Origin of the sequence: Bartonella taylorii 8TBB, assembly GCF_902825155.1 — a bacterium.
Classification (GTDB): domain Bacteria; phylum Pseudomonadota; class Alphaproteobacteria; order Rhizobiales; family Rhizobiaceae; genus Bartonella; species Bartonella taylorii_A.
The window spans coordinates 346029-403699 of the sequence record NZ_CADEAG010000001.1; the positions used below are offsets into that span (position 1 = coordinate 346029).

At 39.0% G+C, this 57671-nt stretch carries 40 protein-coding genes (2 of these 40 cut by a window edge); 15 read left to right on the forward strand and 25 right to left on the reverse strand.

Features of this window, described 5'->3' with window-relative positions; all coding sequences use genetic code 11:
• From addB to gyrB, 12 genes are all read right to left on the reverse strand, one after another.
• A protein-coding gene (addB, locus tag J7R13_RS01635; RefSeq protein ID WP_208437169.1) for a double-strand break repair protein AddB crosses the window boundary here: on the reverse strand, positions 1-1785 show its 5' portion. 1338 nt of this gene lie to the left of the window's left edge; 1785 of the gene's 3123 nt are visible here — the first part of the coding sequence; it begins with the start codon at positions 1783-1785; its stop codon lies off the left edge, out of view.
• A gap of 278 nt (positions 1786-2063) precedes the next feature.
• Positions 2064-3554 carry a tRNA (adenosine(37)-N6)-threonylcarbamoyltransferase complex ATPase subunit type 1 TsaE gene (gene tsaE, locus J7R13_RS01640; RefSeq protein WP_208437170.1) on the reverse strand — a complete coding sequence of 497 codons (1491 nt, stop codon included), beginning with the start codon at positions 3552-3554 and terminating at the stop codon, positions 2064-2066.
• A 53-nt stretch (positions 3555-3607) separates the two neighbouring features.
• Entirely contained in the window at positions 3608-6073 is a 2466-nt protein-coding gene (locus J7R13_RS01645; protein ID WP_208437171.1) for a sensor histidine kinase, read from the reverse strand.
• Positions 6074-6112: 39 nt separating this feature from the next.
• Entirely contained in the window at positions 6113-7510 is a 1398-nt protein-coding gene (gene ahcY, locus J7R13_RS01650) for an adenosylhomocysteinase (protein WP_208437172.1), read from the reverse strand.
• 802 nt (positions 7511-8312) lie between these two features.
• Positions 8313-9311: a complex I NDUFA9 subunit family protein gene (locus J7R13_RS01655; RefSeq protein ID WP_208437173.1), complete on the reverse strand. Its 999-nt coding sequence runs from the start codon at positions 9309-9311 to the stop codon at positions 8313-8315.
• A 43-nt stretch (positions 9312-9354) separates the two neighbouring features.
• Complete coding sequence (locus J7R13_RS01660) at positions 9355-10674, reverse strand: bifunctional folylpolyglutamate synthase/dihydrofolate synthase (RefSeq protein WP_208437174.1); 1320 nt, start codon at positions 10672-10674, stop codon at positions 9355-9357.
• Between the two features lie 4 nt (positions 10675-10678).
• A complete protein-coding gene (gene accD, locus J7R13_RS01665; RefSeq protein WP_208437175.1) occupies positions 10679-11599 on the reverse strand; it encodes an acetyl-CoA carboxylase, carboxyltransferase subunit beta in 921 nt (306 codons plus the stop codon).
• 572 nt (positions 11600-12171) lie between these two features.
• Positions 12172-12891: a sulfate transporter family protein gene (locus J7R13_RS01670; protein WP_208437176.1), complete on the reverse strand. Its 720-nt coding sequence runs from the start codon at positions 12889-12891 to the stop codon at positions 12172-12174.
• 713 nt (positions 12892-13604) lie between these two features.
• Complete coding sequence (coaBC, locus tag J7R13_RS01675) at positions 13605-15002, reverse strand: bifunctional phosphopantothenoylcysteine decarboxylase/phosphopantothenate--cysteine ligase CoaBC (protein ID WP_208437177.1); 1398 nt, start codon at positions 15000-15002, stop codon at positions 13605-13607.
• Positions 15003-15071: 69 nt separating this feature from the next.
• Positions 15072-16658: a 2-polyprenylphenol 6-hydroxylase gene (gene ubiB / locus J7R13_RS01680; RefSeq protein ID WP_208437178.1), complete on the reverse strand. Its 1587-nt coding sequence runs from the start codon at positions 16656-16658 to the stop codon at positions 15072-15074.
• 2 nt (positions 16659-16660) lie between these two features.
• Entirely contained in the window at positions 16661-17443 is a 783-nt protein-coding gene (gene ubiE / locus J7R13_RS01685) for a bifunctional demethylmenaquinone methyltransferase/2-methoxy-6-polyprenyl-1,4-benzoquinol methylase UbiE (protein WP_208437179.1), read from the reverse strand.
• 120 nt (positions 17444-17563) lie between these two features.
• Positions 17564-19996: a DNA topoisomerase (ATP-hydrolyzing) subunit B gene (gene gyrB, locus J7R13_RS01690; RefSeq protein WP_208437180.1), complete on the reverse strand. Its 2433-nt coding sequence runs from the start codon at positions 19994-19996 to the stop codon at positions 17564-17566.
• A gap of 540 nt (positions 19997-20536) precedes the next feature.
• Here gyrB and J7R13_RS01695 point away from each other — a divergent pair.
• Positions 20537-21415 (forward strand): ABC transporter substrate-binding protein, encoded by an 879-nt coding sequence (locus J7R13_RS01695; RefSeq protein ID WP_208437277.1) that lies wholly within the window; start codon positions 20537-20539, stop codon positions 21413-21415.
• 10 nt (positions 21416-21425) lie between these two features.
• Here the strand turns inward: J7R13_RS01695 and J7R13_RS01700 are convergent, their stop codons facing one another.
• Entirely contained in the window at positions 21426-22958 is a 1533-nt protein-coding gene (locus tag J7R13_RS01700; protein WP_208437181.1) for a YifB family Mg chelatase-like AAA ATPase, read from the reverse strand.
• Between the two features lie 412 nt (positions 22959-23370).
• On the opposite strand from J7R13_RS01700, the gene J7R13_RS01705 reads away from it, so the two are divergent.
• Together J7R13_RS01705 and J7R13_RS01710 are read left to right on the forward strand one after the other, a co-directional pair.
• Positions 23371-25329: an autotransporter assembly complex protein TamA gene (locus tag J7R13_RS01705; RefSeq protein ID WP_208437182.1), complete on the forward strand. Its 1959-nt coding sequence runs from the start codon at positions 23371-23373 to the stop codon at positions 25327-25329.
• A complete protein-coding gene (locus tag J7R13_RS01710) occupies positions 25329-29978 on the forward strand; it encodes a translocation/assembly module TamB domain-containing protein (protein ID WP_208437183.1) in 4650 nt (1549 codons plus the stop codon). Before J7R13_RS01705 ends, J7R13_RS01710 begins: the two co-directional genes overlap by 1 nt.
• A gap of 1328 nt (positions 29979-31306) precedes the next feature.
• On the opposite strand, the gene J7R13_RS01715 is transcribed toward J7R13_RS01710, so the two are convergent.
• Together J7R13_RS01715 and infC are read right to left on the reverse strand one after the other, a co-directional pair.
• Positions 31307-33073: an ABC transporter ATP-binding protein gene (locus tag J7R13_RS01715; protein ID WP_208437184.1), complete on the reverse strand. Its 1767-nt coding sequence runs from the start codon at positions 33071-33073 to the stop codon at positions 31307-31309.
• Between the two features lie 224 nt (positions 33074-33297).
• Entirely contained in the window at positions 33298-33816 is a 519-nt protein-coding gene (gene infC / locus J7R13_RS01720) for a translation initiation factor IF-3 (RefSeq protein ID WP_208437278.1), read from the reverse strand.
• 193 nt (positions 33817-34009) lie between these two features.
• On the opposite strand from infC, the gene J7R13_RS01725 reads away from it, so the two are divergent.
• From J7R13_RS01725 to dapE, 3 genes are all read left to right on the forward strand, one after another.
• Entirely contained in the window at positions 34010-34789 is a 780-nt protein-coding gene (locus J7R13_RS01725) for an alpha/beta hydrolase (protein ID WP_208432393.1), read from the forward strand.
• A 34-nt stretch (positions 34790-34823) separates the two neighbouring features.
• Positions 34824-35570, forward strand: coding sequence for a M48 family metallopeptidase (locus J7R13_RS01730; protein WP_208437185.1), 747 nt, complete (start codon positions 34824-34826; stop codon positions 35568-35570).
• A 216-nt stretch (positions 35571-35786) separates the two neighbouring features.
• Positions 35787-36959 (forward strand): succinyl-diaminopimelate desuccinylase, encoded by a 1173-nt coding sequence (gene dapE / locus J7R13_RS01735; RefSeq protein ID WP_208437186.1) that lies wholly within the window; start codon positions 35787-35789, stop codon positions 36957-36959.
• A 99-nt stretch (positions 36960-37058) separates the two neighbouring features.
• On the opposite strand, the gene hemW is transcribed toward dapE, so the two are convergent.
• Together hemW and rdgB are read right to left on the reverse strand one after the other, a co-directional pair.
• On the reverse strand, positions 37059-38258 hold the full coding sequence (gene hemW, locus J7R13_RS01740; protein WP_208437187.1) for a radical SAM family heme chaperone HemW: 1200 nt from the start codon (positions 38256-38258) through the stop codon (positions 37059-37061).
• Positions 38255-38902 (reverse strand): RdgB/HAM1 family non-canonical purine NTP pyrophosphatase, encoded by a 648-nt coding sequence (rdgB, locus tag J7R13_RS01745; protein ID WP_208437188.1) that lies wholly within the window; start codon positions 38900-38902, stop codon positions 38255-38257. Before rdgB ends, hemW begins: the two co-directional genes overlap by 4 nt.
• Before the next feature lie 307 nt (positions 38903-39209).
• Between rdgB and hrcA the strand changes: the two genes are divergently transcribed.
• Together hrcA and grpE are read left to right on the forward strand one after the other, a co-directional pair.
• On the forward strand, positions 39210-40280 hold the full coding sequence (gene hrcA, locus J7R13_RS01750) for a heat-inducible transcriptional repressor HrcA (RefSeq protein WP_208437189.1): 1071 nt from the start codon (positions 39210-39212) through the stop codon (positions 40278-40280).
• Positions 40281-40405: 125 nt separating this feature from the next.
• Positions 40406-41068: a nucleotide exchange factor GrpE gene (gene grpE / locus J7R13_RS01755; protein WP_208437190.1), complete on the forward strand. Its 663-nt coding sequence runs from the start codon at positions 40406-40408 to the stop codon at positions 41066-41068.
• 109 nt (positions 41069-41177) lie between these two features.
• Here the strand turns inward: grpE and thpR are convergent, their stop codons facing one another.
• From thpR to J7R13_RS01785, 6 genes are all read right to left on the reverse strand, one after another.
• Entirely contained in the window at positions 41178-41717 is a 540-nt protein-coding gene (thpR, locus tag J7R13_RS01760) for an RNA 2',3'-cyclic phosphodiesterase (RefSeq protein ID WP_208437191.1), read from the reverse strand.
• 508 nt (positions 41718-42225) lie between these two features.
• Complete coding sequence (locus J7R13_RS01765) at positions 42226-42519, reverse strand: HPr family phosphocarrier protein (protein WP_208437192.1); 294 nt, start codon at positions 42517-42519, stop codon at positions 42226-42228.
• A 27-nt stretch (positions 42520-42546) separates the two neighbouring features.
• Positions 42547-42936 (reverse strand): PTS sugar transporter subunit IIA, encoded by a 390-nt coding sequence (locus tag J7R13_RS01770; RefSeq protein WP_208437193.1) that lies wholly within the window; start codon positions 42934-42936, stop codon positions 42547-42549.
• 132 nt (positions 42937-43068) lie between these two features.
• Positions 43069-43533, reverse strand: a complete 465-nt coding sequence (locus J7R13_RS01775) for an HPr kinase/phosphatase C-terminal domain-containing protein (protein ID WP_208437194.1) — start codon at positions 43531-43533, stop codon at positions 43069-43071.
• Positions 43534-43556: 23 nt separating this feature from the next.
• Positions 43557-45341, reverse strand: a complete 1785-nt coding sequence (locus tag J7R13_RS01780; RefSeq protein ID WP_208437195.1) for a sensor histidine kinase — start codon at positions 45339-45341, stop codon at positions 43557-43559.
• Positions 45342-45380: 39 nt separating this feature from the next.
• Complete coding sequence (locus tag J7R13_RS01785) at positions 45381-46103, reverse strand: response regulator transcription factor (RefSeq protein WP_208437196.1); 723 nt, start codon at positions 46101-46103, stop codon at positions 45381-45383.
• Between the two features lie 377 nt (positions 46104-46480).
• Between J7R13_RS01785 and lysM the strand changes: the two genes are divergently transcribed.
• Positions 46481-46936 carry a peptidoglycan-binding protein LysM gene (lysM, locus tag J7R13_RS01790; RefSeq protein WP_208437197.1) on the forward strand — a complete coding sequence of 152 codons (456 nt, stop codon included), beginning with the start codon at positions 46481-46483 and terminating at the stop codon, positions 46934-46936.
• A gap of 125 nt (positions 46937-47061) precedes the next feature.
• On the opposite strand, the gene J7R13_RS01795 is transcribed toward lysM, so the two are convergent.
• Positions 47062-47616: a copper chaperone PCu(A)C gene (locus tag J7R13_RS01795; RefSeq protein WP_208437198.1), complete on the reverse strand. Its 555-nt coding sequence runs from the start codon at positions 47614-47616 to the stop codon at positions 47062-47064.
• An 863-nt stretch (positions 47617-48479) separates the two neighbouring features.
• Here J7R13_RS01795 and dnaK point away from each other — a divergent pair.
• The 5 genes from dnaK to lepA all read left to right on the forward strand — a co-directional run bounded on the left by dnaK (position 48480) and on the right by lepA (position 56638).
• A complete protein-coding gene (dnaK, locus tag J7R13_RS01800; RefSeq protein WP_208437199.1) occupies positions 48480-50372 on the forward strand; it encodes a molecular chaperone DnaK in 1893 nt (630 codons plus the stop codon).
• A 160-nt stretch (positions 50373-50532) separates the two neighbouring features.
• Entirely contained in the window at positions 50533-51678 is a 1146-nt protein-coding gene (gene dnaJ / locus J7R13_RS01805; RefSeq protein WP_208437200.1) for a molecular chaperone DnaJ, read from the forward strand.
• Positions 51679-52510: 832 nt separating this feature from the next.
• Positions 52511-53416: an acetylglutamate kinase gene (gene argB / locus J7R13_RS01810; RefSeq protein ID WP_004858187.1), complete on the forward strand. Its 906-nt coding sequence runs from the start codon at positions 52511-52513 to the stop codon at positions 53414-53416.
• 34 nt (positions 53417-53450) lie between these two features.
• Positions 53451-54359 carry a DMT family transporter gene (locus J7R13_RS01815; RefSeq protein WP_208437201.1) on the forward strand — a complete coding sequence of 303 codons (909 nt, stop codon included), beginning with the start codon at positions 53451-53453 and terminating at the stop codon, positions 54357-54359.
• Between the two features lie 473 nt (positions 54360-54832).
• Positions 54833-56638: a translation elongation factor 4 gene (gene lepA / locus J7R13_RS01820; protein ID WP_208437202.1), complete on the forward strand. Its 1806-nt coding sequence runs from the start codon at positions 54833-54835 to the stop codon at positions 56636-56638.
• A 65-nt stretch (positions 56639-56703) separates the two neighbouring features.
• Here the strand turns inward: lepA and dapD are convergent, their stop codons facing one another.
• Positions 56704-57552 (reverse strand): 2,3,4,5-tetrahydropyridine-2,6-dicarboxylate N-succinyltransferase, encoded by an 849-nt coding sequence (dapD, locus tag J7R13_RS01825; protein WP_208437203.1) that lies wholly within the window; start codon positions 57550-57552, stop codon positions 56704-56706.
• Positions 57553-57659: 107 nt separating this feature from the next.
• Between dapD and J7R13_RS01830 the strand changes: the two genes are divergently transcribed.
• A protein-coding gene (locus J7R13_RS01830) for an LOG family protein (RefSeq protein WP_208437204.1) crosses the window boundary here: on the forward strand, positions 57660-57671 show its beginning. The gene runs 852 nt beyond the window's last position; the window shows 12 of its 864 coding nt (coding positions 1-12); its start codon is at positions 57660-57662; its stop codon lies off the right edge, out of view.

Here is a 57671-nt window from a genome sequence, read left to right on the forward strand (position 1 = left end):
ACGAAATTTTAGCCCTGATTGATCATTCACCAATTCACGCAAAAAAATTGATAATGCTTGTCCCGCTTCATGTTGATAAAGATGGGCAAGGGAATCGTTTTCATCACGCCCAAAATTTTCAAAAACTTCAACAGTAGCTATTGCGGCTTCATTTATGCTGCATTCCTCTTCCTGTTCCATGAGAGACGCTAAAGGTTCAACAGCTTTGACCAAAAGCTGACAAAGCAGATGTGCTTCTTCACACTTTTGTTGATCAAGGATGCAGTTATCAGAAGTATTCTGGGAATGTGTTTTCATCCATTTTTCAAGAAAGTGGTCACATTTGCAAAGATGAATACGGCCAGTGCTGCCTCGAAGAATAAAGAGTTCAAAATTTTCTGCCATTTCGCGTAAGCGATGACGGCTTTGTTTGAGTGTTGTAAGTGGATGTTTGAGAAGGGAAAGAAAAGCAATTGGATCACTAGGCTGAAACACATTTTCTAAAATAAGCCGTAACAAAGTTGAAGGCAGTGTTTGTGCTAATGGTATTCCTCCTGAATCATTTGCTTCAATTCCAAATCGCTGTAATTCAACGGAGACACGACGTGCTAAATTACGATCATTTGTAATAAGAGCTGCGGTTTTTTGAGGTTCTTCAATAGCATTGCGTAAGGCAACAGCAATAGCAATAGCTTCTTCGCGCTCGTTTATAGTTTCAATGAATGACCAATCTGCACAAAGATTTTCATAATCATCGCGGACAATTTGTACCCATCGATCTGTTGTAGAGGCTGGTCGGAGGGCTTCTGATAAAAGAGCTGTACGCCTTTTCTTTATTGCACTTTGTTGACCAATTTCGCGAACATGAATGCGATGACATTTCATGAGAGAGAGAAGTTTTTTTAAATGATATTGAGGATGGCTAAAAGCATTTGTTGCATGATTGAAAAAATCACAAGTTGTTTTTTCTTCATTAATTGTACCTAATGCTTCCCATTGTGCTTCATCCATGTGCAGATCAAGTCCGGGAAGAACAACAGCTCCTTTTGGCAGAGAGGCAATTACCTTTAAAAGATGAGAAACGGCAGGAATGGACCCTGAAACACCAGCTGCAAGTATAGGTTTATTAGGTTGTGTGTGGTGTAAAGTCTCGGCGTGTATTTTGAGTGCTTGATTGCGCCATTCAGCTGGATTACTTTGTTGTCTTTCTTGTAAGATTTGCGGCCAGCTTTGTGTAACAATATTGAGAAAATCGAGTGTTATTTGCCACCATTCAGCTACCATATCAGGAGCAATGTCTTTAAGTTTTGACCAATCGGCTGATTCTGTTTCAATTTCATCCATCAAATGTGCTAAATCTTGAGCAAGCCAAATTGCATCGGCAGTATGAGCAGGAATAAGCACGTCTTCTGTACCAAACATAGCACGCAAATGAGCAGGTAAATTTTCACGCCAAGAACGAATAAGGCGTGCTAAAAGTAGAAGGCGTTCAGTTTCTCCAATCGGAGAATTTAAGGTAAAGGTACAGTTTTCAACAAAAAAGAAACTGTCTTCATCCAGATCTCCTAGAGCGCGTATAGTTGGCAAGAAAGTTGATTTTGTAGCGCTTTTTTCAACAAAGGCTGTACGTAAAGCGCGAGCAGCACGGCGTGTTGGTACGTAAATAAGAGTATCAGCAAGAGCAGTCTGAATATCTCCATTTGGTGCAAAGCTATCAATGAGAACACCAGAGAGTAGTGCATCAACAAAATGTGGTAAAAAAGCAGTTCCTGAAGAAATAGAAAAAACATGCGGTTTATAAGTCATATGCTCTCATTTTTGATAGTAAATATCCCATTTTATTGATTTTTTCATTGTTCCTACTGTATACAATTTTCACGCAGGGAAAAACGAAAAAGCGACATCTGTGCAGCAGATTTTTTTATGTGTATTAGGCAGTAGTCTAGCAGATAATATCCGTTAATTCTCATCAAAGGCTTGGGGAAAGAGAATGATCGCGGGCATATACTTATCTTCGCGTTCTCTAGAAAAAGTAGATTGCTTGAATGAAGAGTATGTTGCAAAGGCTAACGTGTGAATTTCTATTATGCTTCTAAAAGGAGTCCTAATTTTTGATAAAAACTTTGTAAAGGTGCAAGCATTGGGTGCGAGAGATTGCGGGCAAGATAATCCTGTACATGAGGTAGATATTTGAGATAAGATGATTTTTCATCTCGTTCGTGAAGACGGACAAAAATTCCTAAAACTTTCGAAGCTCGTTGGGCGCCTGCAAATGCGTAAAGCCTACGTAATTCATCTTCATTAAAAGGTCGTTGTGCTTGATGACGCGCATGACAATAGGCATCAAGAATTTTCTCTTCGAGTGTTGGTGGAATAAACAGACGTGCATCTTGTGCTAAAGAGACAAGATCATAGGCTGTTGGACCGATTAAGCCATCTTGAAAATCAATGAGACCAATGCGGGAAAATCCCTCTTTATCTGTGCGCCAAAGAATATTAGGGGAATGGTAATCACGCATGACAAAGGTGTTTTCTCCTTTGGTGAGGCTAACGAGATAGGGTTGCCAACACGCAAAAAAGGCTTCACGCTGTTCTTGATCCAAGGTTTTTTGTGTTTGGAAGGGCAAATACCAGTCTAGCAATAAGGAGAGTTCTGCTTGAAGCGCTTGGCAATCATAGGAAGGAATTTGAAGAGAAAATGTTGCAAATTGCTTTTCAGAAGGCCATGACTTTTGGTGAAAGGTAGCCAGTAATTCACTACAGGCGATATAACGTTCTTCCAAAGGATTGCCAGTTTGATCTAAAATTCCTTCACGCCCGAAATCTTCTAGAATCAAAAGACCTTTTTCAGAATCTTCAACAAAGATATGGGGAGCAGAAAAGCCATTGTCCAAAATGAGCTGATTAATTCCTATAAATTGACGGATATTTTTTGCAAGGCGTGTCATTGTTACGTAAGAGAGATCTGTGTTTTGTTTCATCTGCATGGTTGGTGCATTCATAAGAACTTCTTGATAGTTTCCATCATCCAAAAGTTCATAGGTGCGAGCAGAGGCATCTCCAGCTAAAAAACGACGATGAACATGACCACGGTTATGGGTTTTTAAAAATGTGCGGATTGCAAAAGATCGCTGTAGACGCTCAATAGAATGTTGTGCTGATTTAAGAATCACACGACGCCCAGAGCCTTCATGCTGTAAAGTAATTACAAAGGTAGCAGGTCCTAAAATATCAGCCCCTTTTTCTGGCCATTCAATGAGCAAAATGCTTTGCTCACGTTCTTCATGAAGTCCTAATTCATCAATTTCTTCTTCTATAGAAAGACGATAAAGATCAACATGAAGAACATCAAATTGTGGAAGCTTATAGCTTTGAGCGAGAGTGAAAGTAGGACTTGGAACATCTAGAGTACTGTCATTGGCAAGTGTGTGGATGATTGTCCGTGCGATGGTTGATTTTCCTGTTCCAAGATCGCCTTGCAGCGTTACAATATCACCTAGCTTTAAAGCGAGGGCTAAATCTTGCGCAAAAAGCTTTGTTGCTTCTTCATTTTCAAGAAAAAAATTAAAAGGCATTACAAGTTCCGTAAAATGAATGAGAAAAAATTGTGTAACGATAAAGGGCGAAATTAAAAAACTTTATCTCCTTTGGGGCTTGGAAAAAAACATTTAACCGTTGTTCCTTGTCCCGTACCGGTAAGGATTTCAACGTGACCACCATGGAGTTCAACAAAGCTTTTTACAAGGGAAAGCCCAAGACCTGCTCCTGCACGTCCACCATGATGTGAATGAGAAGAAAAGCGTTTGAAAATGCGATCAAGAATATCTTCTGGAATATCAGATCCCTCATTGTGGACACTAAAGACGATGTTGTCATCTTGCTCATCGACACAAAATTCAATCGTGCTTGCTTCTGCTGCGAAATTAATCGCATTACTCAGAACATTAACAAAGATTTGGTGCAAACGTGTTGCATCAGCAGAAATAACATTTAAGGAGGGAGAAATTTGCTGTAGAAGTGTAATATGGCGTCCGTTAAGGCGCTCTTCCACGCGCGCTACTGCGTGTATCATAGCATCGGCAATATTAACTGGCTTTATGTCTAGCTTCATGATACCTGCATCAAGGGTTGCAAGGTCAAGAATATCATTAACAATATTCAAAAGAGTGTCTGATTCTGAATGAATATACCCAAGATATTCCTTTTGACGTTCATTGATAGAGCCAAAAATTTGATCACCTAAAATATCAGAAAACCCTATAATATTAGTAAGAGGTGTGCGCAGTTCATAGGAAACATGTTGGACAAATTCATTACGCAAACGATCAGCACTTTCCAAGGCTTCATTTTTTTCTTGAAGAGCACGCGCAACATGGACGGTGTCCGTAACATTAACGAAAGTGAGCATCGTTTGCCCATTGGGGAGCGGGACCAATGTGTAGTCAATAATCATTTCGTTTTTGAGATCCATACGACCTGAATATGTGTCACGCTTTTCAGCAAAACCTGTAATAAATTTGGCAAACTGATTCCATTCAGTCCCCGTGCACAGAGCTGAACAATGGCCTTGTAGCTGTGTGATATGGGTACCTTCTACCAATAAATTATAGGGAAGAGACCATAATTTAGACAGAGCTGGATTCGATAAACGAAGACGCCCGTCAGTGCCAAAAACTACCACTCCTTCTGAAAGTTTATCAAGCGTTTCGCCTTGTATTTTAATAAGTGTATTATAGCGTCGTTCAAGATCAATTTTTTCTGTGAGATTTTCGTAAAGCCAAGTGACACCTCCTTGTGGATGGGGGCTGGAAATAACACGTACCGTGCGCCCATCAGGAAGATTCCATATTTGTTGATTCGATTCTGTTTGCCGATAGGCTTTAAAAAGTTCTTCTTTCCACGCGCGCCAATCAGGATGTTCCGCAAGGAGTCCTTTTTCACGCAAGTGTTCAAGAAGCAATGTATGGCTTGGTTTACTTTCTAGAAAAGAACTCTCCAACGACCATAAAATTTTAAAAGCCTGATTGCAGAATTTTAATTTTTGGTTTGTATCAAAAATGGCTACAGCTGTTGAGATTTGATCAAGTGTTTCACAATGGCTTTGAAGAACGTGCCTCAGTTCATTAGCAAGGTTTTCATATGCGCTGTCATCACGGGCAAAAGCTGCCATTCCTTCTTCTGTTGTAATCCGTGTGAGGTAAAAACAGTGCCGTTCTCCATCAATGACTGTATGAACGTGCTCTTGAAAAATCGTTTCTATTTCATCTGTTTTGGGTTGTGTTTTTTCATTAAAAAGATCAATGACTTCATTGTTATTTTCTCTAAAGCCTGTCATTTCTTTAAAGGCGCGATTGATAAAACAAACTTTCCCCTCACAATCTCGTATCCATACAGGTTCTTGAATACGATCAAGAAGATTGCGCTGCATTCTCAGTTCGGTAAGAATTGTAGCGATATCTTTCTGTAAACGAGCATTTTCGCTCTGTTGTGTTGAAATGTCTTGAAAGCGTGCAATGGCCGCTGTTCCGGCGATTACCCCTGTAACTTGTAACAGCATATTGTTTGTGGTGGTGATGGAAAGTTCAAAAGGGTGAGAATTGTAACGCAATTGCGTTAATGCGTAGTCAAGTTCTCGGCTTGAATTTTCTTCAAGCCATAGGTTAAAATGCTGAAAGTCTTTCTGATGAATTCCTGCTTTTTGTAATAGGGGAATATTACCAACTACACGGGGTGAATCCGTTGGGTTTTCCCAAATAAGAAGGGATTGTCCTGTTTCTTCCAAAAGCCACTCATAATATCGAAGTTTTTCAGAAAAATCTGCTTGAATTACTTTCAAAGGTTTTTGTGAAGCTTTTTTTACGCGCATAATAACTGCCATACACATAAGAAGTGAGGCACAAGAAATTCCTCCGCAGAGCGCTAAAAGAAGCCATGGACCATCTGGTAAAGTGAAGGTAGGTGGTAGATGCATTTCCAATGACAGAGCAATAGCGCATGTTGGAGAAAAAATGAAAAAAAGGCAAAAGAGATGAGTACAGATTCGGATCATTTTTTGAGCTTTTTCTTTGGGGGTAGCATCACCAAAGTTGAGCACGATGCGTTTTCCTTTTTTCTTTTAACTGAGGGAAACGTTTTAATAACGGTAATGATTTGGTTTATAGGGTCCTTGTGGTGTAACTCCAATATAAGCGGCTTGTTCTTCTGATAAAACGCTTAATTTTATTCCTAACCGATCAAGGTGAAGACGCGCAACTTTCTCATCAAGGTGCTTTGGCAAAACAGCTACTTCATTTTTATAGTGTTCTGAACGGGTAAAGAGTTCAATTTGCGCTAGAACTTGATTGGTAAATGAGGCAGACATGACAAAAGAAGGGTGTCCGGTAGCATTACCGAGGTTAAGTAAACGCCCTTCAGAGAGCAAAATGATACGTTTCCCATCAGGAAAGGTGATCATATCAACTTGTGGCTTAATATTCGTCCATGGTAAATTTCTAAGGGCTGCTACTTGGATTTCGTTATCAAAATGGCCAATGTTTCCAAGGATGCACATATCTTTAACTTGTCGCATATGGTCTAATCGGACAATATCTTTATTGCCCGTTGTTGTGATGATAATATCAGCACTGGAGGCAGCATCATCTAAGTTAACAACTTCATAGCCGTTCATAGCTGCTTGAAGGGCGCAGATCGGATCGATTTCTGTTACTTTGACGCGTGCTCCAGCACCTGAAAGAGAGGCTGCTGAACCTTTACCCACATCACCATAACCACAGACAATAGCAGTCTTACCAGCTATCATAACGTCTGTTGCGCGTCGGATGCCGTCTACTAATGATTCTCTACATCCATATTTATTATCAAATTTTGATTTAGTGACACTATCATTGACGTTAATAGCTGGGAAAGGCAAAAGCCCTTCCTTTTGCAATTGATAAAGGCGTTGTACACCCGTTGTGGTTTCTTCGCTTACACCTTTGATTGCTGCACGCTGGCGTATGAAAAATCCTGGTGTAGCATCCATACGTTTTTGGATTTGTTTGAAAAAAATCCCCTCTTCTTCTGTTTTGGGGTGAGATAGAATATTTTTATTTTCTTCTGCACGGCATCCCATCAAAATATAGTTTGTAGCATCAGATCCATCATCTAAGATAAGATTGGAGGGATTGCCATCGGGCCATTGGAAAATTGCATCTATATAAGTCCAATATTCTTCAAGTGTTTCACCTTTAACCGCGAAAACAGGAGTACCTGTGGCTGCAATAGCCGCTGCTGCATGGTCTTGCGTGGAAAAAATATTGCTAGAACTCCAGCGTACATCGGCACCGATCACTTTCAATGTCTCAATCAAAACAGCTGTTTGAATTGTCATGTGCAATGAACCAGAAATACGTGCTCCGCGCAAAGGTTGGCTAGAAGAAAACTCCTCACGGCAAGCCATTAAACCAGGCATTTCAGTTTCAGCAATATCAAGTTCTTTACGCCCATAGGCAGCAAGCGCGATATCTTTGACAACATAATTTGGAGTTGCCATTTTTTATTCCTTTAAAATCAGTTTTTGCAAAACGGTAGGAGAAATTAAAAAAAAATGCAAGTGAAGTGAATAGAAAGGTTTCTTTACTTAGAAATTTTTTTAAGTTTCCATAAATTTTGTACAATAAACATGCTTTACCCATTGTGCAATGATGTTATCAGCAGGCTACAAAAAGCGCTTGCAAGGTCTTCTTAAGTGAACAAAGTTTTATCGACATTCGTTCATTTTTAAACTGTGAAGAGGATAAGGCAACAAAGAAAACAGCTACGAGATTTGGTATTTTGAAAAGAAAGAGAGACATATTAATTTTTTCAATGTAGCTATACTCTCTTTTGTGGAGTAAGAAATTAATTCAGATGTAAAAAATATATACACTCACGAAGAATAGCATGTCGTTGTGTTGCTCATTCACGTATTTATTTTAAAAAGACATATCTCATTGCCTCTGATTCTATTTTTAGTACTACCTATAGTGGTAGAATACAAAATTCATTGGGTATCACTTCCCTTACTTATGCTTGTAAAATAACGAGCTATAGCCATTTTATATTTTTTGTCTTCCTATGTTGCGTCTGCTCTTGTTAAAGCAGTTTTATAGTGCGTATATTTAGTCTTTTCTGAGATAATTTTTATCCAAACGTCGCTTTCTCTTGTGATGTACAAGTAAGCGTTTTTTTTATGATTCAAAATGTGAGGGCTCAAAATGAGAAAATATTAACTCTCTTCGGTGTGTACATTCCACTATGGAAAACAATGAATTCCCATTATAAATCAATATATTAAATAATTATAGGCATATACGCTACGCTGGAAAATTTTTGGAAAATTGGCCATGTGGACGAAACCGCCAGAGATAACTAGGCAAGAGTGCAGCCATTGCTCTAGGAACAATTCCTGCTCCCTCTAAAGTGTATCCGTTTTCTATCGCTGCTTGAGAGACAACATTATCTAATTGTAGGAAACGTATTTGATCGGCAGTTAACAATGTTGGCACTAAAGGTAATTTACCGATAATTCCCAAAAAACTTCCAATCAACAGACCGGCAGAAAGAGGCATGGGTAGAGTTGTCTTTTTGCGGTGAATAATTTTAAATATATTTTCAAGGACATTGTGGAATGTCATAATTTGTGGGCCACCAAGATCATAGATTTTTCCAAAGGTAACATGTTCTTCTAAAGCGCGTACAACAAATTCCGCGATGTCACCTACATACACGGGTTGCAATTTACTTTGTCCACCACCAAAAAGGGGCATGATTGGTAAAAAACGTGATAAGTCTGCTAAGGTGTTAAAGAAACAATCCTCTGGTCCAAAGATAACGGATGGGCGCATAATAATCGCTTGAGGATGCTTATTTTGAACGATTTGTTCACCCGCAAATTTGACGCGTGCATAAAGGCATGAAGCATGTTGATCGGCTACAAGTGCTGACATGTAAATAAGTGGAATACCGGCTTCTGCTGCTAATTCAGAAACATTTTGCGTACCTTCAGTTTGTGTTTTTTGAAAGTTTGACTGATTTGCTTGCGCTAAGCTACCAGGAAGAAATACTGCACCATCTGCTCCAAACAATGCACGTGCAACAGAGGCGCGATGCTTGATATCGGTTTTAAGCATTTGGGTTTGTCCCACTTCTCCTATTTGGAGCATGTAATAAGCTTTTTGCGGACAACGAACAGCAATGCGAACGCGATAACCCCGCTTGGTTAAAGTTTCAACAACATGCCGCCCTACAAAGCCAGAGCCGCCGAAAACAGTAATAAGTTTAGGATGTTGATAAAGTGCAAAATCAAGTTGCATGATTAAAAGGTCAATCTTTCAAAGCTCTATGTATAATCAATTCCTAACATGGTGGTGTTTTGTTGTCACGTAAAATATCGCCTGCAAGGTAAAGGGAACCACCAATAAGGACAATTGCATCTTTATGCTCTGAGTTGATTTTATGTAAGGCATCTTGTAGATGATCTTGTGGGGTAGCAAAGAGCCCTACTTTCCGTGCGGATTCAGCTAAAATCGTTGGACAAATACTAGCGTTGTTGTCAGTTAACGGGATCGTATAGACTTTATCTACGAGTTTTGCTAGAGGACGGAAATAACCGACAGCATCTTTAGTATTGAGCATACCAGCAATCATAATGAGAGGACGGTTTGATTTTTTTCTCCATTGAATAAACTCTGCCGCAACAACTTTTCCAGCAGCGGGATTATGACCACCATCTAACCATAAATCAATACTAGGAGACAGCTGATCAACCAAGTTTCCATGGGTGAGATGTTGCATCCGTGCTGGCCAGTAAATATTTTGCAAAGCATAATTTATTGATTGTTCTGAAAGTTGAAAACCTGCTTGATAAACTGCTTCAAGAGAGGCTCCGGCATTAGCAATTTGGTGAGCTCCAATAAGGTTAGGAAGTGGAAGATCCATAAGACCTTGACTATTTTGAAAGACCATATGCCCATATTCTGTATAGCTTTGATAATCTTGATCAAACAGGGAATAAGGTGCTTTATTTTTATCCGCAAGGGTTGTTAAAAGTGAAAAGGTTTCATCATGATCTTGCTTACCGATAACCACTGGAACAGCTGGTTTGATAATTCCCCCTTTTTGAAAAGCAATTTGTGCAATTGTGTTTCCAAGAAAAGCCTCATGATCATAGTCAATGGGCATAATAAGGGATACAGCTGGCTTGTTAATCACATTTGTAGCATCAAAACGTCCTCCTAATCCAACTTCTAGAATCACTACATCAGCTGGATGTGTGCTAAATAACATAAAGGCAGCTGCTGTAAAAATTTCAAAAACAGTGATCGGGTTGTCACGATTCACTTTTATGATTTCATGAATTGTTTCAGCCAATTTGTTCTCTGTGACAAATTGTCCGCCTCCTATTTGACCTAGCCGACAACGTTCATTCCAGTTCACCAAATGAGGTGAACTATAGACATGAACGCGGTAGCCTGCGCTTTCCAAAAGAGCACGACAAATCGCTGAAGCAGATCCTTTGCCATTTGTGCCAGCAATGTGAATAACAGGCGCAAGCTTTAAATGTGGATTGCCAAGACGTTCTAAAAGGTGAAGAATACGTTCTAAAGAAAGATCAAACTTTTTTGGATAGTTTTTCAGTAAATCATCTACCACCCTTTGCACTTGGCTTTTTTCCATACACTTAAGCTGCTTTTGTTGTAGAAACCGATGTTTGAGAATTTGTTGGCGATGGATTGGAAGGGTTAACAGTGGCAGGATATTTCATCATCAAGCGTAGAAGGCGTGCAATGGTCGCTTTCATTTTTAAGCGCGATACAACCATATCAACCATGCCATGTTCGAGCAGATATTCACTGCTTTGAAAACCTTCTGGTAAGGTTTCACGTATGGTTTGTTGAATGACACGTGGTCCCGCAAAACCAATCATAGCACCGGGTTCGGCAATGTGAACATCACCAAGCATGGCATAAGAAGCAGTAACACCACCGGTGGTTGGATTGGTAAGAACCACAATATAGGGGAGTTTTGCTTCTTTCATCATTTCGATAGCTACGGTTGTACGAGGCATTTGCATCAATGAAAGTGTTCCTTCTTGCATGCGTGCACCGCCAGAAGCAGCAAAAAGAACTAAAGGGCGTTTTTCAGCAATGGCGGTATCAAAAGCTTTTATGATAGCTTCCCCTGAAGCCATACCAAGAGAGCCACCCATAAAGGCGAAGTCTTGAACGGTAGCTATAATCGGTAAACCCTCTATGGTTCCTCGTGCACTTAAAATATTGTCATCAACACCAAGTTTAGAACGATAATCTTTTAACCGGTCAATATAGCGTTTTTCATCGCGAAACTTTAAAGGGTCTGTTACAACTTTTGGATTTTCAAGAGGCGTATAAACGCCATCATCAAAAAAATGTATGAGACGATTTTTAGCGCTGATGCGCATATGATAGCCAGAAATAGGAACCACATATTGATTCATCTCCAGATCTTTATGGAAGACCATCTCACCACTCGTGGGATCTTTAATCCATAGATTATCTGGAATTTCACGACGCCCCAATATAGAGTTAATTTTAGGACGAACATAATTTGTAATCCAGTTCATCTTTATAGCCTCTCTTTAAATATTATAAACTCTCTGCATAATTTAAAAGAATATAGGACTCAAAATAGTCAGACTTGCTTCGCTGGATGTATAAACAAGCCCATTTAATACTTTTACGTGTATACGTATAGCTCTAACTTCATTGTCTTTTAATTTTTTGTCTTTCCAAGATCATAAAAATCCTTCCCCTTAAAAGTGTTCCTTACAATAAACCTCTCAGCAATTTTGATTTTTAATAACTGACGTTTTTTGTTTTTTTTGCTTTGATATAAAAACCTACTCCTTATGCCGGTTGGCAAACTCCTTATTTGCTTCTGATAAAACACATATTCAATTAACCATTAACACCAACAGCTGTACAGCAAAGAGGACTTATAATGTAACATCAATAAGACTATAATAGTCCAAAAAACAATGGACATGGTCGCATTATGTTAACGAAATGCCAGCATCAGAGCAAGATTTTTTAAAAGATTTTCTTAATGAGAGAAATGAAAGCAGTCATTTAAGGCACAAAATTTGTTTTAACTTCTTTTTTCTCATGAGTTTTGTTGGATTTTAAGTAAGTGCCATTATTTTTGCGTAACACGCGCGGGAGTCTTTTGGGAAAGCATCTTGTGTAAGTGTGTCATAAAAGCAGCTGCGAAAAGCGGCGTTGCTAAATTAAGAATAGGAATTGAAACAAAAAGCGCTATCAACAACCCTGCACAAAAAACCGTTGTGTAATGGGTGTGTAAAAAAGCGTGCGCTTCTTGTTCGGATCGAAAACGGTATGCTGCAAACACGAAGTATTCACGGCCAAGTAAGTAGCCATTAATAATATAAAAGGCGATCAAATTGATACCTGGCACAAAAAACAAAAGAAAAGCGATTCCATTACCCAAAAGACTTAAAAAAACAAATTTCAAGGAGAGAATGAGAGAACGCCCAAACGGCAGAGCATGTCCAACAGGATCGTTTGGATAATCTTCTTTTTCAATAATTTCAGCAGCAGAATCAATAAAAAAACCACCAATCATAGCGGTGATTGGGGCGATAAAAAAAGCCATCAGCAAAGCTAAACCAAGATTAAAAACGATTAGCATGCCAAATCCCAACCATCCTGCCCAACTAGGTAACCCAGGAAGAAAATCAGCAATCCAAGGCCAAAAGTAGGATATGAAAAGTTGGCGCGCACAAAGCCATAGAATAATGAGCACAACAACAGTAATTCCCAAAGCTTTCAATATCATAGTGCGATATTGTGGGGTAAGAAGACGTTGTAGGGCGCGATAAGCAGCAGTAAAAATCATAACAACTAAGTAAGTAATAAAAAAGTGAAAACAAGAGAGAGATTGGAAAGTACTTTACATATGCACTTATTTTATAAATCGTATAATTTTGTTGATTAAGGAGAAACTGTCAAAAGATGGTATTTTTTACCTCTAGTATCGTAAAGCAAGTGCTAGGGAACGGTTTCTTTCAGTACGGTGGTAAGACATATTCATGTATATTTTAAAACGCAATATTATTTATGCCTGAGTTCAATTTTTGTACCAACTAAGTATAAAAGTAGCATAAAATATTCAGGTTGGGAGTTATACATAGAATTTATGAAGCCAATCACATAAGTGGTCGTAAGCAGAAACTACCTGAGAAAACCCAACCTAATAACAGGTTGGTAGTGGCTAGGAATCTTCGTCCTTTAGAGCTGGGAGGAGGTTAGCATTGTAGGAAACCACGATAGGATTTTTCTGCAAAGCTCATAAAAATGAATAGCATACACGGGTTGCGATAAAAGAAACTAATCTAGCTATTTTACAAATAAACTGAAATACATAAGGATTTTCATCTCTTGCGAGAGAAAGAGATTGCGAAGTTGGCCGTTCTCTCAGTGAGAATCATACGTACAAATACTTTTATGTGATGTGGTAAGTGAGTTTCATTTTTGTTTTGTGTTGCACTTTTTAAGTATTTGATGGTTTGATGTTTGAAAAATTCTTATTTGAAATAAGGTTACGTTTGTTCATTGATGAATAGGGGTATGGGGGTTGAAAAATGACACAATAACCCTTGCTAATCTTTGCGCTACTTTTTGTTTACTCATGTGCGGCCACTGTTCAACATTTTCTTTACTAACGAGATAAACTTGATTTGTATCAGCACCCATAACGCTTATGCCATCAGCTTGAAGAGAGATATCATTGGCAAGAATAAAATCTGCTCTTTTTTCGATACATTTTTTTTGCGCATTAGCAATGATATCACAGGTTTCAGCAGCAAAGCCAATCACAAGTGGGGGACGGTTTGAAGCATGGCTAATTGTTGCCAAAATATCAGGATTTTCAACCATCTGCAAGGATGGTGGTGCTTGATGAGCATGTTTTTTGATCTTGTGTGAAGATTGCGTTTGGCTGCGCCAGTCGCAAACGGCAGAAACAAAAACTGCGCCATCGGCAGGCAAAGCATCCTGAACAGCTTGTAACATTTGATGCGCTGTTTCAACATGAATGGTTTTGACCCCTTGTGGATCGGCAAGATTAACCGGTCCACAGATAAGCGTCACTTTGGCGCCCAAATGTGTAAGAGCTATCGCAATAGCATGACCTTGTTTGCCTGAAGAGCGATTAGCAAGGTAACGCACGGGATCAATCGGTTCATGGGTAGGGCCAGAAGTAACAATGAAATGGCGACCAGCAAGTGGCCTTTCTTGCACACCCAAAAGAGTTTCTACTGCGGCTACAATGGTTAAGGGTTCACTCATGCGTCCACAGCCTGTTTCATCGCGTTCAGCCATTTTTCCAATTTCTGGTCCGACTATATGAACGCCATCTGTGCGCAGTTGTGCAACATTGCGAACCGTTGCTGGATGTGTCCACATCGTGGGATTCATGGCTGGTGCAATCAAGAGTGGGCATTGTGCTGCTAAAAGCACACAATTAGCCAGATCATCTCCTATGCCGTTGGCTATTTTTGCAATGCGATTGGCTGTAGCGGGCGCTAAAATAATAAGGTCAGCATTACGTGCTAATCGTATATGTCCAATATCATGTTCTTCTTCGCGTGAAAACAAATCACTATACACAGTATGACCGCTCAAAGCTTCAGCTGCTAAAGGGGTAATGAATTTTTGTGCTGCTTTTGTCATAATAATGTTCAAGTGCGCTCCACGTTCTTGCAAACGGCGAATCAAATCAAGCGTTTTATAGGCTGCAATACTACCGCCAATAATAAGGAGAAGAGATTTTGATTGCAATGATTGCAATTCGACAGCACTCACTTGAGAGGGGTATGTCGTTGGAGTGGAGGGATTGCTTAAAAGGCGACGCGCTTCCTCTTCCATAGAGACACCATTTTTTGCGGCACGTATGCGCAAAGATTCTTTGACTTCAGATGAAAGATTGCGAATGGTAATACTAGCCATAAAATACATCCAAGAAGTGAATTGATTTCAACGATTTCATTATTGGTATTTTTTAGCATATTAAGCAGATTAGAAAAGATGAAAAAGATAAAAAGTGAGACAAACACAACAAAGCGCAATGATAAATAGACTATAACGGCCATAACGGTTGGTACGACTTTGTTCGACCGCAAGTTGTTTAAGGGTAGTGGGAGAAAGATTAAGTCCCGTTTTTCTCATGTTGTTGAGGTCTTCTTCTATACGTTGGAAGTTTTGTATCAATTGCGGTGTTTTGCGTGCCAGCGAAAGGAGCGCTTGCGCTCCTTCACTAAAATCTTTTGCCAGTCCCACGGGTCCTAAATTTTTGCCAATCCATTCTCTGACAACGGGTTCAGAAGCTTTCCACATGTTAAAATGAGGGTCCAATGTGCGGGCTACACCTTCAACGACAACCATAGTCTTTTGTAATAGTAAAAGTTCAGGTCGTGTTTGCATATCAAACAATTCAGTGACTTCAAACAATAAGGTAAGCAACTTAGCCATGGAAATGCTTTGCGCTGATTGCCCGTGAATTGGTTCACCAATGGCACGATTGGCTTGAGCAAAGCTTTCAATATTGTGGTGCGGAGGTACATATCCTGCTTCAAAATGAGCACGTGCTACCCGATGGTAATCGCGCGTAATAAAGCCGTAAAGAATTTCAGCAAGGAAATGCTTTTCTTTTTTGCCAAGTCGTCCTGTAATTCCCAAATCGACAGCAACAATACACCCTTTGGGGTCTATAAATAAATTACCAGGATGCATATCAGCATGAAAAAAACCATCACGCAATGTATGACGAAGGAAAGATTGAATGAGTGTAATTGCGAGTGTTTCCAAATTAAAACCAGCCTCTTTGAGGGCAGAAATCTCGGATATTCTTATACCATCAATCCATTCCATTGTTAAAACATTGCGTCCTGTTCGCTCCCAGTCAATTTGTGGAACGCGAAATCCTACATCATGTTGAATATTTTCAGCCATTTCTGATATGGCAGCTGCCTCTAACCGTAAATCCATTTCAATACGTGTGGTTTGTGCCAAAGTATCGACCACACAAACAGGGCGTAGCCTTCGAGAAGCTGGTATATAACGCTCTTGTAAATGGGCAATGAGATAGAAGCTTCTAAGGTCTTTAGCAAAACGCGTTCTGATACTGGGGCGGATGACTTTAACAGCACATTTTTTTTTATGACCGGTCCCATCATTGTATTCAGCTGGATGGACTTGGGCAATAGAAGCGGCGGCAATGGGTGGATAAAAATTTACGAATAAATCATTGATAGAACGACCAAGCGAACTTTCAATTTGTGCAATGGCAGCAGTGCAAGAAAATGTTTCGACACGATCTTGTAGTTGCGCCAAATCTTCCGCAAGATCACGTCCAACGATATCGGGTCTGGTAGCAAGAAATTGACCAAGTTTTATATAAGAGGGACCAAGCCTATTGATGGCATAAGAAATATTTTCAGATCTTTGCTTTTTTTTCGTTTTGCGTCGCGCTAATGCACTTGCGATACGATGACATAATGCTGGAAATCCTTGAAGATCATCGTGAGGAAGAGCCTTCAAAACACCTTCACGCGCTAAAACCCATCCTGCGCGCATCAATTGAAAGTAAGTGGAAATTTGCACCATTTTTAAATTTTCCAACCTGAATGCAGTGCTGCGATTGCACCCGTAAGATTACGGTAAGATACTCGCGAAAATCCTGCACGATTTATCATATGGGCAAAATCATCTTGTTTAGGAAATTTACGAATAGATTCAACCAAATAACGATAAGCATCGCCATCATTTGCGATGACTTGTCCAAGCTTAGGGATAGCATGGAAAGACCAAAGATCATAAATTTTGTCAAGCAGGGGCATCTCGACATTTGAAAATTCTAAACATAAAAAACGTCCTCCCGGTTTCAAAACACGAAAAGCTTCTCTAAGGGCTTTGTCGATATGAGGCACATTACGGATTCCAAAAGCGATAGTATAAGCATCAAAACTTTTATCTTCAAAAGGTAACTGTTCTGCATTGGCTTCAACAAAATCAACCTGAGAAGCAAGACCATTTTTTTGTGCGCGCTTTTTTCCGACATTGAGCATCGAGCCGTTAATATCAAGCACTGTAACATGGGCTTTTTGGCGTGAAGCATTAAGAATGCGAAAAGCGATATCACCAGTACCGCCAGCAACATCAAGAACCTTCCAATTAGAAAGTGCGGGTGGAGAGAGCCATGCAACCATAGAATTTTTCCACACACGGTGTAGCCCTAATGATAAGATATCATTCATCTTATCATAGTTCTCAGCAACAGAGTGAAACACACCATCAACCATAGATTGTTTTTGTGCTGCATCAACTCTTGTAAAGCCAAAAGAGTTCTCCATACCACCTTTGGCTCCTAAGCGTTCTGTTTCAGCTGTCATATACATGACCTTCCTTATTTTTTTATCGTAAATGAAGTGAAGCAGAGAGAAAATATTCAAATACGAAAAAACAATATATAAAACTGCGACGTTTATACAGCTAGAAACGAAAGACTACCTTTAGATATCAAGATTGGCAACGCTTAAAGCATTATCTTGAATAAAAACTCGCCGAGGTTCAACTTCATCCCCCATTAAGCGGGAAAAGAGTGAATCGGCATCGGTTGCATCATTGATTTTAACTTGTAAAAGAGAGCGACCATTAGGATCAAGGGTTGTTTCCCAAAGTTGTTCAGCATTCATTTCTCCAAGGCCTTTATAACGCTGGAGAGTAATGCCTTTTTTACCATTTGTAAAAATACTCTCTAAAAGGCTAACCGGTCCAAAAATGCGCTCTGACGTATCTTTACGATGTAAGAGAGGTGGAAGATTATAAACTTCTACGAAATTTTGAGAGACGCGATCAATTTGACGTGCATCCGCTGAATTAATAAGCCCCGCATCAAGGGTAATAGTCTCTTTAACTCCACGTAAAATGCGTTCAAAACATAAACCCCCATTTGATGCATTATAACCAGTCCAACCACGTTCCATATCATCAGCAATTAAATCAAGACGGTTTGCCACTTTATCTGCTGTTTTTTGGGTTTTTTCTGGTGTTGAAAGGGCTTCAGGATTAAAAACTCCGGCAATGGCGGCTTGTTCAACAATTGTGCGATCATAGCGTGTATGAAGACCATTTAAAAGTTGGCGGAATACGCGAGCATCTTCAGCAAGTTTGCGCAAATCAGCACCAGCACAAATCTCGCCTGTTGACAATTCTAACTTTGCTTCTTCCAATCCAGTATCAATGAGAAATTCTTCGAATGCTGCTTCATTTTTGATATATTGAGAAAATTTTCCTCGCGATACTTTATAAAGGGGGGGTTGAGCAATATAAAGATGTCCACGCTCAATCAATTCGGGCATTTGTCTAAAAAAGAAGGTGAGAAGGAGGGTACGGATATGTGCACCATCAACATCGGCGTCTGTCATAATGATGATTTTATGATAACGCAATTTATCTGGTGAAAATTCATCTTTACCGATGGAGGTACCAAGGGCGGTAATGAGTGTCCCGATCATATCAGATGAGAGCATTCGGTCAAAACGTGCCCGTTCTACATTAAGAATTTTACCACGTAAGGGCAAAATTGCTTGATTTTGACGTGAACGTCCACTTTTTGCTGAACCTCCCGCCGAATCTCCCTCGACAATAAAGATTTCAGATTTCGCTGGATCGCGTTCTTGGCAATCGGCAAGTTTTCCCGGCAGAGAAGTGATATCAAGAGCTCCTTTTCGTCTTGTAAGTTCACGTGCTTTGCGTGCCGCTTCACGTGCTGTTGCAGCTTCTACCACTTTACTGATGATAAGCTTCGCTTCATTAGGATGCTCTTCCAGCCATGCTGAAAGACCTTCATTCACCAAGTTTTCAACAATAGGGCGCACTTCAGAAGAAACCAATTTATCCTTTGTCTGTGAAGAAAATTTGGGATCTGGAACTTTGACAGAAAGAATAGCTGTGAGTCCTTCACGGCAGTCATCACCAGTTAAGTTAACTTTTTCTTTTTTTGCAATGCCTGAAGATTCAGCATAACCATTAATTTGACGCGTTAAAGCGCTACGAAAACCTATTAAATGGGTTCCACCATCACGCTGAGGAATATTATTTGTAAAACACAAAACTTTCTCATGGTAGGAATCATTCCACCATAGGGCAACATCAACGCTCATTCCATCCTTTTCACTTGTAATGTAAATAGGAGTGTCAAGCAGCGGTTTTTTTGTTTGGTCAATGTACTTGACAAATTCAATTAATCCACCGTCATAATGCAATTCAACGGATTGAATGTCGGCATGACGTTCGTCAACAAGAAGAATATGTATGCCAGAATTTAAAAAAGCGAGTTCTCGCAAACGACGTTCCAAAGTTTCAAAATCAAATTCAACCATAGTAAAGGTTTCAGAGCTTGGCAAAAATCTGATTTCTGTTCCACTTTCTGCATCGCAATCACCAACAATTTTTAGTGGAGAGTCGGCAACCCCATGCGTAAAAGACATTTCATGAATTTTGCCATTGCGCCTGATTTGCATCCGCAACCAAACGGACAGTGCATTAACAACAGAAACACCAACACCGTGTAATCCACCTGAAACTTTATAAGAATTTTGATCAAATTTTCCACCTGCATGAAGCTGGGTCATGATCACTTCAGCTGCTGAAATACCCTCTGTTGGATGGATATCTGTTGGAATTCCGCGACCATTATCACGAACAGAACAAGAACCATCAGCATGGAGTGTGACATTTACAAGAGTAGCATGACCGGCTAAAGCTTCATCGATAGCGTTGTCCACGACCTCGTAGACCATATGATGCAATCCTGAGCCATCATCGGTATCACCAATATACATGCCAGGACGTTTTCGTACAGCATCAAGACCTTTGAGAACTTTTATGGAAGCGGCACCATAGTCATTACTCTGTGTCGGTGAGGTGATTTCATCACTCATAAGTTAATCCATTTCTGTATTCGATTTGCGATATTTCATCAGCTTTTTCTGAGCTTAATGTTTTGGCTAGTTATTTATGGAATAACCAATTAAATATTTACCGTATATCGGATCTATATTCAACATCTGTCAGCAGATAATTAGAGAGAATGATTTTTGCACACATAAACAATGTGCATTGCGGCGTTGTATTTTGAGGTAAAAATACAAATAACAAGTCTTATAAAGTTTATCTCTTCCCTTTGTGGTAATGAATAAAATTATCTGTCAAGCTAACTTAATCGACCTTTGTACTTTTATGAATGAATTTGGAATAAGTTTGTGCTAAAATTTTAACATTATCAATATATTCTGGAAATATATGGAAACTGTTAAGTTTTTAACTGTTTTACAGAATACTAAGAATTTTCATTCATTAAAATAGCAGATATTTCAGTTAAGTGCGTTAGATATTGTATCTGAGAAGAGTTACATTTTACTTTGCAAAATGGGGTGAAAATTTTGAACATACAGAAACCTATATATGCAAAACATTTTCAACTGCACTTACAACATTTTCTTCCCAAGAATATATTTAATACTCTTATTGGAGCGTTATTTATAACATGGGGATTTTTATTTTCCGCCTTTGCAGAAGCTGAAACGGTTGGAGAACTGCCTTCTTTTTTTGATTCGCATGAATATTTTGTACAACCTGACACAACGGATATAATCCGTTTGCGTTTTGTAACAACTTTTGATTTTCCTCCCTTTAACTTTCTTGACAAAACAGGACATCTTGCAGGTTATAATATTGATTTGTTGCGTGCTATTTGCTCGAAATTAGGCCTTAAGAAATTTTGTGAGGTAGAAGTTGTTCCTTGGGAAGAGCTTGTAGACCATGTAAAAAATGGTGGAGCAGAAGTGATTATCGCTGGTTTAAAAGAAACAATCAAAACACGTCAAGATATTGTTTTTACAAAGTCTTATTTACGCTTTCCGGCTCGATTTGTTGCCTCTCGACTTGTCAATCTTGATGCACCAATCAGCGATAGACTAGCACATTTAAACAGTGGATTTTTATTCAACAGTGCCCATGAAAAGCTTTTCCAGAGTTATTTTCCTGAAGCCAAAGGACAGGGATTTAACAATAGGGAAGAGCTCTATAAAGCGCTACAGGATCATAAAATTGATCTTATTTTTGATGATGGATTTGCTTTATCTTTATGGTTAAATGATGCAAAATCCATCAATTGCTGCCATTTTGTTGGAGGGGCGTATATGGCTCCACAGCTATTGGGGCAAGGAATGCGTCTTGCTGTTGCAAAAAAGAACGAAAAATTGGTTGATATACTCAATTATGCTCTGAAATCTCTAGAAGATGATGGCAAGCTTTCAGAGCTTTATCTGCGTTATTTTCCTATTAGTTTTTATCGATGAATACTTTACCTTAAGTAAGAGCTGTTAGTCTTTCGGTGCCCAGTCGGTAGGAAATAGCCTCTGCGAGATGTTGGCGTGAAAGATGGTCTGCTTCGTCGAGATCAGCAATGGTGCGTGCAACTTTGAGAATGCGATGATAGGCACGTGCAGAAAGGTGCATCTTTTCACTCACATCCCGTAAGAGTTTAGCTGCGTTTTGGTCAGGAATAGCAATTTCTTCGATGATTTTAGCAGGGCAATCACCGTTGGTACGAATATGATCAAGTCCCAGTTTAACAAAACGTTTGGCTTGAATCGCACGAGAACGTGCGACTCGTTTTGCAACATCGCAGCTTTTTTCTGATTGTTCTGGTTGCATAAGATCCATAGCTGTCAAAGCAGGAACATCGATCCGTAAATCAATTCGGTCTAGCAGAGGACCAGAAATGCGGGATTGATAATCGATTTGACAGCGTACTCCTTTTGCGCAAACATAGTCTTTTTCACCTGCCATACCACATCGACAAGGGTTCATTGCGGCAATGAGTTGAATGCGGGCAGGATAGCTGATATGGTGGTTTGCGCGGGCGATAACACATTCTCCACTCTCTAAAGGTTGACGAAGAGAATCAAGGACTTGTGGAGAAAATTCAGGTAATTCATCAAGGAATAAAACGCCATTATGTGCGAGTGAAACTTCTCCTGGTCGTCCTTTAAGTCCACCACCGATCATTGCTGCCATGGAAGCAGAATGATGCGGAGCACGAAAAGGGCAGTGAAGTGAAATGGTATTATGGACTGTGTCTCCTGTGATGGAAGCAATCAGAGAAACGTCTAACAGCTCACGGCTATCAAGAGGTGGCAAAATGGAAGGTAAGCGTTGGGCTAACATAGATTTTCCAGCGCCAGGAGGACCTACAAACAAAAGATTATGTCGTCCAGCTGCACAAACTTCTAATGCCCGTTTGGCGGTTTTCTGTCCTTTAATTTCGCAAAGGTCTGGAAGCTCAGTTTGTATAGTATATTGGCGAGGTTGTGGACGTTTTTGAATTTGGGTTCCTTTAAAATGATTGACCATGGTGAGAAGAGTCTCGGGAGCGAGAATATTCATCTCTGCATTTGCCCATGCTGCTTCAGGCCCGCATGAGTGGGGACAAATGAGTCCTTTATCGTGTGATAAAGCTGTCATTGCAGCTGGTAAAACACCGTTAACGGCGGTGATAGAACCATCCAGTGATAATTCGCCTAAAATGATGTAATCTTGTGCGACCTCAGGAGGAAGAAGTCCCATAGCAAGCATTAAGCCTACAGCTATTGGCAAATCATAGTGCGATCCCTCTTTAGGTAGATCAGCTGGCGCAAGATTAATCGTAACCCGTTTGTTAGGCATAGAAAGCCCACAAGCATGGAGAGCTGCTTGTACGCGTTCACGACTTTCTGCGATCGCTTTATCGGCTAATCCAACAATAGCCATTCCTATTTTACCGGGGGAAATCATAACCTGTACATCAACAGGTACTGCTTCTAGACCGCGAAAAGCAACAGTTGTGACACGCGCGATCATCAGTTTATTCCCCCTCTTTTAACTTACGAAGAGACAAACATATCCGTACATAAAAATCAAGAAGTCTCTATATGGTTTTCTGTAGTGAAAGATCTATATACGTGTGCAAGCTTTTGTAGTGTAATTAGGGAGAATAATTTGCACAAATTTAACCATGATTATATGCGGTTAAATAAAATATTTATAATGCGCTAAATGAATGTGTTAGGGAAAAAGAAGAAAAGCTGTTTGTATTGTACAGCAGTGCAGGGTTTTATGAATTAAGGGGATGAGACATTATGCATCGTAAGAAAAGAATGTTATTTGCTGTGATCAAACGTATGAAATATCCAGAGTAGGTATATTTATCTTTCTTGTTCGATGTTATTTATAGTACAAAGTGATGTAAAGTATATTGAAGGTATCTGATTTGATGTTATATCAGACGGGAGTTTTTTTTAAATCAGGAACCATGCGCAGAGTATTTATAGGTCTATCCTTCGTCTGTGCCTTTCCGCAACCCCTTGCAGCATTTGAGCTTTTCGGCATTCCTCTTTTTGGTCAAAAGAAAACAAATTCCCCTTCTCATGTCAGTGGTATGGAGAAATTTTATAAAGTTGATGTCATTACATCACCAGGTGCTCCATCAGAAGGCGTTAAAATAGTTAAAGCTGTATCTTCTCTCGTCGTTGATCAAGATAAAGCATTCAGCTCTTCTGGCTTGTTGGCTAAAGCGCGTTCAGATTATCAGGCAATTCTTTCTGCTCTTTATGCTGATGGACGCTACGGCGGTGTTATTAGTATTAAGATTAATGGCTTAGAAGCTGCTGATTTAAGCCCGGTGACTCAACTTCCAGCACAATCTAATATCGTTATTACCATTGATGCCGGTCCACAATATATTTTTAGTGTTGCAGGTATCGATAAAGTTGCTCCATTCGTAAAATATAAAACCAATAGAATGCCCACAATTGCAGAATTGGGTTATCAGGTTGGGGCTGTTGCCAAATCTGAAACCATTCTGAAAGCAGAAAGATGGGCAATTGAAGGATGGCGTCGGCAGGGTTATGCTAAAGCTAAAGTTATGAAAAGTGAAGTTGTTGCTGATCATGCGTCACGTCTCATTGATGCGCAGATTACTGTTGATCTTGGACAAGAAGCTTATTACGGCCCTTTAACTGTGCGTAATGTTAGTAAGAAGCCAAGCGTGGATTCAGCTTATATTGCATGGATGACAGGACTGAAGGTAGGCCAAAAATATGATTCTGATGCATTAGCCAAAGCGAATGAAAGGCTTGCAAGACTTAATATTTTTCGTGCTGTGAATATACGTGAGGCCGAGTCAATTAACCCTGATGGGAGTTTACCGCTTATGCTTGTTTTAGAAGAACGTAAACCACGTCGTTTCGGTGTAGGCGGTAGCTATTCAACATTAGATGGTACTGGTTTTGAAGCTTATTGGATGCATAACAATCTTTTTGGCCATGCAGAACGTCTTAAAGTTGAGACGAAAATAAGCGGTATTGGCAGTAACAAGAAGGAATCGTATAATCTGAAAAATTTTGATTATCTTTTCGGCAGCACGTTTATAAAGCCTGGTATATTCACTCCTGATACGGATTTTAGAACAGAATTAAAAATACAGCAAGATGTCCTAGACAATTACACTACAAAAGCCATCAAAGGAAAGTTTGGTATAACGCATATCTTTAATAGTAATTTATCAGGACAGGTTGCTATAGAAGCTTCTAATGGTTATTCACACGATGTCTATTTTGGGAACCGTCATTTTACAACAATTGGGTTACCTAGTAGTTTGATTTACGATAGTCGTAATAACAAATTTAATGCGACCAAAGGCTTGTATGGTGAGGTGAGTGTTGAACCTTTTTATGAAATACGCTCTAACAATTTTGTAGCAAAAATGACTGTGGAAGGTCGTTCTTATTGGGCGCTGGATGAAAAGGATCGTTTTATTTTTGCAGCGCGGGCAAAGTTTGGTAAAATTCTTGGAAGTGATAAAGCACAAGTACCTTCAGATACGCTCTTTTTTGCTGGTGGTGGTGGGTCTGTTCGTGGTTATGCTTATCGCAATATTGGTATCAAAACAGAACAAGATGCTATTGTTGGGGGGCGGGCGCTTGTTGAGGGGTCAGCAGAGTTACGTTTTTCTTTAAATGATAAGATAGGGGTTGTCAGTTTTCTTGATGGAGGGTTCGTAGGGGGAAAAGCGTTTGCTGATTTTTCTCAAAAAATAAAATGGGGAGCCGGTATTGGAGGTCGCTATATGACAGGTATTGGTCCTTTACGCATTGATTTAGCTTTTCCTCTTAAGCGGGGGAAAAGTGATCCTCGTATTGGTTTTTATGTGGGTATAGGGCAAGCGTTTTAATGAAAAAAAGTGTGCGTTTATCGGCTTTCTTATTTGGTCTTTCATTTTTTTTGATGGGCGCTTTTGTTTTTGCCCAGAAAGGCAATTCATCTTCTAGCGAAGCAACAGCAAATGATCGTTCATGGTTTGTTTCTTTGATTGAACGCGGACTTTCAGCATCTAATCGCCAAGTTCGTTTATATAATATGCAGGGGGTATTATCGTCTCAAGCATCAATTGATGCTATTACTGTGAGTGATAAAAAAGGTGTTTGGCTTAAAATTACCAATGCTAAAATGGATTGGAACCGTCTAGCGTTACTGAGAGGACGTATAGATATTAACCAGCTTTCAGCAGAACAGATTACGTTTTTACGCAAACCGCATGACAATTTTTCTCTTATTGCTTCTCTTGAGGCGAGGAAGTTTTCTTTGCCAAAATTGCCACTTGACATTTCTATAAACACGCTTACGGCTAAACACGTAGTGTTTGAACAGGGACTCTTGGGTTTTTCTGCTGATGTGTCCTTAAAAGGGAATCTAACCTTAGCTAATGGTGATTTTGATGTCGATATAGCGGCGCATCGTTTAGATGCACCGGGATCTTTCTCTATTTTAACGAAGATATCCGATAGCAATCGTACAGCTAAAATTGATATTTCTGTTGATGAATCACAAAATGGCATTTTGGCGAATATTTTTAACATTGAAAAGCGTCCTGCATTAAATCTTTCCATAAGAGGTGATGGTACTTTCGATGATTTAGTTGTCAGCCTTTCTTTAGAAGCCAATCATCATCCTGTTTTGCATGGCAATGTTATTCTCGCAAGTGTTGCAGAAGGGCACGGTTTTTCTACTAAACTAGTAGGAACACTCGGTCCTTTGATACCTCCACAATATCGTAGCCTCTTTGAATCTGATATGACGTTGAAAGCAGAGGCGAGAATAACAAAAGAAGGTGTGAAGCACCTTGATCATATGGTGATTCAGAGCAAAACAATGAATATTTTGGCTAATGCTGAAATAACAACAGATGGATTTTTGCGGCGGCTTTTTATTGATGGCAAAATGGCTCTTGATAAGGAAAATGGTGCTACTCATTTATCAGCGTCAGAAACGCCAATGCGTGCGGATAATCTTGCTTTAAATATTGATTATGGCCGTGAAGGGCAACAATCTTGGAATGGTCGGCTTGTTGTACATCAGTTGAGCAATAAAAATATTCGTATTCGTGATGCGATTTTTGATATGGGGGGAGTGAGCGAAAATCTTGATAATGCAGCTTCTCGTCATGTTGGTATTCAAATTAAGGGAACGCTTCAAGGGATTGAAAAAAGTAAGAGCACATTGGGAGAAGGTCTAGGACAAACAGTTCATGTGCATTTAGATACGGATGTTGTTTCTAAAAAGCCAGTTTTGATTCATGATTTTAGTATTACGGGTCAGGGGTTTTCTGCTTGGTTAAAAGGAAAAATGAATCGTTTTGTTTTTAAAGGTGACCTTGGTTTAAAAGCCCAAACACTAGCTCCTTTTAGTTTACTGAGTAGACAATCACTCTCTGGTAGTACAGATATTAAAGCCAAAGGAACTATCGGTTTAATTGACGGCGTTTTTGATCTTGAATTATCAGGGATGGCTGACAATATGAAAATAGGTGTGGAGCCTTTTGATCGTTTTTTCAAAGGAAATTTTATTCTTTCAGGTGGTGCTGCTTACGACACGGCGAGTTTGATTTTGCGTCGTTTAGATTTGAAAAGTCAATACGCAAACATAAAAGCTGATGGATATTTTTCAAGTGAGAGCGCTAAAATGGATTTCTATGCTCAAATATCTGATTTAGCCAAATTGGATTCGAGAATGAACGGTGCACTCACAGTCCAAAGTACTGCTAGAGGGCGTAATAACCTTATAAAATTTAATACAAATGCCCATGTTGCTGAAGCATTTTTAGTGGGGAAAAAACTAAAGAACACAACACTTACTATAAAAACTTTGATGGATAATACATCTCCGAGTGCTTCTTTAACGGGTTCTATAAAGGGAGAAGGAACTTTTTCTGAGAAACCATTGCATTTATCTGCTTCTTTTAAGGATTCTAATCAAATTCGAAAACTTGAAGATATCAATATTAGAGGGGGAAGTGCAAAAATAACCGGTGACCTTTCTCAAAAACTTGGAGGTTTTGTGAAAGGAGCTTTGCATATTGACGCTGATGATATTTCAGTGCTTGCTGCATTATTTTTGCAGGAGGGTAGTGGAAAGGTAAAAGGAGATTTTATTTTTGACGAACAAAATGGCAGGCAAAAAGCCAACCTAAAGGCGCATGTTGACCGTTTAAGCTTTGCAAAGAATAAAATTAAAAAGTTGGAAGTCAAAGCAGATGTATTTGACCCTTTGGGTATGGCTCAGTTTGAAGGTTTTATCAATGCAGACCATATCCAAACGCCTTTTATGATGGTTAATCGTTTAAATGCTCACGCTAATGGCAACGATGGGCAAACAGTTTTTAATGTTAAAGCGATGTTGCCTAATGATACAAACGCACGACTTTCTGGCCGTATGGTTACAGCGAGATTTCCAGAAGGTATAAAACGAGAAGTGCAGATTGAAACCATAGATGTTAAACAACACAATCTTCATGCGACATTGCCTAAATCGGCTACGATTTTTTTTGATAAAGATGGAATGACAATAAATGAATTAGGAATCGCAATTAATGGAGGCAAAGTTATACTTTCAGGAAATGTGCAAGATACCCTTAATCTGCACCTAACAATGAATGCGCTTCCTGCTGCTTTAGCCAATTTATGGAAATCCAATCTTGGAGCAGCTGGTACTTTAACAGGGCAGGTTATAATTCGAGGTCCTTTTAAAAAACCTGATGTGACCTATGATATAAAAGGTGAGGGGCTAACAACTAATGCTCTTCAAGATAAAAACGTAATGCCATTTGTGCTTGCTGCTACAGGTAAAACAGTAGAACAAAACCTTATTTTGAATACAAATTTAATGGGAGAAGGGGTACAAGCACAAGCACAAGGTCGTATATCTTTAGATAAAAATACGCTTGATCTCCATGTTAATTTGCAAGATTTTCCTGCGCGTTTGGTTAATAGTTTTATTGAAGGACAAGCGCTTGGAGGAACAATTGTAGGCAAGGTTGATATTGGTGGAACAATGAAAGATCCATCTGCTCATTTTGAACTTTCTAGTCAAAACTTGACTGCTATGACGCATAAAGGACCTATGTCGATTAATATGAATACCCGTGGTTCTTACAAAAAATCGACTTTTCATATTGAGAATATAATAGCAACTGGAGATAAAGGATTAGATCTCTCTATAAATGGGCCTGTTTCTTTCAATGGTTCAGAGGCCAGATTGAATGTTAAAGGAACAATGCCTCTTGCTTTTATTGATCTATTATTAGCTAAGCGTGGTGCGCATGTAACGGGTACAGCCAGAATTGATGCAACTCTTAATGGTGAATTATTGAAGCCACAGTTGGTAGGGGATCTTTCTATAGTTGATGGTAGTTTTTTTGATTCAAAAACAAATGTAGGGTTGAACAATATAACAATTGAAGGCAAATCGAATGGGGATCATATTCTTATAGAAAAAGCTTCAGCTTCTTCATCTGAGGGGGGATCAATTTCTGCTTCAGGCCGTATTTCTCATGATGGAGAGACAGATTTGGTGTTTAATCTTGATCACGCCAATTATAATGATGGTTCGATGATTCTTGCAACGTTGTCCGGCAAGATGACAATGACGGGCCATTTTTTAGGCAACCTTGTTATTGGTGGTGATGTCATCGTTGAAAAAGCTGAAATTCTTGTTCCGGATCATTTTCGAAACGCAAAATTTCTTAATATTAAGAATAAGAATTTAACTAAATCGATTCAAAAAACGCTTGAACGTGCTGACGTTAAGATCACTACCAAAACTCGTAATATCTCTCAAGAATCTTCATCTGTTATGTTATCAGATATGCGTATTACGGCACACAATCAGTTTTTTGTACGTGGACGAGGGTTAGATACTGAACTAGGAGGGCGCATTAACTTAGCAGGACCACTGAATGATGTGCAACCAGTTGGTGAGTTTAGGATGATTCGTGGACGTTTTGATATTCTTTCACAGCATCTTAATTTTGACCAAGGACAAGCAAGTTTTAGCGGTAATCTTAATCCTACGGTTTATTTTGTCACCAACAATAATAGTGGTGATATTCGCGTTACGGTAACTATAAGTGGAACGATTGATAATCTTGATATTAATTTTTCTTCACAACCAAATTTGCCACAGGATGAGATCTTGGCACGTTTGATTTTTAATCGCTCTCTTAATGAGTTATCACCATTTCAGATTGCTCAGCTTGCGGCAGCGGCAGCTGATCTTGCAGGAGCTTCTAATACATCTTTATTGAATGCTCTACGGGCTAAAATTGGTCTTGATGATCTTGATGTTATCGTTGATGAAAAAGGTAATACGGGTTTACGCGTTGGACGTTATATACACAATAACATTTATTTAGGCTTTGAAGCAGGATCGGATGGAAAGACGAAAGGGACAATTAATTTAGACATTTCACGCAATCTCAAAGCTAAAGGCGCCATAGGAAATGAAAAAAATTCTAGTGTGGGTTTATTTTATGAAAGAGACTATTAACGATTGAAGTTCTTAAGTTCCAATTACTGAAGTGTTATGCACTTAACTCTCTAAGGCAGAGGAAGATTAAAACTGGGATGAGGAATCTCATAAAAGAAGAAGATTTTTTATAAAATCGTGAGAAGATACGTCTGAAATATTTGTTTTTTGTTTATTACATTTTCTCAGTGAGGGGCAAGCTTTTCACGAAAAGCAGCACTTTGTTATATTGCTCATTCACGTGCTTGTTTTAATATTTCTCGTTGCTCCAAATTGCACCCCACGCTGGCACTGGTAAAGAGTATAACGCAAAATCCGTTGGGCACCACCAATCTTTACTAATGCAAGAGTCAAGCGGGCACATCATTTACTTTGTCAGCTTCTAATTTTGCCAACTGTTCTTGCATTGAGACGGTTTATGAAATGTATATTTATTGCTTGCCTAAATAGTTTCTTATTCACGCGCTGACTTGTCTTGCGATGTACAAGAAAACAATTTTTTGATTCCTGCATGGCAAGGATTTAAAATGAAAAAATCTTACAGTATTCAGAGGTCCCATTCAAATTGCAAAACAATGAATTATCATTATAAGTCAATGTGTTGTGTTTCCTTGAAGATGCATTTTATAAGGTCACTTTTTTGTAATGATAACTATCATAGCTATGCAAGATTTTCCTTTTTTAGCAGTAAGGAATAATAGGAATATTGTTTTACTTTTCACCTGTTTTTTTAGCGTATTGGGATTATAACTTTTATCAGCAAAACGTGTGTATTTTATCTTTCAAAAAATTAAGGTGCTTAATGTCATTCTAGTTCCTAGACATGAGAGTAAAACGTACAGTTTAGTCCAAGGCATCCGCTACAAGAAGAAGTTTAATGATAAATCCTTAACTTGTTTCTCTTCAATGTTTCTTTTTATGCTAAGCTTATCGACAATTTGCGATGTAATCTATAACAGGCAGCACGGAAATAGGTGGCAGATAAAGGTGTATCATCCAGATTTATCATTATAGTTTTTGGCAGCTGTTTCAAAATTTGAAGTCTACTTTTTTGCAGCCACAAAAATTCATAATGTTTACGGATGCTACACCATTTGCCTGCGGAAAGAGGAAACTCTTGCTATTGAGCCCTTGTTTGTAAAATAAGATGAATTTCTTCAATAAAACAACAGGGAAGTTCTTCAATTCTCATACAAATCCTGAAAATGTGTCTTCAATAAATTGTAAATTTTTTGCCAATCGTTGTGCTTAATGTAATAACTTCCTCTTGAGAACACCTCTATTATTTACAAAGGAATATGGCTATCTATCCACTTTTTATCACAAATGCTTACTTAGGTATATAGAAATTAAGATTTATGCTGTTTGAATTGGATATTATGAAGTTTTTTGTAAAAACCATTTTCCTTTGCAAGCAATTCTTTTTGAGTACCTTGTTCGACCAGTTGACCATTTTGTATAACGATAATTTTATGAGCGCGAGCAATCGTTGAAAGGCGATGGGCAATGGTGATAGTCGTGCGTCCTTTTGTGAGATGATGAAGGGCTTCATTAATTTGTGCTTCAGTATGCGAATCTAATGCACTTGTTGCTTCATCAAGAATCAGAATTTCACTATCATGAAGCATTGCTCTGGCGATAGCGAGTCGTTGTTTTTGTCCACCTGAAAGATTACAGCCATTATCACCTATCTGTGTATCATAGCCATTTGGTAGATCCATAATAAAGTCGTGAGCATTGGCTGCTTTTGCTGCTTTAATAATGTCGTCGTCGCAGGCTCCTGCTTTTCCAAGCTCAATATTATATTTAACAGTTCCTTGAAAGAGAAAAGTATCCTGCCCTACATAGGCTATCAGATTTCTAAGGGAGCGAAATGTAGTATAACGAATGTCTTGATCATTAATCAATATGCGTCCCTTTGTGGGGTCATAAAGGCGCATAATAAGGTTTATAAGGGTTGATTTTCCCGAACCAGATGGCCCTACCAACGCTGTTGTTTTTCTAGGTTCTATCTCTAGATTAATATTCCTCAACACCATTTTGTTATCCGTATATGCAAAAGAAACATTTTCAAAACGGATAGTTCCTTGTGTTTTATCTAAATCTTTAGCTTTTGCATGTTCTATAACAGTAAGAGGACGATCAAGAATTTCAAACATAGTACGGATATTGACCAAGCCAGCTTCAATTTTAACACGTACATTTGCGAGTCTTTTTGCAGGCTCGTAAGCAAGAAGTAGAGCAACAATAAAAGACATGAACTCACCTTGAACACCTGTACGCTGGGTTGCAAGATAACCGGAAAAACAGATAATACCCGCAATGGCAACACCAGCGAGGGTTTCCATAATTGGATTTGTAATGGCTTGAAGTGTTGCAATAGTGTTTGCTTGTTTTTCAACATCGCAAATAGCTTCGTCCATACGTTTTTTCATGAGCTCTTCTAATGAAAAAGCTTTGATAACCCGAATACCAGTAGAACTTTCTTGCACGATTTTGATAATTTCACCAAGCGAAAGGAGTTCTTTTTCCACAAGGCTACGAACACGTTTTAAAGCCATTCGAATCCCTAAAAAAGCCAGTGGTCCTACTATTAAAGTAATGGCAATTAACGTAAAATTTTGAATGAACATGACAAGCAATAGGCCGCTAACAGAAAGTAAATCGCGTACAAAAGTTGTAATAATTGTATCAATGATATTACGCGCGGCTGTAGCGTTGTGGGTTACGCGCACAAGAAGGTCAGATGAGGTATTATTATGATAAAAAGAGACTCCCTGTTCCATAAGGCGCGCGTAAATTTTGCGCTGTTGTTCAGCAACAATACTGTTGCCTGCTTTGCTCAAAAAGTAAGTTTGGGAAAAAGTTGCAATCCCTTTGAGGATAAAAATGAAAGCGATGACACTGGAAGTCAGAACAATCATACCAAAATTTTGCGCGTCAATAATATAATTGACAACGTCACGCATAATCCATGCACTGGCTGCCGTTGTGCAGGAAATAATGATCATTGAAAAAATAGCAGCTCCGTACCAACGTGCATGTTTATGAAAATTTTCTCGCAGAAGACGGATGATAAGATGTTTATCAAAAGCAGAAATTTGTTTTTTGATCATGAAGCGCTTCTATATTTTATTGTTGTTTTATGCAAGATTGAAGCACTCTTAATTAAAGACATTTAGTCGTTTTGATAATAAAGAGTATTTTCTTAATGGGAGAAGCTGGCGCATAACAGCCACCAATTTAAAAGTACCACAGCAACAATATGCGGCACTTTTAAATCATATCCATATACTCAACTCTAGATGAGTCGCATTTCATATATTATCCTAATGAAATATTACTTAGGTGCTATCACCATCATCATTTGACGGCCTTCGAGTTTTGGTTCAGATTCGATTTTAGCAATTTCACTGGTATCCTCTTTCACCCGCTGAAGAAGCTTTAACCCAAGATCTTGGTGTGCCATTTCACGACCACGAAAACGCAAAGTAACCTTTACTTTATCACCATTACCAATAAAGCGATGAACGGCTTTGAGCTTAACTTCATAATCATGGACATCAACATTGGGACGCATCTTAATCTCTTTGATTTCGATGACCTTTTGCTTTTTACGTGTTTCAGCGGCTTTTTTTTGGGTTTGATATTTCAATTTGCCCAAATCGATGATTTTACACACGGGCGGTTCTGCATTTGGTACAATTTCAACCAAATCAAGCCCTGCATCTACGGCCATAGCAAGTGCTTCTTGTATTGCAACAATTCCCTGATGTTGTCCTTCATCATTGATAAGCTGAACGCGAGGAACCCGAATGTCCTGATTTGAGCGTGGCCCGTCTTTTTGGGTAGGTGTTATTTTAAACGGTCTACGAATGGTTTATGCTCCTTAATTTTGATTAATCTACAATATAATTTAATATACAATTATACACAGAAAAACAACTAGAATTCGCGCCTTTTTCATTATTTGATTTATGACTTTGTGGGCTGATTTGGAAGATAGAAGTTTTTCTTTTATAATAGAAAATGTTTTATGAAGGAAAAGAATCATGGACCAAAATATTTCTTGCCAATTTTTTTCGTTTGAAGGTACTGCTCTCGCAGTGCGTCATCGTAAAGGCCGCAGCTCTCCTAGTCTTGTTTGGCTTTCTGGCTATCAATCCGATATGTTGGGGAGTAAGGCGGTGATGGTTGATAATTTTGCTCAGAAGAATGACTTGTCTTGTTTACGTTTTGATTATTCTGGCCATGGAGAGTCTGAGGGTGATTTTTTTCAAGGAACGATTTCACGTTGGGTGAAGGAAAGTCTGGCAACTTTTGAAGCTTATTGTGAAGGACCACAAATTTTGATTGGTTCCTCTATGGGGGGATGGATTGCTCTCAAGCTTGCTATGATGCTAGCGCAGAAAAATAAGAGCCTTGCTGGTATGGTGTTGATTGCGCCGGCTCCTGATTTTACGCAAACATTAGTGGAACCAGAATTAGGGCCGGAGGAATGGAAAATTTTGGAAGAAAAAGGGTATATTGAACGACCTGCAGTTGGTGATACCGAGCCGATGCCCTTTACAAAGGCTTTGATTGAAGATGGACGAGACAACTGTGTTATGAAAGGATGCATTGATGTTGGGTGTCCGGTTCATATTTTGCAAGGGATGGAAGATACAGAAATACCCTATCAGCATACATTGTCTTTACTTGATCATTTGCCTTTACATGATGTAACATTAACACTTATTCGTGATGCAGATCATCGGCTTTCGCGTCCGCAGGATTTAGTATGCCTCGAAACAGTGTTGAGGTCATTAATTGACAGAATTAATGCAGGATAAGGGGGCAAGTTCATTGATGATGAAGACATAATGTATGACCGTTTATGAACAACATTTTATTTTCTCTGATCGTATTGTGCCTCTACGTGTACGCAAACATAAATGTGCACGTCGTCTTACATTGCGTATTGATGCAAGCGGGCAGGGAATTTGTGTAACAGCACCGCCAACGCTAAGTCTTTGTTCGGTTCAAGGTTTCATTGAAAAGCACCGATTTTGGATTGAAGCGCGTCTCACGCGTGTATGTGTTTCTCACGAAAATGCGTATCTCAGAAAAGGTACAACAATTCCTGTATTGGGTGTCGCGCATACCATAAGACATAAAGAAGGGCGTGGAGTATCGGAAATTATTGTAGGAGAAGCAGGACAAAAACCTCAAATTATCGTTTATGGTCAATTAGAATATTTGCCAAGACGTGTTGCTGATGTTCTAAAAAAACAGGCAGCGCTTACTATAGCGCCATTGGTTGCATATTATACACGTAAAGTAGAGCGTAAAGTGAAGTCAGTTTGTTATAAAGATACGAAAAGTCGTTGGGGATCTTGTTCAATAGACAAGCGTCTTTCTTTTTCTTGGCGCCTTATTATGGCACCAAAAGAAATTGTTGAATATGTCGTTGCGCATGAAGTCGCTCATCTTGTTGAAATGAATCACGGACCAAAGTTTTGGAACCTTTGTGAAAAGCTTTGTCCAGATAGTAAAACGTATCGTGCTTGGTTGAAGGAAAATGGTCATATGCTGCAAGCAATCAATTTTCATTCATATAAGTTAGAAATATAAAAAGCCCTTAATAAGGTAATATTTGATGGAACTTTTTGTTGAGTGTGCCGTTATGTGTGTGCTTTGTCACTCATGGGTGAAGAAGCCATTGAAGCCTCAGCACGATTGTCTTCCCCTGCCTAGTGTGCTGAGTGCTTTCAATGTTTTTGCTTTATCTTTTTTATAATTCAGCTTAATAATTTCTGGTGATCCCTCAGTTCAGATTGGAAAAGCGCTATGCCTGTCCTTACAGATCCACTTCAACTATTACAGGCTCTTATTCGTTGTCCTTCTGTCACACCTCATGAAGCGGGTGCCTTATCAACTTTGGAACAATTTCTAGCAAAGATGGGGTTTCATATTGAACGTCCTGTTTTTTCGGATAAAAATACAGAAGATGTTGAAAATCTTTATGCAAAAATGGGGGGAGAAGGGCTGCATCTTATGTTTGCGGGCCATACTGATGTTGTGCCACCAGGTGCGTTGGAACACTGGATACATCCTCCTTTTGAAGCTGTCATAGATCAAGGGAAGTTATATGGGCGGGGTGCTGTTGATATGAAGGGTGGAATTGCTTGTTTTGTTGCGGCACTGGCTCGAGTTCTTGAAAAAAAGTCCATTAAAGGAATGGTAAGCTTTCTGATTACCGGTGATGAAGAAGGCCCTGCTGTTAACGGTACAGTCAAACTTCTCAAATGGGCAGAACAAAAAGGTGAAAAATGGACTGCAGCTCTTGTGGGAGAACCAACAAGCGTAAAAGTTGTTGGTGATGTGATCAAGATTGGACGTCGAGGATCAATTTCTGGTATCATCACGGTTAAAGGTTGCCAAGGACACGTTGCTTTTCCTGAGCGAGCAGCTAATCCATTGCCCTTAGCAAGTAAGCTTATTCAAGCGTTGACACAAACTGCTTTAGATCAAGGATCGGAAAATTTTCAACCAAGTAATTTGGAATTAACAACTGTTGATACGGGGAATTCGGCGGTGAATATTATTCCAGCGCAAACGACAATCCGTTTTAATATACGCTACAACGATCTTTGGACAAAAGAAATGCTTATGGCAGAAATTGAAAAGCGCCTTGCTTCAATACAACCAAAAAACAAGTCTGATCAATACCCCTCCTATAAGTTGGAATGGATTCCAAGTTTGGGAGATGTTTTTTTGACAAAAAATGATAAAATCGTTAAGCTTTTATCAAATGCTATTAAAAGTGTAACAGGAAATACACCAGAATGTTCAACTTCAGGGGGGACTTCGGATGCGCGATTCATTAAGGATTATTGCCCAGTGGTTGAATTTGGTTTACCGGGGCAATCGATGCATATGGTAGATGAGTGTGTAACTCTTGAAGCACTGGAAACTCTCACTGTTATTTATGAGCGTTTCATTATTGATTTTTTTGCGTAAAAAAGAAGCGATTGTTTTTTTTAACATTTTTACCACAAATTAAAAACCGTGGATGTTATATAGCAATCGATGGGAAGGCAGGTTAGAGCCATAAAGATTTTAGTTTGCCAATTGGTTGATAATGTGGTCAAGAAGGATGCGTCCTTTGTTTGTCGCTTTTAAGCGCTGATTTCCTAGCATTTCTACTAGCCCTTGTTGTTGTAAATCGATAAGCTTTTCCATTGGTAAACCCTTGGGACTTAAGGTTTCATAACGTGTAAGATTCAAACCTTCGCAAAGACGCAAGCCCATGAGAAGCATTTCATTTGCTTGTTGCTCTCTGGTCAAGTGTTCTGTTTCAACACAGCCATGCCCCGTAGTTTCTACTAGTTTAAGCCAATGTTCAGGATATTTTTCATTTATTGTGACATAACGTTCATGATTTTCAATGGGAAAGGAAAGTGCTTTTGAAGAGGCAGAGGAATGATTCGGTATATGCTCAATAAAGCGACCATGAGCTCCCGGACCAAAGCCTGCATATTCATGATAACGCCAATAGAGAAGATTGTGTGCTGATTCGGCACCGGGGATTGCGTGATTTGAGATCTCATAAGCTGGAAGTCCAAGTGTAGTAGTTATTTCTTGGGTAAGATGATACAGGTCTGCTGCGAGTTCTGAAGCGGGGAGGATAAGCTTTCCTGCGGCATGAAGCCGTTTAAAAGCTGTTCCTTCTTCGATAGTCAGTTGGTAAAGAGAAAGATGATCTGCTGCCAAGTCAATAGCTTGAAAAAGCTCATCTTTCCATTGCTCGAGTGTTTGCTCGGGGCGAGCATAAATGAGATCAAAGGATAAACGTGGAAAGATTTTCCGCGCCAAAGCAATAGCGTCAAGAGCCTGTTTCACATCATGGAGACGGCCAAGTTGTCGTAGTGCTTTGTCATTGAGTGCTTGTACACCCAAGGATAAGCGGTTAACTCCCGCTGCTCTGTATCCACGAAAGCGTTCTGCTTCTACGCTTGATGGGTTGGCTTCCAGTGTGATTTCAACTTTATCATCGACCGTCCACTTTTTTGCAAGTGCTTGCAATAAAGCATCAACAGTGTGAGGGGTCATAAGAGAGGGTGTACCCCCACCAATAAAGATACTTGTAATATGACGTGGACCTATTTTATGATATTGCGTTTCTATTTCGCGTTCAAAAGCGGTTACAAAGCGTGGTTGATCAACGCCACGGACGCGAACGTGTGAATTAAAGTCACAATAAGGACATTTAGTAGCGCAAAAAGGCCAATGAATATAAATGCCAAAAGCTTTATTCATGAGAGCGTTAAAAGGTTTTCTGCTAAAAGCTTGAAAGCACGCGCACGATGCGAGAGGGGTGCTTTATCATTGAGCTTCCAGCCATGCTTTTGCTCTGTTGACATTTCACCAAAGGTATTTTCATATCCATCTGGTAAAAAAATAGGATCAAAGCCAAAACCTTTGTCTCCACGTGGTGGCCAAATGAAAGTACCTTCAACGCACCCACGGAAATAGTCTGCATGAGCATCGGGCCATGCAATACAGATGACTGATATAAATCGACCTTTCCGTTGGCTTTTTTCATGTGCTCCAACTTTTTGGAGTTCGTCTTCTACTTTTTGCATAGCTTTTGAAAAGTTACGTGTGCCATCGGGTTGAAGAGCGAGGTCAGCTGTATAAACACCTGGTGCACCACCCAATGCATCCACTTCCATGCCAGAATCATCAGAAAGAGCCGGAAGTCCTGTATTTTTTGCTGCTGCAAAAGCTTTAATGTAGGCATTTTCTTCAAATGTTGTTCCCGTTTCTTTTGGTTCCGGTAATCCGAGCTCTTTTGCTGATTGTATCGTTAAACCAAAAGGAGCGACCAATGTGGTAATTTCATGTAATTTTCCGGTGTTATGTGTGGCAATGACGAGTTTTTCTGTTGCTATGCTTCTCATATACATTTCTCCAGAAATGAAAAGGGGGATAGTTTGTGCTAAAAACCAGCTTAAACACCAATATATACGAGTTCTGCTAGATTCTATGCAATACAATCTTTTTGCTTTACTGATATCCCATTCAAATAAAATCTTTAATATTTTGTGAGAATAATGATTAAAAAGACTTATAACTGATCCCTTTTTTGATGATAGCATTTTTTATAATAATATATAATATGCTTTTGCGCTACTTTAGCCTATTTGACCAAACCTTAGCAAAACTTATATAAGAGAGAAATATTTTCAAAGTAATGAATGAGTTTTAATGAAGCACAAACCTATTGATGAGGAACTAAAATATCTTGATGAGCGTTCGCGTGACATCTTTCGCCATATTGTTGAAGCTTATCTTAATGATGGTGAACCTGTAGGATCACGAAATCTTTCAAAGCTTTTGCAACAGACATTGTCACCTGCTACGATTCGCAATGTGATGAGTGATCTCGAACATCTTGGTTTGATTTATGCACCGCACGTATCTGCGGGACGAATGCCAACACAATCAGGGTTAAGATTTTTTGTTGATGCATTTATGGAAGCGGGTGATTTGCCAAACGAGGAGCGTGAAAGTATTGAAGCGCAAGTCAAGGAGGCTGGTCATGCACAATCTGTTGAACATTTTCTCATTCAAGCGAGTCGCGTTCTTTCAGATCTTTCACGTGGGGCAGGCCTTGTTTTAGCAACAAAACATGAAGGGACGTTGAAGCATATTGAATTTGTGCGCCTTGATAGAGAGCATGCTCTCACCGTTTTAGTGACTCAACAAGGTGAGGTTGAAAATCGTATTGTTCATTTACCGGAAGGTGTTACCCATGCACAATTGACAGAGGCAACGAATTTTCTCAATGCCCATATTCAGGGACGTACATTGAGTGAAGCTAAAGAAGAAATTGCACGTTTATGCTCAGAAACGCGGGCTGCCCTTGATCATTTATCTCATCATCTTGTTGAAACGGGGTTAGCTCTTTGGGGAGGAGAAGATGCTGACCATAAAGTACACCTTATTGTTCGCGGGCGCAGTAATTTGCTTGAAGATGTGAAAGCAGAAGAAGATTTAGAGCGGTTACGACATCTGTTTGATGACCTTGAAACGCGTGAAAGTATGGCGCAGCTTCTTGATTTAACGGATGAAGGTTCGGGAGTTCGTATTTTTATTGGTTCAGAAAATAAATTGTTTTCGCTTTCTGGTTCTTCTTTAGTGGTGGCACCTTATCGTGATTCAAAACAAAAGGTTATTGGCGCCTTAGGAGTTATTGGGCCCACACGGCTTAATTACGCAAGGATTGTACCCATGGTTGATTATACGGCTCAACTTGTATCACAACTGTTGCGTTAAAACGTTCAGGTGAACATTTGTATTATAAACGCTCATTGTATTAAGATATGTAAATACCCCCTTGATTTTTGTCTGCAAAATTTCGATATCGAGAATAACAAATCTTATGAAGGAATGGAATTTTTATGTCTGAAGAAAAAAACAAATTTACTGATGCGTCATTTGAAAATCGCGATTTGAAAAATCCAGCTGATCGTGATGCACTTAAACAAGCGGCGGATGAGTTTTTGAAAACGCGTGAAGCAGAGGCCCGCGCAGAGGTTGCAGAGGAAGAAAATGAGTTTATAGATCCCTTAACTGCTTTGCAAAACGAAAATAAAGATCTGAAAGATCAGCTTTTACGTCTTGCTGCAGATATGGAAAACCTACGTCGTCGTACTGCGCGTGATATGGCGGATGCAAAGGCTTATTCAATTGCTAATTTTGCACGTGACATGTTGTCTGTTTCTGATAACCTCAATCGTGCTTTAGAGGCTATTCCGGAAGGTGCAAAGGAGAATGATGCTGGTTTGAAAACACTAGCGGAGGGCGTCGAAATGACTGAGCGTGCAATGATAGCAGCGTTGGAACGTCACGGAGTACAGAAAATTTATCCAGAAGGGCAAAAATTCGATCCTCACTTTCATCAAGCGATGTTTGAAATTCCTAATTCTGATGTTCCAGATAACACTGTTCAACAAGTTGTTCAGGCAGGTTACATTATTGGTGAACGTGTTCTGCGTCCAGCTATAGTGGGTGTAGCCAAAGGAGGAGCAAAAGAAGTTTCTGTTAAATCTGATTCAGCTTAAGATGCCTCAAAAATATACCCACAGCGCAAAAATGTAGTACTATGCGTAAGTGCTACATTCGTGAGATGTTCTGTCAAAGAGAGTTCTAAAGGATGTTAAAAACCTCCTTTTATTCTTGGAGTACCCAGCTTCTTTTTACAATGTATGGAGCATCGCTTGAAGGAGATGGCGACAAAAATAAAACAAAATGATCAACCTTAAAAGGAGGAAACAAAAAATCACCTCGAGAAGACAGATAAGAAGGAAGATCATCAGGTTTAATATCGAGCAATCTCGCAAGAGTAATATGCGGAGTAAATGGTTTTTCGTCAGGCGTTAAGTGCACGCTGCTCCGAATACATTGCATCTTTTCATGTAAAAGGCTAAGAGTTTCACAAGGCTCAATACGAACAACAAGGGAATGCGGTGCATTTTCTGAACCAAAAACCTCAAAACCTTTTGTTTGTAGCACAAAAGGTGGGAGCTTTATTGTATCGAAAGCACGCATAATTTCATCTTCTAGGGAGCTTTCAATTTCACCAAAAAAAGACAAAGTGATGTGAAAATTCTGCGGGTTTATCCACTGCGCGTTCGGCAAGCCATTTTGTAGCGACATGAGTGCTTCTGTTGTTTGTTGGGGAATCTGAAGAGCACTAAACAAACGGTTCATGGTATCTCCTTACAGCGAAAAAATGCCACTACAAATGCGATGGCGAACAATGAACGTAAAGCGCATACTGCTAAGTATAAGACGATGATGTAGAAAAACAATGTCTAAAATAATTAAATTGTGTAAAGTTTATGAATCTAAAAGAATGGTTATAATGCCAACAAAAGCTATATTTGCGTGCGTTTTATTACAAAGAGAAGTTGATAAACTTCTGATTTATGTGATTATCTTTATATTTGTCTAAAGCAGCTTAAAAGCTGGCATATTCAGCAAAAGGTGAATGTTTCTCTTTTTTTCAAATATTTAAGCATATGTGTTAGATTGTGGTCACAACCATAGTACACGACACAATTGCTACAAACATTCACGCTTATGATAACCATAACACAATTCATTACGAATACTGATACTTTTAAGAGAAAAGCAAAGAAGCCAATCAAAATAATAATTGGTGAGAAGTTTTTGCTTATTTCAGAGATGATCTTACGTCTTTTTTGAGGGAGAAACTTTAATTCTCTTCTCCAAATTTATTATTGATAAGTTTTTCAAGAGCATCAAGAGCATCAGTTGCTTCTGGTCCCGAAACACGAATGATGAGATTACAACCAGGAGAGGCTGCTAGCATCATAAGTCCCATAATTGATGAACCGCCAACGATTTTTCCATCTTTTTCAACTTCAACAATGGCGTTGAAATTGTCAACAGTTTGGACAAATTTCGCAGAGGCACGTGCATGCAACCCACGCTTATTACAGATATTGAAATGACGACTTATACATGGGAGAGTATCTTTAGAAAACATCAGTGTTTCATTATCCGCTTATAAAAATCATACTGGTACATTAATATATTTACGTCCTGCTTCTTGCGCTATTCTTAAAGCTTCTGATAACGAAATATCAGGACATTGTCGAATAGAAATCAGTTTAATGAGCATAGGTAAATTAACTCCTGCAATCATTTCAACGCGCCCTTTTTCAATAGCAGGAATAGCTATATTTGATGGTGTTCCACCGAACACATCCGTTAATATGATAACACCATGGTTTGTACTTATAGAGGAAACTGCGGTTATAATATCACCACGGCGCTGATCTATATCATCATCAGGATGGATACATATTGTTGCGAATTTTTCTTGTGTTCCAACAACATGTTCCACTGCATGTAGAAATTCAACAGCTAACTCACCGTGCGTTACAAGCACGAGTCCAATCATTTACACAAACTCCTGTTAACTAAAGATCCGACCATATTGGTGGGAAACATATTTTACAAGGCTTTATCTTGCTGCCAAGAAAAATTTGCAAAAAAAGCAAAAATAATGACTTTTTTTATTTTTGGAAAAAAATTATACAGATTTACACCATATTTTTCTAAAAAAGAATGCTTCTATAGCTTGACAGATAGCTGTACAGTCGGCTTCACGAAGGCTAGGGAGTTTTAAAAGAGGAATATGTACACCTGCAAATTGAAAAGTTTGATTTGTGGAAAAACGCTCATATTCGGGACCGAGCAGAATAACGCAATCGATAGCCGTTTGTTTTTCAAACTCTATCGTATAAAGACCAACACCGCGAATCTCAATACCACCTTGCAAATCTTCTGGAGTGTATCCGTAAAGCTTTCCATTTTCTACACGGAGCACAGTGTAATCATCACTAATAAGTTTTGCCTCACGTTTTGACCATTCAGCACGGTCGAGCAAAGAAAGGGTAAGGGTTGATTTTCCTGATCCAGATGGGCCTATAATTAAAAGCCCCTTTCCTCCCAGTTGAAGGCAGTTTGCGTGTAGTATTTCATTTTTTGTCTTCATACCTTTTGCTTTGGATAAAAGATTCATTTAGCTAAGGGAAGCGTAATAATAAAACGTGCACCAGTTTTATTATTTCCAAGTTTAGGATCAACAATATTTTCGGCTGTAATTGTTCCATTATGGGCCTCTATAATTTGCCGACTAATAGAAAGGCCAAGGCCTGAGTTTTGACCAAAAGTATCTTCATTTGGCCGATCAGTATAAAAACGTTCAAAAATACGTTCAATATTCTCTGAGCGAATACCAGGACCATTGTCTTCGATGGTTAAAATGAGAGTTGAAGCATGACTTTTCATAGTTATAGAAATTTTACCATTATTATAGGGGATGAAGGAACGCGCATTCTCAATGATATTGGAAATAACTTGCCCCAAACGAAGTTCATGTCCCAACACAAGATAGGTTTTTCCATGAGGACGTGGAACAATCTTAAGGCTTATATCAATGGTTTGCCTATTATGATATACTTCCTGAACAGCATGAACAAGACTTTCTAAAAGCAGTGTTATATCAACAATTTGTGCAGTTTCACGAGCAAGCTCTGCATCTAGCCGTGAGGCATCAGAAATATCAGTAATCAAACGGTCAAGACGACGCACATCATGTTGAATAATTTCAAACAATTGTTCCTGCGCTTCTTCATTTTTAGCCAAGGGGAGTGTTTCAACAGCACTCCGTAATGATGTAAGTGGATTTTTTAATTCGTGGCTTACATCAGCAGCAAAACGCTCAATGGCTTCAATACGCGCATAGAGGGCATTGGTCATATCACGAATAGAGGTTGAAAGGTGACCAATTTCATCTTCACGCATTGAAAAATCAGGAATTTCTATGCGCTTATTATTGCCATTACGCACACGGTTGGCAGAGGCAGATAATTTGCTCAAGGGATGCGCAATCGTGTGGGCTAAAAATAGAGAAAGTACTAAAAGCACACTGCCTACAACGGCAAAGACTTTAAAAATAACCAGTCTTTCGCCCTTTACAATATTGTCAATATCTGAACCGGTGGTAGAAAGAAGAAGTGCTCCCACCACTGCACGATAGCGTTGAACAGGTACGGCAACAGAAACGATTAATTGGCCTTGCCTGTTGCGCCGTTTGGCAGTAGCAAGAGACCCATTTAATGCTCGGTATACTTCTGGATAAGCAATACTGCTGTTTTTTATTTGCTCTCTATCAAGAGTGATACCATTGCTATAAAATTTGCTTGAAAACCATGAAGTGAGGCGTTCCCACATATTTTGTTCAGTTTTAAGTGGGGGCAAATTATAACTAAAAACTTCGCCACTAGAATAAAGAACACGCGAATCAAGAAGGAGAGTAGCATCACGATCATAGATACGTGCTCTTGTTGTTTTGGGTGTAATGAGGCGTCGTAAAAGAGGAGCAACTTGTTCAGGATTAATGGGAAAGTCCCAAGAATCAGTTGATTGGGGTGCAGGCGTAACGCTTTCTCCAGCCTGTAATTCTAAAAGTTTTTGGGGATCAATGAGGATAGAATTTGTATCTACCGTTGCAGAAGCGGCAATGGCTCCAGCAATAATTTTTCCTTGGGTGCATAAACTTTTGATTTTCGCTTCAATCAAGCCATCACGAAATTGATTAAGGTATAGAATACCCGTAACCAAAACAGCGAGGGCGGCAATATTTAACATAACAATACGGCGTGTAAGACTGGAAAAAAACAGCTGTCTGAGGAGACGTTGTACTCTAAGATACAAATGCACAAACATAGGAAATAATGTCAAAATTGTTCCATTTGGCGTTGTCTTTTGTAAAGTTTCCAATTGAGTATCTTTTGCCATAGATTTGATCGCCATTCAAACTTTTGCGACAAAACAGATTCACACTTCGTGGAAACGATAGCCTACACCATAAAGTGTTTCAATCATTGCAAAGTCATCATCCACTTGTTTAAACTTTTTACGCAGACGTTTAATGTGGCTATCGATGGTACGGTCATCTACATAGACCTGATCACTATAGGCAGCATCCATCAAGGCATCACGACTTTTTACAACTCCTGGTCTTTGTGCTAGAGTCTGCAGAATCAAAAATTCTGTGACGGTCAGTATAACAGGTTTATCTTTCCATGTACAGGTGTGGCGCTCTTGATCCATCACAAGATCTCCGCGTTTAAGAGAAGAGGTGGGGGAGGCTCCCGTTACGAGCGGTTGATTACGTGCATTAGAACGGCGCAAAATAGCTTTTACGCGCTCAATGAGAAGACGTTGAGAGAAAGGTTTGGTAATAAAATCGTCAGCGCCCATTTTAAGACCAAACAACTCATCGATTTCATCATCCTTAGAGGTAAGAAAAATAACTGGAATATCAGATTTTTGACGCAATCGGCGCAAAAGTTCCATTCCATCCATACGGGGCATTTTAATATCAAAAATAGCTAAATGTGGAGGATGAAGTGTTAGACCTTTGAGGGCAGATGCTCCATCTGTATAACTTTCAACCCGATAGCCTTCTGTCTCAAGCGCAAAAGATAAAGATGTCAAGATATTACGATCATCATCAACAAGTACAATCGTTTGCGTGATTGCTGGTGTATCTTTCATGGCTTCTTAGACCTTTCTATTGTCGTGGTAGCAAACTACTCACGCTATTTATATGGGAGTTCACATTTTTTTTGCAAAACAAATATGATACAAATTGTAGCAAAGTAAAAACCCTTTCATTTTTGCGGTAAAAGCTTGTTTTATCTTTGCAATTTTATAATGTTTTTGCGCGTGTTAAGATCCCTTTGCTTGAGAGAAAATTTTTATAAAGGCGTTTTTTATCAACATTTATGGTTATATTTGTCCCATAATTGAACAGATTTGTTTTTGATTGTTGAAGTTTAGAAAAACTGCCTATTTCTTTTAAAGGGCAAAGAAAAGAGTGTGGTGATATATGTGTAAAAAATTTACTTCCACTGCAGGCAAAGGAGGCCATAATGGGATTTTTTAATTTTATAAAAACGGTTGGTGAAAAGCTAGGTATTGGCGATCATGAGCCAGAAGAAAAAGATTTTAAAGCTGCATTTGATAATTTTCAATTGGGCACGGAAAAAGTAAATATACAGGTTGAAAACGGTAAAGCTATTTTAAGTGGTGAGGTTCCAGATAGGGAAACATTTGAAAAAGCACTTTTGGTTGTTGGCAATTCGCAGGGTATTTCTTCTGTTGATATTGACCAATTAAAGATTGCAGATACTGCGCCTGTGAAGGCTTCTCGCTTTTATGAGGTTAAATCTGGTGATAATCTTTGGAAAATTGCCGAAGAAGTTTATGGAAAAGGGCAGGGTGATAAAAACACCTTTATTTTTGAAGCGAATAAGCCAATGCTAAAATCTCCAGATAAAATTTATCCGGGGCAAGTTTTGCGTATTCCTGAACTTAACCGCGCTTAAATAATAAGACAGAAGATAAGTTTTTTATTTTTTTACAGTATATTTCACAGCATTAAATAAAAATGAGAAGTGCTGAAAAAATTTCCATACTTCTCATTTATCGATATAAGTAATGATAAAAGAACTTAATTTGTAGGTGCTGATTTGGGAGGTGATTTTCCTACCATAGCGTTTACAGAGAAATCAATGTCAACAGTTCCTGCTTTTTCAAACGTCAATTTTGCGCTAATTTTGTCACCTAGTTTGAATGGTTGTGAAAGCCCCATGAACATAATATGATCACCCCCAGGCTTAAGGGTGATTTCACCATTACCTGGAATTTCAATGCCATGATGCATATTTTCCATTTTCATGATATCGTTAACGACTGCCATAGAATGGATTTCTGTTGTTTGTACTCCTTTTGTTGAAATAGAAATCAAACGATCTGGGGTATTACCGTGATTAATGATGTAGAGATAACCACTGCCAACTTTTATACCTCTAGGTGTTGCGCGTGTCCAGGGATGAAGGATTTCTATGTCTCCAACTTTATATTGCTGAGCGGTTGCGGATAGAGTTATGCAAGCAAAGAAAAGAGCACACACGACATTTATGATAGCTTTTTTAAATGGATATTGTGTGTGGGTTGTATACTCAGATACGAGCTTTTTTGTTTCCTCGATGATAAATGTCATCATTGATTTACCCTCCTTCATCAGATTCACTTTTTAATGCTTCCTTTTATTTTTAGCAGAGTTTTTGTTCAAAATAAAAGAAACAATTACTAGGGTTATATGGATAAGGATAGAAAAGCATAGATCTGATTTAAAGTGACGGTACATTTAAAAACGAAGAAGGCATTCTTAGTATATTTGCAAATCTCATATGCATATAAAGAAAAGATCATGTCGAGGCATTGAAAGCGTGGTCTTCAAATAGCAGAGAGCAATTAGGGGCTCGGAAGTAGAGTTGTTAAGGGTAGATTAACAAAAAATATCTTTGTAAACGCTATATTTGGAAAGATAAGGTTTAACACTATAGGTAGGTGATATAAGACACATCACATCTATTGGTCGTATAAAGATATGGTAGTTACTATAGAGGTTTGGCTAAGGAAGTCGTGATATTTGTGGTATAAGTCATTTACTTATGGCAATATTGTAAGAAAGTTCTCTTATCAGAATTTCATGTGACTATGAGAGACTAAGGGGAAATGTGTAATTATTACCTTTATTTTGCCAATTTTTATAGGACAATATATTATTATGAACATTGTAAGGAAGATATGCTATGATGTTCGTATTCTTAGTATAGAGGGCATTTGCACTTAAGTAAAATGCCTATTTTTAAAGAAAAATTTTATTTTGAGAATGTTTCTCTCGTTATTCTCTTGTAGCGATAAGAGCCTGTTCTTATATACGGAGCAGAAAGGCTTGTTGCGACTTGCAGTTTATTGTTTGTATAATTTGAAGTGAGATGCAGGCTTTAAGTGTTATGAGGAGCTGTCTTAGAAAAATGCTTGATAAAGGTTGAGGTAGCTTGCTGGAATGGAGATTATAATATGGCAAAAGTAATTGGTATTGATTTGGGGACAACTAACTCTTGTGTCGCTGTTATGGATGGCAAAAACGCAAGGGTTATTGAAAATTCAGAAGGAGCGCGGACAACACCTTCTGTTGTTGCCTTTACTGATGGGGGAGAGCGGCTTGTTGGGCAACCTGCTAAACGGCAAGCGGTTACGAATCCTGAAGGGACGGTTTTTGCAGTTAAGCGCTTGATTGGCCGTCGTTTTGATGACCCCATGGTTGAAAAAGATAAAGCACTTGTGCCTTATAAGATTGTTAAAGGTGACAATGGTGATGCGTGGGTTGAAGAAGCGGGTAAAAAATATTCTCCATCACAAATTTCCGCTATGATTTTGCAAAAGATGAAAGAAACGGCAGAGTCTTATCTTGGTGAAAAAGTTGAGCAAGCGGTTATTACGGTTCCTGCGTATTTCAATGATGCACAACGTCAAGCTACTAAAGATGCAGGTAAAATTGCTGGGCTTGAAGTTTTGCGGATTATCAATGAGCCGACAGCTGCTGCTCTGGCATATGGTTTGGATAAAAAAGACGGAAAAACCATTGCTGTTTATGACCTTGGTGGCGGTACATTCGATATTTCTGTGTTGGAAATTGGAGATGGGGTTTTTGAAGTTAAGTCGACCAATGGAGATACTTTTTTGGGCGGTGAAGATTTTGACATGCGCTTGGTCGGTTATTTTGCCGATGAATTTAAGAAAGAACAAGGCATTGATCTAAAAAATGATAAATTAGCATTGCAGCGTTTAAAAGAAGCGGCAGAAAAAGCAAAGATTGAACTTTCTTCTTCACAACAAACTGAAGTCAATTTGCCATTTATTACGGCAGATCAATCTGGTCCCAAGCATTTAACAATGAAATTGACTCGGGCGAAATTCGAATCTCTCGTTGATGATTTGGTCCAACGCACTATTGAGCCGTGTAAAGCCGCGTTGAAAGATGCAGGATTGAAAGCGGGTGAGATTGACGAAGTTGTTTTAGTGGGTGGTATGACACGTATGCCAAAGATTCAAGAAGTTGTGCAGAGCTTCTTTGGCAAAGATCCACACAAAGGTGTTAATCCCGATGAAGTTGTCGCAATGGGGGCTGCTATTCAAGGGGGGGTATTGCAGGGTGATGTAAAAGACGTATTGCTCTTGGATGTAACGCCTTTATCTTTGGGTATTGAAACATTGGGTGGCGTTTTTACACGTCTCATTGAACGCAATACCACTATACCAACTAAAAAATCACAAGTTTTTTCAACAGCTGATGATAATCAGAATGCTGTGACTATTCGTGTTTTCCAAGGTGAACGCGAAATGGCTAACGATAACAAGTTACTAGCTCAATTTGATCTTGTTGGTATTCCACCAGCGCCGCGTGGTATGCCTCAAATTGAGGTTACTTTTGATATTGATGCGAATGGCATTGTAAATGTTTCGGCTAAGGATAAAGGAACTGGTAAAGAGCATCAAATCCGTATTCAAGCATCAGGTGGTTTAAGTGATGCTGACATAGAAAAAATGGTAAAGGATGCAGAAGAGCACGCGGTTGAAGACAAAAAGCGCCGTGAAGGTATTGAAGCGAGAAATAAAGCAGAAGCTCTTATCCATACAACTGAAAAATCGCTAAAAGAATATGGTGATAAGGTATCAGCTGAAGATAAGAGCCAAATTGAAACTGCAATATCTGATTTGAAGTCTGCACTTGATAGCTCAGATGCTGAAGAAGTAACAGCAAAAATGCAGAAATTAGCAGAAGTGAGTATGAAGCTCGGACAGGCTATGTATGAAGCTTCACAAGCAGCAACAGATAACACCGAAACAGATACTAAGGATGATGATGTTGTCGACGCTGATTTTGAAGAAATTAATGACAAGAAGAAATAGTGTAAGCAAATGTATTGATTAATTAATAAACCCAGCCTTTGAGATATAAGGCTGGGCTTTGTTATTTGAGATGAGTTGCAACTTTTTTGCTAAAAATATAAATTGAAAACAAATATTTTATCCATGAAGATGGATGACGAAAAATTATCAGGAATACATGATGAAAGTAGATTATTATGAAATTCTTGGCGTGACTCGCGAATGTGATGATAAAAAGTTGAAATCTGCTTTTCGTAAGCTGGCAATGCAATATCATCCTGATCGCAACGCAGGGGATAAAGAAGCAGAACGAAAATTTAAGGAAATTGGTGAAGCTTATGAAGTCCTGAAAGATCCTCAAAAACGTGCTGCTTATGACCGATTTGGTCATGCAGCTTTTGAAAATAATGGCCGCGAGGGAGCAAATCCCTTTAGTGGTTTTGCTGCCAGCGGTGGATTCTCCGACATTTTCGAAGATTTTTTTGGCGAAATTATGGGAGGGGCACACCGTAAGCGTCATGATGGGCGCGAGCGTGGTGCTGATCTAAGTTATAATATGGAAGTGACTTTGGAAGAAGCATTTTCAGGAAAAACCGCACAAATTAATATTCCGAGTTCTGTTACATGTGATATCTGTGAAGGATCAGGTGCGAAAAAGGGTTCTAAGCCGCAAGTTTGTGGAACTTGTCATGGATCTGGTCGTGTGCGTGCTGCACAAGGTTTCTTTTCTATTGAGCGAACATGTCCTGCATGTCATGGACGTGGCGAAACCATTACGGACCCATGCCCAAAATGTCAGGGAACAAGACGGGTGGAAAAAAACCGTTCATTGAGCGTGAATATTCCAGCTGGTATTGAAGATGGTACGCGTATTCGTCTTTCTGGTGAGGGAGACGCTGGCATTCGTGGTGGTCCTAGCGGTGATCTTTATATTTTTCTTTCTGTTAAACCGCATGAGTTTTTTCAGCGAGAAGGGGCAGATCTTCATTGTCGTGTTCCTATTTCGATGGTGAAAGCTGCTTTAGGAGGTGAGTTTGAGGTTTCTGACCTTAGTGGTGTCAAAGCGCGTGTTAAGGTTCCAGAAGGGACACAAAATGGGCGTCAGTTCCGCCTTAGGGGAAAAGGAATGCCCATGTTGCGTCGTCAGCAAGAAAGAGGTGATCTTTATATCCATATCACTATTGAAACACCACAAAAACTGACACAAGAGCAACGCGAATTATTGCAAGAATTTGAGAAGCTTTCAAATCATGAGAATTCACCACAAGCGCACGGTTTTTTTTCACGTATGAAAGAATTTTTTGAAAATATCTCGGGACAAAATTAATGAATGTGCATAGCAATTTTTGGAAAAATGAACATTTTTTCTTTCTTAAAGAAAAAACGGTTAGATCTTTTTAAGATGTTTTTCTGTCGTTATCTGTATATGGCTTCAGCTACTAGGGCTATAACGAACAGAAGAAAAAATTGAATGATTTTACAGCTCTCTTCAAGGAATTTTGTATAGTCTAAGGGTACAGAACTATATTGTGCTACAGGTTTTTTGATGTAGCGCTGTACTGGCTGGTGTTATCATTTATTTGCTAGTTTCTAGTATTATAGCTATTTGTACATTGAGATGGTTCATAAGAAATATTTTTAGTCTTTTTTTAACGGTTTTATCTACATGCCAATACCACTTGTAATGTGTAAGCGAGCGGTTTTTATTGATTCATCATAAAAAGTGGTTAGAAATGGAGAGAATATCTCTGCATGAGGGGGCGCATTTAAGTTAAAATGATAATCATTATAAAATTTTATTTTCATCCTATAAAATCAATGATTGTATATATCTATATTCATTGTTAAAGATCCATAGGGTAAAATCACTGAGTTAAGTGTACAGCGTGGCTTAAAAATTATTCTGAATTCTGCTTCCAAGTTTTATACATGAGGTCATAAAACAATGGCGTTTTTTTACGCCTATTTTGTTTAATTTTTAAATGATAATTCTTTTTAAGAAAGCTGCTTTTTTTCATCTCGTTATTACTTTGGTGGTAATTTAAAGGAAAAAGGACGTTTTTCAGAAGGATGGATAAAGTAAAACTTGTTTTAAAATTTGGTTTCACTTTTCCTAAACTTTACTAAGAAAGGGTAAAAAGTGATGAGGAGGCCCTTCAATGGATGATGTTGAAAACGATGTTGCAGATGTTTTTGAAAAACAAGCAGCATTTTTATCGTCTGCTTTACCTTATATGCAAAAATATGAAAATGAAACCGTCGTTGTAAAATATGGTGGTCACGCTATGGGTGATCCTGCTTTGGGGCGAGCGTTTGCGCGTGATATTGCTCTGTTGAAGCAATCAGGAATTAATCCCGTTGTTGTTCATGGTGGAGGTCCTCAAATTGCAGAAATTTTGATGAAAATGGGAATTGAGTCACGGTTTGAAAATGGTTTACGCGTAACCGATGAGCGGATTGTGGAAGTGGTTGAAATGGTTTTGGCAGGCTCCATAAACAAGGAAATAGTCGCTCTCATCAATGCAGAGGGTGAATGGGCAATAGGGTTGTGCGGCAAGGATGGCAATATGGTTTTTGCCGAAAAGGCATATAAAACTATAATTGATCCCGATTCACATATTGAACGTGTTTTAGATTTGGGATTTGTTGGTGAACCTGTTGAAGTTGATCGCACATTACTGGATCTTTTGGCATGTTCTGAAATGATTCCAGTTCTTGCTCCTGTAGCTCCAGGTCGCGATGGTAAAACCTATAATATTAATGCTGATATTTTTGCTGGAGCCATTGCCGGTGCATTAGAGGCCAAACGCCTTTTGTTTCTAACAGATGTTTCTGGTGTCTTAGATAAACAGGGTAAACTTTTAAAGAAATTGACAATTTCTGAAGCTGAAAATCTTATCAAAAATGGAACAATTTCAGATGGTATGATTCCAAAGGTAGAGACTTGTATGAAAGCCCTTCAAAATGGTGTCGAAGGTGTTGTTATTCTAAATGGCAAAACTCCCCATTCTGTCTTGCTAGAGCTGTTCACCGAACAGGGAGCGGGAACGCTTATTGTTCCATAAGATATACGGAAAAATTGGAGGAGAAAAACCTTTCATGACTAATATAAAACAGTTGAAACATCCTTTATTAAGCAAGCCAGAATTAGCATTATTTATTGCAACAATATTGTGGGGCATTACATTTTTAGTAATTCATATCGCAGTACGTTATAGCGGTCCTCTCTTTTTTGTGGGATTTCGTTTTATTATTGCATCGCTTATATGTGGGGCAATTTTTTGGCGCTCTATGAAAGATATAACTGTTTATGAAACTTTTGCTGGAATGGCTATTGGTTTGGGAATGTTTCTGGGTTACGCTTTGCAAGCTATGGGACTGCAAACCATTATGAGTAGTCAGTCGGCTTTTATTACGGCGCTTTATGTCCCTATAGTTCCAATATTGCAATGGATTGTTTTTAAAAAGCCACCCCGTTTAGCTTGTTGGATTGGTATTATTTTCGCTTTTATTGGTCTTGTACTTATTTCTGGTCAAAAGCCGGGAAGTTTTGATTTTTCAAAAGGTGAAATTCTCACTTTGTTAGGTGCTTTAGCAATTGCTGCAGAGGTTATACTCATTGGAATGTTTGCTAACAAGGTTGATAGCCGGCGTGTAACGATTATGCAGTTATTTTTTAGTGGTCTTTTGTCATTTCTTTGTATGCCTTTGATGGGTGAAAGCATTCCTGAATTTTCGTGGGTATGGCTGAGTATCGGTATAGGATTGGCATTGATGAGTGCTATCATTCAATTGGCGATGAATTGGGCACAAAAGTCTATTTCGCCTACACGTGCAACACTCATTTACGCGGGTGAACCTGTATGGGCTGGCATTGTTGGGCGTTTAGCTGGTGAGCGTTTGTCTCCTTTGGCTTTGTTTGGGGGAGTGCTCATCTTGATTGGGATTGTCGTGGCTGAATTACAACCTTCACAATGGCGGAAAAAAGATAAAGTGAGAAAAAACTGATTAACTTTGCTTTCTTCTGTCATGATTTTATTTTGTGATGTTTTTGTTTGAAGAGATTCCATTTTTGCTTTTTTTCAAAGAAGTTAAAGAGGCTCTAGGTGCTTTTTCACTTTTAAAAGAAGAAGCTCCTTAAAGAGTATAGTTTTTTTTATTTTGTATAAAATTGATAAAAAAAGCGAGTTATTGTGTAAAAATAGAAAACAGCGCTTTTTGCAAATTTTATTACAAGTCTGAATTTTATACATATTTCTAATATTGTACGGGCATATTGAGTGATAAGATCAACGAATATGAAAAAATGAAGAGCATCACTTTTAATCATGGGCATTGCATTTAGCAAACAAAAGCTTCATTTTTTAAGTTATGGGGAGTTGTGTTTTGAGAAGCTCTTTTCATTTATATTTTCTTGAAAGGTTTTCAAAGAGGTGTAATTGGTCTTTGCGTTTTGTGCTATTCTTTGCTAAATCGCCCGTATGACTGTAGATCGTAATTATATCCGTAATTTTTCCATCGTGGCACACATTGACCATGGAAAGTCAACTTTAGCTGATCGTTTGATTCAAATGACGGGAGGGCTTGAGTCACGTGAGATGAAAGAGCAAGTGCTTGATTCCATGGATATTGAGCGTGAACGTGGAATTACTATTAAAGCACAAACGGTACGTTTGCACTATAAAGCGAAGAGTGGTGAAACCTATATTTTAAATCTTATTGATACGCCTGGTCATGTTGATTTTGCTTATGAGGTTTCGCGTTCATTGGCTGCTTGTGAAGGTTCACTTTTGGTAGTGGATGCGAGTCAGGGTGTAGAGGCGCAGACGTTAGCGAATGTTTATCAAGCTATTGATAATTCCCATGAATTGGTTGTTGTGCTCAATAAGGTTGATCTTCCAGCGGCAGAACCTGAGCGTGTTAAAGAACAAATTGAAGATGTGATAGGCATCGATACATCTCAGGCAGTGGAAATATCAGCAAAAACAGGTTTAGGGGTTCCTGATGTTTTAGAAGCAATTGTGATGCAATTGCCACCTCCACGTACTGGCGATGTTAACGAGCCCTTAAAAGCGATGTTAGTTGATAGTTGGTATGATGCATATCTTGGAGTTATTGTTTTGGTGCGGGTGATTGATGGTATATTGAAAAAAGGTCAAACTATCCGCATGATGGGTACAGGAGCAAAATATCCAGTTGAACGGGTTGGAGTCTTTACCCCAAAAATGATCCAAGTTGATGAATTAGGACCAGGGGAGATTGGCTTTATAACGGCCTCTATCAAAGAAGTTGCTGATACACGGGTTGGTGATACCATTACGGAAGAACGCCGCTTTTGTGAAGAAGCGTTACCTGGGTTTAAACCTGCGCAACCTGTTGTTTTTTGTGGACTTTTTCCCATTGATGCAGCTGATTTTGAAGATTTACGTGCAGCCATGGGCAAACTGCGCTTAAATGATGCAAGCTTTTCCTTTGAAATGGAAACATCTGCGGCTTTAGGGTTTGGCTTTCGTTGTGGATTTTTAGGGCTTCTTCATCTTGAAATTATTCAAGAGCGGTTAGAGCGCGAGTTTAATTTGGATTTAATCGCGACAGCACCTTCAGTTGTTTATCGTATGAATATGAATGATGGTTCTGTTAAAGAATTACACAACCCAGCAGATATGCCTGATATTGTTAAAATTTCTTCCATTGAAGAACCATGGATTCGGGCTACTATTATGACTCCTGATAACTATCTTGGATCAATTTTAGAACTTTGCCAAGAACGGCGAGGGATACAGGTTAGTTTGTCCTATGTCGGGACGCGTGCGATGGTGACATACGATTTGCCACTGAATGAGGTTGTTTTTGATTTTTATGATCGTTTAAAATCAATCTCAAAGGGTTATGCTTCCTTCGATTATCAGATGACGGATTATGCAGAAGGCGATTTAGTTAAAATGTCTATTTTAGTGAATGGAGAGTCTATTGATGCATTGTCGATGCTTGTGCATCGCACTATTGCGGAAAGGCGCGGGCGTTCTATGTGCGAAAAACTAAAAGATCTTATTCCTCAACATATGTTTCAGATTCCAGTCCAAGCAGCAATTGGGGGTAAAATTATTGCGCGTGAAACAATTCGTGCTTTGCGTAAAGATGTAACGGCTAAATGCTATGGGGGTGATGTGACGCGTAAGCGCAAACTTTTAGAAAAGCAAAAAGAAGGTAAAAAACGAATGCGCCAATTTGGAAAAGTAGAAATTCCACAATCGGCTTTTATTCAAGCGCTTAAAATGAGTAAATAATGAAATTTCTTTCGTTGAAAGCGTTTTTGTATTGTGTTGATTTTTAAGGCTTTAGAAGAGTATTTTTAATCACGCAAAAGATCGTTAATAGATGTTTTTTCTCGTGTTTTTTGGTCAACGCGTTTCACTATGACAGCACAATAAAGATTTGGACTTACTGCACAGTTTGGTAATGGTTTTCCAGGGAGAGAGCCTGGAACTACAACGGAATAGGCAGGCACTTCGCCTATAAAAACTTCGCCTGTTGTACGATCAATAATTTTTGTAGATTTTCCAATAAAAACTCCCATCCCTAAAACTGCACCTTCACGAATAATACAACCTTCAACAACTTCAGAGCGTGCACCGATAAAGCAATGATCTTCAACAATCGTTGGGTTTGCTTGCAGTGGTTCTAAAACACCTCCGATACCGACGCCACCAGAAAGATGAACATGTTTGCCAATTTGTGCACAGGAACCAACAGTAGTCCATGTATCAACCATTGTTCCCTCATCGACAAAAGCACCAAGATTTATAAAGGATGGCATCAATATAACATTGGGAGCAATATAGGCAGAATAGCGTACAATTGCTCCAGGAACAGAACGGAAATCAGCTTTTTTAAAGTCAGCTTCTTGCCAACCAGAAAATTTCGAAGGGACTTTATCCCACCAATATGTTCCATTTATCCCCCCAGCAATAATTTGCATAGGATTGAGCCGAAAAGAGAGAAGGACGGCTTTTTTTAACCATTGGTGAACATGCCATTGTCCATTTTTTTGGCGTTCCGCTACACGGACTTCACCTTTGTCAAGAAGGTTTAATGCATATTCAACACTTTCACGAATTTCACCCTTTGTGATAATATCGATAGAATCGCGATCATCAAATGCTTTTTCAATAATCATTTCAAGTTGTGTGAGATGGGTCATGATCAAAGTTTCCGTTAAACAAGTTGAAAGCTTCAAGATTTATTCTTTATGACCTACGCGAAGAAATGTTTTCAGTCAATAAAACGATGAGGAAGTAGGACAAGTGCATGAAAAAAGGT

Bases quoted from the DNA above. Each gene is read 5' to 3' on its own strand.
- tsaE (WP_208437170.1), bottom strand. From the start codon at position 3,554: ATGCCTTTTAATTTTTTTCTTGAAAATGAAGAAGCAACAAAGCTTTTT.
- ahcY (WP_208437172.1), bottom strand. From the start codon at position 7,510: ATGGCAACTCCAAATTATGTTGTCAAAGATATCGCGCTTGCTGCCTAT.
- J7R13_RS01655 (WP_208437173.1), bottom strand. From the start codon at position 9,311: ATGCAACTTGATTTTGCACTTTATCAACATCCTAAACTTATTACTGTT.
- J7R13_RS01660 (WP_208437174.1), bottom strand. From the start codon at position 10,674: ATGGAAAAAAGCCAAGTGCAAAGGGTGGTAGATGATTTACTGAAAAAC.
- accD (WP_208437175.1), bottom strand. From the start codon at position 11,599: ATGAACTGGATTACAAATTATGTTCGTCCTAAAATTAACTCTATATTG.
- J7R13_RS01670 (WP_208437176.1), bottom strand. From the start codon at position 12,891: ATGATTTTTACTGCTGCTTATCGCGCCCTACAACGTCTTCTTACCCCA.
- coaBC (WP_208437177.1), bottom strand. From the start codon at position 15,002: ATGGCTAGTATTACCATTCGCAATCTTTCATCTGAAGTCAAAGAATCT.
- ubiB (WP_208437178.1), bottom strand. From the start codon at position 16,658: ATGGTGCAAATTTCCACTTACTTTCAATTGATGCGCGCAGGATGGGTT.
- ubiE (WP_208437179.1), bottom strand. From the start codon at position 17,443: ATGACAGCTGAAACAGAACGCTTAGGAGCCAAAGGTGGTATGGAGAAC.
- gyrB (WP_208437180.1), bottom strand. From the start codon at position 19,996: ATGAGTGATGAAATCACCTCACCGACACAGAGTAATGACTATGGTGCC.
- J7R13_RS01700 (WP_208437181.1), bottom strand. From the start codon at position 22,958: ATGATCGCGCGTGTCACAACTGTTGCTTTTCGCGGTCTAGAAGCAGTA.
- J7R13_RS01705 (WP_208437182.1), top strand. From the start codon at position 23,371: ATGTTATATCAGACGGGAGTTTTTTTTAAATCAGGAACCATGCGCAGA.
- J7R13_RS01710 (WP_208437183.1), top strand. From the start codon at position 25,329: ATGAAAAAAAGTGTGCGTTTATCGGCTTTCTTATTTGGTCTTTCATTT.
- J7R13_RS01715 (WP_208437184.1), bottom strand. From the start codon at position 33,073: ATGATCAAAAAACAAATTTCTGCTTTTGATAAACATCTTATCATCCGT.
- J7R13_RS01725 (WP_208432393.1), top strand. From the start codon at position 34,010: ATGGACCAAAATATTTCTTGCCAATTTTTTTCGTTTGAAGGTACTGCT.
- J7R13_RS01730 (WP_208437185.1), top strand. From the start codon at position 34,824: ATGACCGTTTATGAACAACATTTTATTTTCTCTGATCGTATTGTGCCT.
- dapE (WP_208437186.1), top strand. From the start codon at position 35,787: ATGCCTGTCCTTACAGATCCACTTCAACTATTACAGGCTCTTATTCGT.
- hemW (WP_208437187.1), bottom strand. From the start codon at position 38,258: ATGAATAAAGCTTTTGGCATTTATATTCATTGGCCTTTTTGCGCTACT.
- rdgB (WP_208437188.1), bottom strand. From the start codon at position 38,902: ATGAGAAGCATAGCAACAGAAAAACTCGTCATTGCCACACATAACACC.
- hrcA (WP_208437189.1), top strand. From the start codon at position 39,210: ATGAAGCACAAACCTATTGATGAGGAACTAAAATATCTTGATGAGCGT.
- grpE (WP_208437190.1), top strand. From the start codon at position 40,406: ATGTCTGAAGAAAAAAACAAATTTACTGATGCGTCATTTGAAAATCGC.
- thpR (WP_208437191.1), bottom strand. From the start codon at position 41,717: ATGAACCGTTTGTTTAGTGCTCTTCAGATTCCCCAACAAACAACAGAA.
- J7R13_RS01765 (WP_208437192.1), bottom strand. From the start codon at position 42,519: ATGTTTTCTAAAGATACTCTCCCATGTATAAGTCGTCATTTCAATATC.
- J7R13_RS01770 (WP_208437193.1), bottom strand. From the start codon at position 42,936: ATGATTGGACTCGTGCTTGTAACGCACGGTGAGTTAGCTGTTGAATTT.
- J7R13_RS01775 (WP_208437194.1), bottom strand. From the start codon at position 43,533: ATGAAGACAAAAAATGAAATACTACACGCAAACTGCCTTCAACTGGGA.
- J7R13_RS01780 (WP_208437195.1), bottom strand. From the start codon at position 45,341: ATGGCAAAAGATACTCAATTGGAAACTTTACAAAAGACAACGCCAAAT.
- J7R13_RS01785 (WP_208437196.1), bottom strand. From the start codon at position 46,103: ATGAAAGATACACCAGCAATCACGCAAACGATTGTACTTGTTGATGAT.
- lysM (WP_208437197.1), top strand. From the start codon at position 46,481: ATGGGATTTTTTAATTTTATAAAAACGGTTGGTGAAAAGCTAGGTATT.
- J7R13_RS01795 (WP_208437198.1), bottom strand. From the start codon at position 47,616: ATGATGACATTTATCATCGAGGAAACAAAAAAGCTCGTATCTGAGTAT.
- dnaK (WP_208437199.1), top strand. From the start codon at position 48,480: ATGGCAAAAGTAATTGGTATTGATTTGGGGACAACTAACTCTTGTGTC.
- dnaJ (WP_208437200.1), top strand. From the start codon at position 50,533: ATGAAAGTAGATTATTATGAAATTCTTGGCGTGACTCGCGAATGTGAT.
- argB (WP_004858187.1), top strand. From the start codon at position 52,511: ATGGATGATGTTGAAAACGATGTTGCAGATGTTTTTGAAAAACAAGCA.
- J7R13_RS01815 (WP_208437201.1), top strand. From the start codon at position 53,451: ATGACTAATATAAAACAGTTGAAACATCCTTTATTAAGCAAGCCAGAA.
- lepA (WP_208437202.1), top strand. From the start codon at position 54,833: ATGACTGTAGATCGTAATTATATCCGTAATTTTTCCATCGTGGCACAC.
- dapD (WP_208437203.1), bottom strand. From the start codon at position 57,552: ATGACCCATCTCACACAACTTGAAATGATTATTGAAAAAGCATTTGAT.